Source organism: Candidatus Amarolinea aalborgensis, assembly GCF_900491745.1.
GTDB classification, from domain to species: Bacteria; Chloroflexota; Anaerolineae; order SSC4; family Amarolineaceae; genus Amarolinea; species Amarolinea aalborgensis.
Map to the genome: position 1 here is coordinate 1 of NZ_UETR01000013.1, position 56,555 is coordinate 56,555.

Below are 56,555 nucleotides of genomic sequence, written 5' to 3' on the forward strand. Positions count from 1 at the left end.
TTGCAGGTCAGGATGCGCGCATGGCGGATGCCCGTCAGCAGGTCGGCCCCGGACAGGCGAATGATCTGCTGGCTGGGATCATAAATGAAAGGGATGTTCAGTTCCGCCGCCTCTTGGGCGTACTTGGTCATGGCCGTTGGGTCGTTAGGCGAAATGATGACCAGGTCAACGTCGGCCCGCGGCAGCGCGTGCAGAGAAAGCTCCGCCGCCCGCGCCATGGCGCCCGTGTAGAACGAGGCAATCTGATTCTGCTGCAGATCGGTGTTGACGAAAAAGGAGGCGGTGTAGTCCTGCGGATAGATGGCGATGCCCGTGGTGTCAATGCCCTGGGCTTCGAGCCAGCGCTGATAATCGCCAAAATCCTGGCCTGCGGTGCAGAACAAGTAGGGGTGTGCGCCCAAAAGGCGCAGACTGTAGGCAATGTTGGCGGCACAGCCGCCGCGTTGACGGCGCATCGAGTCCACCAGGAAGCTGACGCTCAACGTATGCAATTGCTCGGGCAGGATATGATCGGTAAAACGCCCGGGGAAAGACATGATGTAGTCATAAGCGAGGGATCCGGTAACAACGACAGCCATGAGCCTTCTCATTCCTCCTACGTGTCGCCGGCCTTGCGCTGGCCCAGCCGGATACGGGCTTCCGCGGCCTGTTTGGCCTGGCGCAGGCTGTTGAGATAAGGCGGATAACAAATGCCCTCTTCGGTGACAATGCCGGTGAGGTAGCGATGGGGAGTCACATCGAACGCGATGTTCAGGACATGGACGTTGGCTGGGGCCACGGCCACACCGCCGATGTGCGTGATCTCATCCGCGTCGCGCTCTTCGATAGGAATATGGTCGCCAGAGGGCAGGTTGAGATCAATCGTCGAGGTGGGAACCACGGAGTAACAGGGAATGCCGTTCTCTTTGGCAAGCACCGCCAGCTTGTAGCTGCCGATTTTGTTTGCCACATCGCCGTTGGCCGCCACCCGATCAGCCCCAAAAAGAACCACGTCCACTTTGCCGGTGCGCATCAAGTGCCCGGCCGCATTGTCGGCAATCAAGGTCATGGGGATGCCGTCTTGCATCAGCTCCCAGGCCGTGAGGCGCGCACCCTGCAGGCGCGGCCGCGTCTCATCTACCCAGACGTGCACCTTCTTGCCCTGTTCCACGGCGGCGCGTACGACGCCGAGTGCGGTGCCGAAGTCCACCGCGGCCAGAGAACCGGTGTTGCAGTGGTGCAGAATGTTGGCGCCGTCCGGGATCACCGCCGCGCCGAATGCGCCCATGCGGCGGTTGATCTCAACATCCTCGTTCGCCAGGCGCTCAGCCTCGGCCAGCAGCGCGCTGCGGATGTCATCGGTGTTGGGTAGAACCAGGTGGTAGGCCAGCTCAAGCAGGCGTTGGGTGGCCCAACTGAGGTTGACGGCCGTGGGACGAGCGGCATCGAGCACAGACTTGGCGGCTTCCAGGTCAATCAGTAGACTGTCGCGTGTCAGCGCAGGGCTTTGAAACGCAGCCAGCGCCATGCCATACGCGCCGGCCGCGCCGATCGCCGGCGCGCCGCGGATGGTCATGTTGCGAATCGTCTCTGCCACGGCTCGATAATCGTCGAATTCGGGCAGCTCCAGGCGCTGCGGCAGCAGGCGCTGGTCAATCATCTGAACGGTGCGGTTTTTGCTATTCCACCAAATCGTGCGCATGACTACTCCGGTCGCTCATCTGACCCTGGGCCGGTGTGGCGGGGCCAAATAAAAAGCGCCCCTGGCAACGGCCAGCAGGCGCAAAAAGATGCGAGAGCCAACTCTCATCTTTCAGGCGAGCGTAGCCTACACTCCCTGCCGGAATTGGCACCAGCGATAATCACAGGTTGCCGGAGGTTCAACGGGCCGGTCCCTTCCCTCCTCTGGATGAGTTTCCAGTTCTGAATTGTTCTTAGCCGGGCGATAGTATCACAGGGCGTCGCTTTTGTCAAACACTTAGCCAGCAAACTGGGCCAGCGCGCGGCGCAGCCGTTCTTCGACGCCGCTGATGTCGCGCGGAATGGCCTGCACGGCGCGCTGTGCTTCGACAATGCTGTAACCCAGCGCGGTCAACGCATCAATTACTTCAGCATCGGCGGCGGTCAGGGCCAGCATTTCATCGGTTGCGGCCACCACACCGATGCGATCCTTGAGCGTCACCACGATCTTCTCGGCGGTTTTCTTGCCCACGCCCGGCACCCGCGCCAGGATGCCAGGCTGCTCTTGGCTGATCGCCAGCCGGATCGCATCAGGCGCCATGGCCGACAGAAGCGTCAACGCGCCTTTTGGCCCAATGCCAGGCACGGTGAGCAGCAGGTTGAACAAGTCATGCGCCTCTTCCGTCGTGAAGCCAAACAGGCTCAGATTGTCTTCACGCACTTGCAGGTGCGTGTGCAAGGTAATCTCGTCAACCGTGCGCGTGCTCATCAGGACATCAGCGGGTACAAACACTCGATATCCAACCCCGCCGACGTCCACGATGATGGAGTCTTTGCTACGCGCGATGACCTGTCCATGCAAACGAGCAATCATCTCTTGGCCTCTTGTCTCTGCTGATTCTTCTGTCGCGCGTGATCCTGGCGGCCCTCATTGGCGCCGCCAGCAAACGCCTGTCAGCCTGGATCAGGCTGCTCGTTGAACTTGTAACCGGCTCCCCGCACCGTCAAAATATGCGTGGGCTTGGACGGATTCACTTCGATCTTCTCACGCAAGCGCCGAATTCCCACTTCCACCAGGTTCGTACCACCCGCCACGTCGTAACCCCACACATCGCGGAACAACTGCTCCTTCGAAGTTGGCTGCCCGGCGCGCGTGATCAGATAGGCCAGCAATTGATATTCGATGGGGGTCAGGTGAACGATGGCGTCCTCGACCGTGACCTGGCGCAGTCGTGTGTCCAGTGTCACGCGACCGATTTGCATGATTTGGACAGGCGGTGTTTGTTCTGTCCATTCGACCCGGCGCAAAACAGCCTGGATGCGCGCGTCCACCTCCTTGAAAGCAAATGGCTTGGTGATATAATCGTCCGCGCCTAACTCAAAACCATGTACAATATCGTCAACGCTGCCCAACGCGGTCAAGATGATAATGGGAGTGTCGGAACGTTTGCGAATCTCCTCGCACATGCGAAAGCCGTCCATGCGCGGCATCATCACATCCAGGATAACCATATCCACCGGGGTTCTTTCGAAGATTTGTAAGGCGTCTACGCCGTCGGCCGCGGTGAACACGGTATGGCCATGGGCCTCCAGGGAAAGTCGAATCAGGTTTCGCAGAGGCGCTTCATCTTCGGCCAACAGAATGCGGCAATGGCGTACAATGTCTGATGCGGCTTTCGTTGCCATTCAACTCTCCTTCTGGCTGGTTCTAGCCACGTTTGAGCAACTGGTTGAAGCGCGCCGAATGATGATGACACACAGCAATCGCAATGGCATCGGCCGCATCGTCTGGTCGCGGTATTTGGTCTAGGTTCAACAGCATACGCACCATTTGCTGCACCTGCGACTTGTCAGCTCGTCCGTAGCCCACCGTGGCCTGCTTCACGGCCTGCGGCTTGTACTCAAATACGGGCATAGCGGCCTCGGCGGCGGCAAGTAAGGCCACACCACGCGCCTGGCCCACGGCAATCGCGGTGGTGACGTTGCGACTGAAGAAAAGCTCTTCAACGGCCATTGCTTCCGGATGGAACTGCGCAATGATGCTAGATAGTTGACGAAAAATCGAGAGCAGACGTTGCGGCATCGGTTGATCAGGCGTCGTTGTGATGGCGCCATACGCCACCAATTCAAGCACATCATCAGGGTTATCCACCAAACCGTAGCCCATGATGGCGGTGCCGGGATCAATTCCGAGGATTAACATGTCACGACCGTGTTATCTGGATGCTCTGTCATCCCGTGGGTCGCCGCGCCGCAGTGACAGCGTCCGTCACGCCAGCGAGGTGACCCACGCAAGAAGCTAAACCGCGTTTTCCATCGCTGCCAGCGCCTCGTCGGTCACTTCCAGGTTGGAGTAGACTTTGGTCACGTCGTCCAATTCTTCCAGGTTCTCCATGAGGTGCATGACTTGCACTGCCTCGACCGGTTCAATGGCAATGGTGGTCTTAGGCACCATGATGAGTTCGGATTCTGTGATGTGCAGTTTCTGCCGAGTCAACGCTTCGCGCACAATCTGCAGATCGCCTGGATTGGTGTAGATTTCTGCTTCGCCGTCTGCAAACTGGATATCGTCGGCGCCGGCTTCGAGGGCGATTTCAAAGAGCTTGTCTTCGCTCTGACCTTGCGTTTCGATGATGATGTGACCACGGGCCTCGAACTGCCAGGCCACAGAACCCGCTTCACCGAGGTTGCCGTTGGCGCGTGTGAACAGGCGCCGGATGTCGCCGATCGTGCGATTGCGGTTATCGGTGACGATCTGCATCAACACGGCGATGCCATGCGGACCATACCCCTCGTACAGAAGCTCCTCCAGCAAGGTGTCCTTGTCAGTGCCTGCCCCGCGTTTGATCGCCCGTTCGATGTTGTCGCGCGGCATGGCGTTGGCCTTGGCTTTGTCTACGGCCAGGCGCAATTTGAAATTGTATTCGGGATCCCCGCCCTCGCGTGCGGCAATGGTGATTTGACGGGCCAGTTTCGTGAACAAAGCGCCGCGCTTTGCGTCGGTTGCGCCTTTTTTGCGCTTGATCGTTGCCCATTTACTGTGACCAGACATAAAAACACTCCTCTGTGTTTCCAGGCCAATTCAACGAGAAGGGTCGCGCCAATTGACCATGATTAGACTAAGATATTATAGCACAGAATTGACGAACTTCGGATTTCCCGCCTGAGAGCCGTCATAGGGTGGGAGTACACGCAGCCTCGTCAGTGATCAGTCCCTCACGTGTTTCACCGCGCCTGACTCTGCGAGCTGCGCCCGGCCGCGCACATGCGCTTCCACCGCGCGGATGAAACCGAGGAAGAGCGGCCGCGGCGCAGTAGGCCTTGACTTGAACTCAGGGTGAAATTGGCTGCCCAACATCCAGGGATGATCTCGCAGCTCCGCGATTTCCACCAGGCGGCCGTCTGGCGACAAGCCGCTGAAGACCAGCCCGGCCTTTTCCAGGATAGCCCGGTAGGCATTGTTGAATTCAAAGCGATGCCGATGGCGCTCCATCACGGTATTGACCTGATAGGCCGCGGCTGCGCGCGTGCCCGCCACCAGGTTGCAGGGATAAATGCCCAGGCGCATGGTGCCGCCCAGCTCTTCCACGGCGCGCTGGTCTGGCATCAAGTCAATGACCGGGACGCGCGTGGTGGGATCGAATTCCACGCTGTTCGGTTCATCGCTGTCGAAGACATGGCGCGCAAATTCGATGCACAACACCTGCATGCCCAGGCACAGGCCCAGGTAGGGCACTTTCTGTTGACGTGCAAAGCGCGCCGCCACGATCTTGCCTTCGATGCCGCGATAGCCAAAGCCGCCCGGCACCACAATGCCGTCCACCGTCTCCAGGAGGTGGGCGCTGCGCCCCTTTTCCAGATCCTCCGAACTGATCCAGGTGATCTCCACGCCGTAGCCGAGCGCCCATGCCGCATGTAGCAGCGCCTCGCGCACGCTCATGTAGGCATCTTCCAACTCGACATACTTGCCGACGACGCCGATCTTGAGCATCGGTTTGTCCTCACGCGCACGCGCCACCAACGCGCGCCATTCTGCCAGGTGGTCGCCATGCTCGGCCGCGGTCGCCACAGCCTGGGAATAACCAAGCCGGCTGAGGACATAATGCGCCAGCCGAGACTGCTCCAATTCCAGGGGCACGGCGTAAACGGTGTCAGCCGTCACCAACGGCACCACCGCTTCAACATCCACATCGCAAAAGAGGGCAATTTTCTCGCGCAGGCTGTCTTCCACGGGATGATCGGAGCGACAGACAATGACATCGGGTTGGATGCCGATGCTGCGCAGTTCGCGCACACTGTGCTGCGTCGGCTTGGTCTTCAGTTCGCCCGAAGCAGCCACATAAGGCATCCAGGTGACATGCAGATACAGCGTTTTGTCGCGCCCCACATCTTTGCGCATCTGGCGGATGGCTTCCAGGAACGGCAGCCCTTCAATATCGCCCACGGTGCCGCCCACTTCAACAATCACAACCTGCGCCTCGCTCGCTTTGGCCACCGCGGCAATGCGGCGCTTGATCTCGTTCGTCACGTGCGGAATCACCTGAATGGTGCCGCCGAGGTAATCGCCCCGCCGCTCGCGTCCGATGACTTCTGCATAAATCTGGCCCGAGGTTACATTGCTGGCGCGGCTCAAATTCTCATCAATGAAGCGTTCATAATGGCCCAGGTCCAGGTCGGTCTCGGCGCCGTCTTCGGTGACAAAAACCTCGCCATGTTGATAGGGCGACATGGTGCCCGGATCCACGTTCAGGTAGGGATCCAGTTTTTGGATTGAAACCGTCACCCCGCGACTCTTCAGCAGCCGTCCCAGCGCGGCCGCGGTGACGCCTTTGCCCAACGAGCTGACAACGCCGCCGGTCACAAAGATGTAGTTGGTCATGCAGGCTCTTCTCCTCTTCGATTCAGCCAGGGTCAGCGTGACGCTGGCCGTTACTGCGATTGCCGTACCTATGCAAACGAAAGAGACACGGGGACTATTCCCCGTGTCTCTTGGCGACGTTGAAAAAATGGGTCGCGGCACCAACCCGCGTCCGTGGCCGCGCCCCCATCGTTTTGCGATGATTTGTTGTACTGAAACCGTTTTGTCGCCTGGTCATGGCGCTCAGTATAGCGCATAACCGTGAGATTTCCAAAGTCCACGCGGATTCAACAGCAGTTCCAGTTTGGACAAATTCGCTGCGTTCTTTGTGATCTCTGTGGTAAAAAAACCGGCCTACCTTGGGAACTGCGGGCAGGCGATCCAGGATTTGGCGCGTTCAGCAATCTCGGTTAGGATAAGCCATTGGTTGTAAGCGGCAACCCACCACGGCGCCAAAAACCTGGAAACGAGCTTTTATGCCTTTTACCTGCGTGGCTCTCGATCTTGAGACGACTGGTCTTGACGCGGAACGCGATGCGATCATTGAGATTGGCTGCGTGAAACTGCAAGATGGTCGCATCAGCGACGAATGGTCAACCCTTGTCAACCCTGGGCGTCCCCTTCCCCTGGGCATCATACAGTTGACGGGTCTCACCGATGCTGATCTGACTTCCGCGCCGCCCCTGGCGTTGGTTGGTCCGGCCCTCCTGCGCTTCGTTGGCAATCTCCCCATTGTCGGCCACAACATCGGCTTCGACCTGGGCTTCCTGGCGCAGTTCGACTTGTTTCGCGCCAACCTGGCCATTGACACCTTTGATCTGGCGACGGTGCTGCTCCCGCGCCAGGATCGCTACAACCTGGCCTCGCTCGCGGCTCGCTTCAACATCACCCTGACCGAAGCCCATCGCGCCCTGGATGACGCCCGCGCCAGCCTGCAGCTCTTTCTCGCGTTGGTTGAGTACGGCAGCCGCCTGCCTGCGCCGCTGCTGAACGAAATGAGCCGCCTGGCGAGCCGCAGCGCCTGGGCGCTGCGGCCCATTTTCCACGAAATGGCTTCCCAGGCCGCGGTCGCGCCGCGGGCCGCGTCGTCCCAGGTGGCGCCGGGCCGGCTGCGTTGGACGGATGCCAGCGGCGATGCACCGCTGCACCCACGTCGCGTGCCCGCAGCGTTGAATATCGAGGCGCTGGCGGCGATGTTGGCGCCCAACGGCCAGCTGGCCTCTGCCTTCGCCGGCTATGAACACCGCCCCCAACAGGTGGACATGCTGCGGGGCGTGGCCCGCGCGTTCAATGAGGCGCACCATCTTTTGGTAGAGGCTGGCACCGGCACCGGCAAGTCTCTGGCCTACCTGCTGCCTGCGGCGCACTACGCAGTGCAGAACGACGCCCGCGTGGTTGTTTCTACGAACACGATCAACCTGCAGGATCAATTGGTGAGCAAGGATATCCCTGCCTTGCAGCCGCTGCTGCCGGCGCCGGCGCGCGTGGCCTTGCTCAAAGGACGCACCAATTACCTCTGCCCGCGGCGCTTCAACTATCTGCGCAGTCGCGGGGAGCTGAGCGAAGATGAAATCCACCTGCTGGTCAAACTGCTCGTCTGGCTGCAGTACACGCAGACGGGTGATCGTGACGAAGTGATGTTTACCAGCCCCGGAGACCAGGCCGCCTGGTCGCGCGTCTGCGCCGAACGTGATTCATGCAGCGCGGCTCAATGTCAGGCGCTGCCTGGCGGCCCCTGCTTCTTCCAGCAGGCGCGCAACCAGGCCGAAAGCGCGCATCTGATCGTGGTCAACCATGCGCTGCTCCTGGCCGACATGGCGGTCGAAAATCGCCTGCTGCCTGCTTATTCCCACCTGATCATAGACGAGGCGCACCACCTTGAGGCTGCCATCACCCAGCAGATGGGTTTCCAGGTGACAGCCGTGTCGTTTCTCACCCTGTTGAATGAACTGTATCCGGCCGGCGGCGGACGTGGGGGCGGTTTGCTCATCGCTGTGCGCGACCAGGTCAGTGGCGTAGCCTTCGGCAATCTCAGCCAGCTGTGGCTGTGGCTGCAGCGCGGCCAGGAGGCAGTCGCCATCTGCCGTCAACGCCTGCCCGATTTCCTACGCACACTGCTGGCTTTTGTGGCGGAACAGTCGCAGGGTAACACCGCCTACGACCAGCGCGTTCGCTTGACTTCGAGCGCCCGCGCGCAACCGCTGTGGGATCGCGTCGAGATTCAATGGGATGACCTGGCGCTCCCCTGGCGCCAACTGCGCGAGCAGATCGAACATCTACGACAGGCGCTGGTCATCCTGGCGCAAGAAAGCCCGGCCGACTTCGACACGCTGGCGGCTGAACTTACCAGCGCCGCCCATCATCTGCGCGAGATAGACGAACAGGTCTCCGCGTTGATTGCACAGCCAGATCAAAATGGCATCTACTGGTTGGAACTGGCCGCCGAAAGCGAGCGCGCCGATGCAGATCCGCTTTTTCGCCTCTCCTTACGCGCGGCGCCGCTGCAGGTGGGCGGGCTGGTCGAGCAGTACTTGTTGCGCGACAAGGCATCGGTCATCATGACCTCAGCCACGCTGCGCACGGCCGGTTCCTTTGACTACCTGGTGGAACGCCTGCACGCCTGGGATGTGCACACCCTGGCTGTCGGCTCACCGTTCGACTACCAGGCGTCCACCCTTCTCTGTCTCCCCACCGACATCCCCGATCCCAATGCGCCTGGCTACCAGGCCGCCGTCGAGCGGGCGATTGTCGAGATTGGCCGCGCCACCAAAGGGCGTATGCTCGTGTTGTTCACCGCCTATAGCCAGCTCAAGCGCACGCGTGATGCCGTAGCGCCTCTGCTGGCGTTGAGCGACATCGTGGTGTTCGAACAGGGCGGCGGTACGTCACGGCGGCAGTTGATGGAGAATTTCAAAAACACCGAACGCGCCGTGCTTCTGGGCACGCGCAGCTTCTGGGAGGGCGTGGACATCATGGGGGAAGCCTTGAGCTGCCTGGTCATCACGCGCTTGCCATTTGCCGTTCCCAACGATCCCATCTTCGCCGCGCGCAGCGAGGCCATCGAAGAGCCGTTTCTCAACTACGCGGTGCCCGATGCTATTCTGCGCTTCAGCCAGGGCTTTGGTCGCCTGATCCGCAGCCAAAGCGACCGCGGCGTTTGCGTCATTCTCGATCGCCGCGTGTTGAGCAAGCAGTATGGGCAGCAGTTTCTCGAATCCCTGCCCACCTGCACCGTAGCCAAAGGCCCCCTTTCGATCCTGCCAGAACAGGCGGCGCGCTGGTTGGAGCCGCCGGCGGGCCGCTCTGCGCGCTGACCAGACGTCTCGCCGGCCCGCATTCGCAGCGCACCCGCAAGTCATTTGGCAAGCGTGCTGACCTTTGGTATAATCGGTTTGTCCGTTGAGACGTTTATCCGCCGCACGATGCCTGGCCTGATCAGGGTCTGCCGGTGTGTGCGGATCAACAGCAGGCCGATGCCATCCTAGCTCAATCGGCAGAGCAAGCGCTTCGTAAGCGCTAGGTTGTCGGTTCGATTCCGACGGATGGCTCTCGAAACGGAGCAGGGTCCACACGGCCCTGCTCTTTTTTGTGCGCAGTTCTGAGTTTGAGGATTTTCTGCATGTCATTTGATCGCAAAATCGCATCGGGCATTTTTTGGGTGTTCATCTCGACGATGGCCTCCCGCGTCCTTTCTTTTTTGTCCAAAATCATCCTGCTCAAGCTGCTCATCCCGGCGGACTTCGGCATTGCCCAGACCGCGTTCCTGGCCCTGGAATCGCTGCAGCTCCTGCGCGAGTTTGGCTTCAGCTCCGCGCTGATCTACCGCAAGCAGGACATTGCCGAAGCCTCTGACGTCACGTTCTGGATCACCAACCTGACCTCGGTCATCTACGCGGCCATTGCCTACTTCGGCGCGCCCTTCATCGCCGTCTTCTTCAAAGACCCGCGCATCACGCCGGTGGTGCAGGTGCTGGCATTTACGTTGCTCATTCGTTCTCCCGGCACCGTCCATTTTGTGCTTCTGGCCAAAGAGCTTGATTTCAAGCGCAAAGTCATACCCGATGTCATTCCTACCGTGGGTTACGGCGCGCTGGCGATTATTCTGGGCGCGCTGGGCTACGGCGTATGGGCGTTGGTGTGGGGCAAAATCCTGGAAGCAGTCTTGGGCGTCATCCTGGTCTGGCTGGTCGTACCCTATCGCCCGGCGTTTCGCTTCAACACGCGCATTGCCCGCGAGATGTTCAACTACGGCATGCACCTGGTGGTCAGCCAGATTCTCATCTTTGCCATTACCAACGTGGATGATGCCTTTGTCGGCCGCGTGGCCGGCATGGCCGCGCTCGGCGTCTACGGCACCGCCTATCTGCTCTCGAACCTCCCCGCCACCCAGATCACCGCGCTGGTCAACCAGGTCATGTTCCCGGCCTTCGCGCGCATGCAGGACGATTTGCCCTACTTCCGGTTGACCTTTTTCCGCACCGTGCGCTACGTTTCGCTGCTGTCGGTGCCGGTCGCGATCTTGACCATGTTCTTTGCCGCGGATTTCATTCATGTGCTTGACCCGGTCAAGTGGGGCGATGCCGTGCTCCCAATCCAGCTGCTGGCGGTCTACGGCCTCTGCCGCTCGGTGGCCGCCAACATGGGCAATGTCTTCAAGGGGGGCGGCAAGCCGCAGTGGCTGACCTACATCGCCATCTGGCGCCTGGCGACCATGCTTATTTTCCTTTACCCCGCAGTTTACTATGGGGGCGCGGTCGGGGTCAGCGCGTTGTCGGCCATCGTGGCCGTGGTAGATTGGTTCATCTCAGCCTGGCTGTGCAACAAGGTGATTGGCGCCTCCCTGCGTATGTATGGCCGCTTGCTGCTGCCCATGCTGGCTTTTGCCATCGTCAGCGCGGCTGTCGCGTTTGGCCTGCGCACGCTCATCTTCGGCGAAGCGACGATCATTTCGCTGCTTTTCAGCGGCGCCGTCGGGGTAGGTCTCTACGCCGGTTTGATCCTGGCGACTGATGCCGAATTACGCGCCCTGTTGCAGCAGGGAATCGCAGAAGCCCTGGGCCTGTGGAGACGTTGGCGCACCGCATGAACGACCGCATCCTTCTCGTGTCGAATGTCCAACTCAACCCCTACGTACGGCTGTTGGCGGATGGTCTGCAAGCTGCGGGGGCCAGCGTGCGCCTGGTCAGCGGCCTTTCCCTGCCCAGCCTGCTGGTCAATCGTCGGCGCGGGCTGGATGTCATTCACCTGCACTGGCTCGAACTGCTATACGCATCGCCTCGCCCCATCGTCAGCGCCTGGCGCCTGGGCATGATCCTGCTGACCCTGGCCGCGGCCCGGGTGTGGGGAATCAAGGTAGTTTACACCGTCCACAACCTGGCGCAGCACGAGCGCCGTACCCCGCGGCTCAACGACTGGGGCAACCGCGCGCTGTTTCGCCTGGCCACTGCGCTGCACGTCCACGATGCCGTCACTGCGCGCGCTTTGGCCCCCTGGGCGTCCAAAGTCTACATCGTTCCGCATGGCACCTACATCGGCGCTTACCCTAACACCACCGATCGCGCCGCCGCGCGCGCCCGGCTGGGGCTGAGCGACGCGGGCGTGGTCTACCTCTTTCTCGGCGGCGTGCGGCCCTACAAAGGGCTGGAACTGCTGCTGGATGCCTTCCGCACAGTGGACGATCCGCAGGCGCGCTTGCTCGTGGCCGGCCATGCCCATCGCCCGGACTACGCCGCCGCCATCGCAGCCCTGGCTGACCGCGACGTACGCGTGCGCTTGCTCTTGCGTCACGCGCCAGATGACGAGCTGCAGTTCTTTTTCCAGGCCAGCGATGCCTGTCTGCTCCCCTACCGGGCCGTGACGACGTCCGGCGCGGCCTTGCTGGCCCTTTCCTTCGGCTGCCCTATCGTGGCGCCGCGCCTGGGGCCTTTTCCCGAACTGGCTGCGGACGGGCGTGGCCTCCTCTTCGAGCCGGACAGCGTAGACGACCTGGCGCGGGCCTTGCGCGTGGTGTGTCAGGTGAACCACGCGGCCGCGCAGGCTGCCTGCCTGGCCTATGCGCAGACGCTGGCCTGGCCCACCCTGGCGCAGGCGCACCTGGCCGCCTACCAGGCGCGGCGGTGAGGGAACCGATGCTCAGCGGTCAAACCTTTGTTTGTTTCGCGCCGGAACGCTGGAGTGGGCTGTGGCGCAACCGCCACCAGCTGTTAACGCGCTTTGCGCGCCACAACCAGGTGCTGTGGGTGGAGCCGCGGCCCTATCTCAGCGACGCCGTGCACGCCCTGCGGACGCGGCGCCTGGGGGAACACACCCTGGCCTGGCCGCAGCCCCAGCACATCCAGGATGGCCTCTTTGTCTACCGCGATCCCCTGTGGCTGCCGTTGAGCGGACGCACGCCGCTGCGCCAACTCACCGCCTGGGGGCGGACGCGCACCCTGCGGGCGGCCGTGCGCCGCCTGGGCGGCGACCAGCCTCCCATCCTGTGGCTGTTTCGGCCTGACCAGGGCGACGTGATCGGCCAATGCGGCGAGCAGATGCTGATCTATCACGCGGTGGATGAATACGCCGCGTACGAGCTGGAATACCAGGCCGATCAGGCCGCCAACCGGCCAGGCCGCGTGCGGGCGCTGGAGCAGGCCATCCTGCGCCGTGCAGACCTGGCGCTGGTCACGTCCGAGCCGCTGCTGGCAAGCAAGCGGGCGTTGCAGCCGAACACGCACCTGGTGCCCAACGGTGTGGATTTTGCCGCCTTTGCCGCGGCGTTGGCGCAGCCGCAGGAACCAGCCGCGCTCGCCAGCGTGCCGCATCCGCGCCTGGGCTTCGTCGGCGCGATCAACGAGAAGGTGGATCTGCGCCTGCTCAGCGCGCTGGCGGCCGCGAACCGCGCCTGGCAGATCGTGCTCGTCGGCCCGGTCACGCTGCGTTACAACCTGGATGACCTGGCCGCCCTGCGCAGCCAGCCCAACGTGCATTTCATCGGCGCGCTGCCGGTGACCCAGGTGCCGCACGCCATCGCCGCGTGTGACCTGTGTCTCATGCCGTACAAGATCAACGCCTGGACGCACCACATCAGCCCCCTGAAGCTGTACGAATACCTGGCTGTTGGCCGGCCCATCGTCAGCGCCGCCATCCCCGCGGTGACAGAGAGCCGCGAATTAGCGCCGCTGGTCAGCGTGGCGCATGATGCGGCCGAGATGAGCGCCTTCATTCGGTTGGCGCTGAGCCGCGGCGACGATCAGGCTGCCGTCGCGGCCCGGCGTGCGTTTGCCGCGCAGCAGACCTGGGACGCGCGCGTCGAGCGTATTGCCGAACTAATCGGCGACATGCTGCGGGCCAAGAAGGGATCAAGATAACATGCTCACCTGGCAAGAACAGCACGACATTGAGCAGACCGTCTATCCGGCGTACACCGAGCGCGCCTACGGCGAAATGCGCCAGCGGCTGGCCGCGGCCTTGACCCCGGGCGCGGCCGTGCTCGACGCCGGCAGCGGGCCGGGCACCTGGCTTTTGCGCCGGCACCTGGCTGACATTGAGGTGACCGGCCTCGACCTCTTTCGCCCCGATCCGCTGCCCGCAGGCCAGTACGCCATCGGCTCTCTGGACGCCATTCCCTACGCCGCGGCGCATTTCGACGTTGTCCTTTGCTACGACGTGGTGGAGCACCTGGCGCGGCCGGCGCGCACGTTTGCCGAATTCTGGCGCGTGCTCAAGCCCGGCGGCCTGTGCGTGGTCAAAACGCCTAATCTCTTCGGCCCTTCCACCCTGGCTGCGGCCGTTCTGCCGCATGCCGCCCATGTCGCCGTGCATCGCGGCCTGGGCACGCGTGCAGGCAGCGTCTTTCCCACCCTGTTCCGCTGCAACACGCGCGCACAGCTAGGCGCCGCGTTCGCCGCCAGCGGATTCGAGACCGAGGCGCTCTACACCGTGGATGAGACGGCCGGCTATTTTGCCTTTGTGCCCTGGAGTTACGCGTTGGCTCTACGCTACAGTCGTTTGCTGGCGCGCCCGGCCCTGGCCGCGCTGCGCAGCGGCCTCATCGGATTTTTCCGCAAACCGCCTTTGGCGCCCGCGGCCAACCGTGGTACAATGCCCAAACCCTGACGTGAGGGGAGAGGATCCCCGGAGGAAGTATGGATATCCATTTTGGAACCGATGGCTGGCGCGCCGTCATCAGCGACACCTTTACCTTTGCCAACGTGCGCCTGGTGGCGCAGGCGATGGCTGATGTCGTCCGCCAACAGTATCCCGATGTCGCCCCGCTGCGCATGGTGGTCGGTTTTGACACCCGTTTCTTGTCCGATCGGTATGCACGCGAGGTGGCCTGCGTCCTGGCCGCCAACGGCATCCAGGTTGACCTGGCCCGCGCGGACACGCCCACGCCGGTGATTTCACATGCCATCGTCCTGCACCAGGCGCAGGGCGGCGTCATGATTACGGCCAGTCACAATCCGCCCCGCTACAACGGCATCAAGTTCAAGGCCGCGTATGGCGGCTCCGCCTCCCCGGCGGACTGCAAACTGGTGGAAGCGCGCCTGCAGCAGAATGAGCAGGAAGGCCGCCAGCCGTTGATCCTGGATTTCGATGACGCGCAGGCCCAGGGCTTGATCCAGCGCTTCGACCCACGGCCCGCGTATCGCGATCACCTGGCGACGCTGGTGGATTTCGAGACGATTCGCCGCGGCAAGCTGCGTGTGGTGGTGGATGCCATGTACGGCGCCGGCCGCGCCTACCTGGCTGAATTCTTGCGCGATGCCGGCGCGGAGGTCGTGGAGCTGCGCGGCGAAATGAACCCCGGCTTCAATGGCATTCATCCTGAGCCGATCGAGCGTTACCTGCAGCCGCTGGCCGACGCGCTGCGCAGCGGCGACTGGCGCCTAGGCCTCGCGACCGATGGCGACGCCGATCGCATCGGCGCCATGGCGCCCGACGGCCGTTTCATTGATCCGCACGTCATCATGTCGCTCAGTCTGCGCTACCTGCTGCAGCAGCGCCAGCAGCGCGGCATGGTCGTCAAGACGGTGTCAACGACCCAGATGCTGAACCGGCTGGCGGCCAGCTATGGCCTGGAAATTCGGGAGACGCCGGTTGGCTTCAATCACATCAGCGACTTGATGATGAACCACGATGTGCTCATCGGCGGCGAGGAGTCTGGCGGCATCAGCATCAAGGGGCACATTCCTGAAGGCGATGGCGTGTTGATGGGCATGCTGCTGGCCGAAATGGTGGCCGCGCATGGCAGCGACTTTCAGGCCCTGCTGGCCGATCTGGTGCGTGAAGTCGGCGCGTTCTACTACGCGCGCAATGACTTTCAGTTGAGGGCCGTCAACGGCCGTCCGCCGTACACCAAGAGCGAGCTAGTGCAGCGGTTGACCCAATCTCCGCCTACGACCTTGGCCGGGATGGTGGTATCCCAGGTCTTGACCAACGACGGCGTCAAATACATGCTGCAGGATGACAGTTGGCTGCTCATTCGCCCGTCCGGCACCGAGCCGGTGCTGCGCATGTACGCCGAGGCGCACAGCGCAACGATGGTGGAATCGCTGCTGCGCGCCGGGGAGACCCTCGTCCCACCGCCAGGAGAACGGAACGGCAGTCACTGAGTGCGCTGGATCCCAGGCGAACCATCCTGAACAGCAAAGGCCGTGTCTGAATGACACGGCCTTTGCTGTTCAGGCATCTCTGCTGGCCTCTTGACGCAGGCGCGCCATGAGCCGTTCACGAAATCCACGCGGGGGCGGGGTGGCATAGCCGGTTGACAGGGCGTGGCGCGTCCAGGCCAGGCTGGACCGGCAGCGCAGACAGGCCGTCAGGTGGTCATGGATGAGCTTAAGCTCCTCGCGCGTGGCCAGGTTGTCAAGGAAGGTCGCGTACAGAGATTCCAGTTGCTCGCAGGTCACCAGCAGCCTCTTTTGGTCTTTTCATTTCTCACAGTGTCAGTCGAACGATGGGGCGCCTCATCTGTCTGTGGATGTAGACGACGAAATGGTAGGATTGTCACAAAAGGTGTTCTAATCATCCACAACGTAGGTTGCTGCACCGATTCTCGGGTTGAACTTGACGCAGTATCACGATATGGTACCATATAGTCGTGAAGCACAAGCATCAAAAGACACTGGAACTGATATTTGCCCGACCAACGAGCGGTAATATCAACTGGGCGGATATCGAAGCTCTGTTTGCCGAGCTTGGCGCGGACATCAGCGAGCGCGAGGGTTCGCGTGTAGGTGTCCGTTTGTTTGGAGAAAGACGAGTTTTTCACCGGCCGCATCCTTCTCCCAATACTGATAAAGGGGCGATTGCAAGCATTCGGAAATGGTTGAAAGAAAACGGAGTCGAACCATGATGAATATAGTAGAAATCAATGGTTACCGGGCCGTTGTTCAATATGACCCAGATATTGATATGTTTCGCGGCGAATTCATTGGTCTTAATGGCGGGGCTGATTTTTACGCCAAAGACATTGATGGTCTACGTAAAGAAGGCGAAATCTCGCTAAAAGTATTCCTTGAGATGTGTCAGGAGGACGGCGTTGAGCCACGGAAAGCGTATTCCGGCAAATTCAACCTTCGTGTTTCACCCACATTGCATGCAGAGATTACGGCGAGAGCGTTGGCAGAAGGCAAAAGCCTCAATCAATGGGTGGCGGATGTATTGGATGAATCGTTGCATGTTCATTGACCAATAGTCCGATCTCATAACTATGTTCTCGAATGTTCTCGATGAAATCCCAATTCCATTGCTTAATCTCCCCGGGCATCGCGGCTCATCGAGCCGGCGCCCTGCCGTGCGCGTAACTTGAGCAGCAGCACCGTGCCGAGGATCAACGTTTCGACGGTGGAGGTCAGGGCAAAGGCGAGCGGGATGATCTGCACACCCACGTGTGCGACGAAGAGGCCCAGGATGACGCCGCGTCCGAGCAGCTGCAGGGTGTTGGTGGTGAGCGAGGTGCGCGTGTCGCGCAGGGCGATGAGGCCGCGCGTGATAACCTCGGTGGCGACGTAGGACGGCAGGGCAATGGCATAGATCACCAACACGCTGTAGGTGACATCGCCGGCCGCGGCCGTGAACTCCCCGCGCTCGAAGAGGAGGCGAATCACAAGGCGTCCCAGCCAGATCAGGAGCAGGAGCGCGGGCAGCGCCAGGGCGACGGCCGCGCCCAGGGAGCGCAGCAACGTGGCGCGCATCTCACGCCAGGCTGCGGCTTCGGCATGAGCCGCCAGGCGCGGGAAGGCTGCCTGTCCTACCGCCTGCCCTAGCAGCGCGATCGGCAGACCGACCAACAGCCAGGCGTTATAGATCGCGGCCAGCGCCGCGGCATTGGCCGCCTGCGTCGCAAACGCGGTGTCCAGGATGAAGCCGGCGTAGTTGACACTGACCGACAGGCCGTTGGGAATCAACAGGCGCGCCAGCTCGCGCAGGCGCGCATCAGCGAAATTCCACGTCGGGCGCAGGCTGGCGGCGGACCCGCGCAAGCCAGGCCACAGAATGATCGTCTGCAGCACCGCGCCCGCGACGACGCCCATGGTCGGCCCCAAAATACCAAGCCCCGGCACGAAGCGCGCGGCGAGGATGCCAACGATCAGGGTGACGTTGTGGCTGACGACCGACAGCGCGGTTAGCAGGAACTGATTGCGGCTGTTGAGCACCGCCGTGGCGACGGCGCTTAGCGTCAGGATGACCGGCTGCAGGAGCATGATGCGCGTCAGGCTGATGGCGAGGCGGCTCGTTTCAGCATCGAAGCCGGGCGCCAGCACGCTGCGCACAAACGCCGGGGCAAAAATCTCGCCGGCCAGGACGATAAGCGCAAAAAAGGACATCAGCGCGGTCAACACCAGGTTGATGAAACGGCCGCCAGATGCAGGACCGTCCTCGCGCACCGTGTTGAGCAGCACCGGAATCATGGCGCTGGAGAGCGCGCCGCCGGCAATCAGGCTGAACAGGGTGTCGGGCAGGCGGAAGGCTGCGTAATAGGCGTTGGCCTCCAGGCTGACGCCAAATTGCGCGTTGAACATCACCTGCCGGATGGCGCCGAGCATGGCCGAGAAGAAGAAAGAAGCCATGAGGATGAAGCTGGCTTCGGCAATGGAAAACTCGCGTGTCAGCAGCCCCCGCAGTTGCAGCCGCGGCAAACGCGGCAGCACCACCTGCCCACGCGGGGCTGCAGCTGGCGCAGTGCGCAATGGCTCCAGCACGTCGGACGCCATCACGGTCCCCATCCAGGCGCTTTCCGCCAGCGCGGCCGGGCCGCCGAGCATCAGTTGCGTCTCTTGACGACGGCCGCGCGGCAACGCGGCAGCAGAAGCGGTCATGCGGTTACCTCCTCAACGTAGATCACATCCTTACGTGCCTCCATGATCGCACGGATAGTTGTTCACTCGCCAGTCCAAATGTTGCTCAGTTGACGCTGCATTTCGGGTGCATTTCAAGTTGCGGGCGTAGCCCCGGAGGGGCTTGCACCTCGTAGCCGGATGGCCTTTGGCCTCCGGCGGGGTTGGTGGCCGCATGGCCGGCGCGCAACCAACCCCGCCCGACCGTGAACGGATCGGGCTACGAGGTGGAAGGCCCTATCGGGCCTGACAGCCCGGGAGGGGCTTGCATCTCATAGCCGGCGCATTTCAGTTTCACAGCGTAGCCCATGAAGGTTGGGCTTGGCACTGGTTGCAGCGATTTCAATCGCCCGACCCACCCCCAGTTTGAAATGCACCCTGCATTTCATGCCCGTTCGCCAATGCTGGCCGCTGTGCTATACTGTGCGCTGACGGAAAATGCGCCGCACGAGTTCGGCGCTGCAGGATAGGACGATGACGATGAGCGGAGAACGTGAGACGCAGTTAGTGCTGGCAGCCGATGCGGGTGATCTGACCCACCGCGTGGCGCGGCCGGCCGGGCCTGGCCCTCATCCCACGGCGCTGATGCTGCACGGCCGCAGCGGTGATGAAAATGTGATGTGGGTCTTTGCCCGCGCGCTGCCCGCGGACTGGCTGATCGTCGCGCCGCGCGCCATCCAGCCGGACCCGGCCGGGGGCTTTGCCTGGCACCCGCGCAAGCCGGATGAGTGGCCGCCGCTGTCGTTCTTTAGCGAGGCGGCCAGCGCCATCGTGCGTTTTGTCCACACCTTGCCAGGGCGTTACGGGGCCGATGTCACGCGTCTATTTGTGATGGGATTCAGCCAGGGGGCCGCGGCGGCGTTTGCCGTGGCTCTGCGTCACCCGGGCCTGGTGCACGGCATCGCCGCGCTCGTGGGATTCATGCCGGGCGGCGTGGCGGATGAGCTGTCCGCGCCGTTGGCCGGTCTGCCGGTGTTCATGGCGGTTGGGCGCCGCGATCCGCTCATTCCGTTGACCCAGGCGCACGCGTGCGCGGCCATCCTGCGCACGCTGGGCGCGGAATTGGCCTACCATGAGTATGACAGCGGCCACAAGCTGGACGCGCGTGGCATGCGCGATTTGCAGGCTTGGTGGCGCGATCGCGCCGGTTCGTAGCAGACGCAACCGGGCCGGCTGTTCACCGTCCTGGAGCCAGCCCGGCTGCGTCTGTGTGTTGACTTACGCGGCCGGCGAGAAGACCTGCCGATCCAGCAGTGCGGGCTGACATTCCAGCTGCGGCTGCTGTGCATAGGCCTGTCCGCTAACCCCGATGCGCTGCGCCAGTTCGCGGTAAGTGAGACGACCTCCGGTTGCCTGGATGGCCTCGGCCAGGCACCAGGTGAATGCGCCGTGATAGTCGTTGGCAATGTAGGCATCGGCCGAAGTCTGGTCATCGCGACAGGCCGCCACGAGCACGTTGTTCTCCGCGGTCTTGACTACCTGGAAGCGATTGGTGCGCGGGCGGAACAGGTTCCTCAGGTTTGCAAGAAACTTGATTGCAGCTGTCACTACGTCCGGCGGAGCAAGATAGCGCGATATCGGCAGCCTGGTCGTGTCGGCGTCCGCGGGGGGTACAGGGCGGTTGCCCGTGCCCGAATGGCAGCAGTCCATCATGACGGTCAGGCTGACGCCAGGCCCAATGCGATCGAAGGCCGCCTTGAGGTCATCGTCGCGCAAGGGGTTGTTCCAGTCGTGGTCGTAGGGGATGATGATTTCATCCGCGCCGTCCAATTCGTCATTGCCATTGTCGGCCACCTGGCTGCCGTGGCCGGAATAGTGGAAGATCAGGACATCGCCCGCCTGGCTGCCCGTAGTCAACCAATCCAGTCCTGCTTGGATGCCAGCCTTGGTGGCCTGGCTGTTGACCAACAGCTTGATGGCGTCGTCGCTGAATCCATAGTACGTTTTGAGCAAGCCCTTGACCTGCTCGACATCGTTGACACAGCCGCGCAGGCTGTTCTTGCCGTCGCTGTATTCGTTCAACCCGATCAGCAATGCTTTCTTAGTCATCGTGAGTTTCTCCTGCGAAAAGATCACAGCACGTTAGGTGGGAATCGTTCGGAGACTTCGGCGTTTGCGTAAGCGAATCGCCCGCGTGATTATAGCCAATCAGGTTGCGTAAGTCAACCGATTTTGTGGTTTCACAGCAATTTCAAATTCGAGCGATTTTGCTACCACATGGAACGCAAAGAGGACAAAGACCCCGCCAATCCGCGGATCTTCAGCCGTTTCTTTGTGTTCTATGCGTTCCTTGTGGTCAGGTACGTGCCGAGTTTGAGATTGCCTGTGGTTTCAGCCGCAACGCCGGCCCAGGCGGTTTTTGGATTTGCCGGGTCTGGCCTATAATCGGTCGTCAATGCAATCACCATTCCTCATAGGAGGCCCATCATGCATTCACTCAACGGCAAAACCGTTCTCATTACCGGCGCCAGCAGCGGCATCGGCGCGGCGTGCGCGCACGCCTTCGCCAGCCTTGATGCGCGCCTGCTGCTGGCCGCGCGGCGCCTCGAGCGCCTGGAAAAGCTGGCCGCTGAGCTCTACGCCCAGCACGGCGTCGAAGTGCGCACGCTGCTACTGGATGTGCGTGACCAGCCGGCCGTCGAGGCCGCCATCAACAGCCTGCCCGCGGCCTGGGCCGCGATCGACATTTTGGTCAATAACGCGGGGCTGAGCCGTGGGCTGGACAAGCTGCACGAAGGCAAGCTGGCCGATTGGGAAGAGATGATTGACACCAATGTCAAAGGCTTGCTTTACGTCAGCCGGGCCGTGATTCCGGGCATGGTCGCGCGCCGCCGTGGGCACGTCATCAACATCGGTTCCATCGCCGGGCACCAGGTCTATCCGAGCGGGAATGTCTACAGCGCGACCAAACACGCGGTCGCGGCGCTGACGCAGGGCATGCGCATGGACCTGCTCGGCACGGATGTGCGCGTGAGCACGGTGGACCCCGGTATGGTGGAAACCGAGTTCAGCCAGGTGCGCTTCCACGGCGACGAGGTCCGTGCGGCCAAAGTTTACCAGGGGCTGACGCCCTTGACCCCCGACGACGTCGCGGACGCCGTCGTCTACTGCGCCACACGGCCCGCGCACGTCAACATCAACGAGATCATCATCATGCCCACAGCGCAGGCTACCGCGACGATGGCGGTGCGCGTACCGTGATAATTGGGTTTGCGAGCCGGCGGCTGCTGCGCGCGCAAATTTCGCAAACGACCGTTACGTCGAACTGCGCGCAACCGATGTCTGCGTCTTGCGATTAGCTGAAATTCAGTTTCAAGCGAGCCTGCAACCGGGCGTTCAAGGTATTGACGAAGGCTTGTTTCTCCGGCAACCCTGGATTATGGCGCATGGCGTAGAACAATTCGTCCACTGTGGTCGAGACAAAACGAGTTGGTTTTAATGCCAAGCGCCCACTCTCAGGGACCAGATCATACAGCGCAAAACGTGAGGCGTGATCGGGCACATAGCCGTCGGGCCGTAAGCCGTAGCGGTGCACCAAGTTGGTGTAAATATATTCCTGGATGACCCAATAACAGGTGACCTTCCAGGCTTCGTACACAATGCCTTTGTTCAATAGTTGAGTCACGGCACGTTTGATCGTATCGTACGTGTTCATTCCAAAGGCGTATGTTCGCCGGGCGATGTCTTGCCCTGCCATGAAATCGCGAAGTGCTTGTACAATGGCGCCGGTGCTCGTCGTCGAGTCTGTCTGAAACTCAACGAGCACAAAATCATCTACTTCAGCTTTCATTGGCTTGTGTCGAACGAGCACATAGTCAATCGTGCCGACATTCGGCAACTCTACCTCGGCGAACAAGATTACGTTGTTGAGATCTCCAAAGTAATGACGCGCAATGTCCTCGATGACCCGCGGTATTCCACCCAGTGTGCCACCTTCTTCAAACCGGCGTGGACAGGTCGTCCGCACACTGTCGCGATGCTGCACCGAGCACACCCCAAATGGGTAATCCAAGAGACGACTTGTCTTATTGCAGGCACGATCTACAAATGGACACCAGAAACGCTGCCGGCATTGTTGCGCATCGCTTGATGTGTTGTCAATCGGATACCCAAATATCTCCGCTGGACGGTTGTTACTTGGCATTTACTTCCTCTTAGGAATAAGCTGTCTCCACGTCGCTCGTATTTGTTCGGGCGGCCAGTCCTGTTCCAACAGCCAACCCATGGAGGCACTGCAGCCGCGGCAGAACGTTTCGCTGTCTTGGCTGTCTATCTGAGTCAGAGGCGGCCAGCGTGCTGGTGCGTGATCTGCGCGCAGCGCAAACATCAGCACGGTGTCGTGCTTGAGCGCGTTGAGATTGGCAATGTGCGCGGAAATTGGGTTTTCAGAAAAGACCACGTGCGCGTTGACCAATCTGAATCCGGCCTGGCGCAGGGCCAGCGTCAACTCAGCCCACGCGTTAGGATCCCAGTGGTGGAAGGTGAAAACCAGGCGGCCGGCGTCTGGTTTGAGCGTACGGGCGCACTCGCGTAAGATGCCGCCCAGGATCGCCATAAAACTGGTGTCCCCGTTGGCGGCTGTTGACGCCACCGCGCTATGGGCCAGATCATAGCTCCAATTGGCTTCGGTTGGCAGCAGGCGCGCCAGCCAGACACGAAAGAACGTCGCCAGGTCGCTGTACTGGACGCTGTCGTAGTAGGGCGGATCGGTGACAACCAGGTCTACCGCATGATCCCCTACCGGCAGACGGCGTGAGTCGCCGTGGATCAGCCAAAATGACTGTTCGCGGTTCTGCAGCGATGCCTCATCGGCCACTTCGATGCCGCCGTCCACTTCACCCGCAATTTTGACCTGCTGCCATTGGCCGTCCGCGCCCAGTTTGCGTTCAACAGGCGCCAGCGCCCATTGACGCCCCCGTTCGACGCGGTCACGGAAGAGCGCTTGCAGATTACCCGATGATCGCCGCCTGTTGACGGGATTGTTTTCGGCCACTGTGTACTGAAACACGTACGCGTGCAGACCAAAGACATGGCGAATCGCGCCCGGCCGGTTCTTGAACCAACCTTTGTAACCGCACAGCATCGCGTTGAACTCGAGCGACGTCGAGACCAACAAGGCCAAATTGAGTTTGACGGCGCCTCGATAACCCTGCAGTAGTCGAATGGCATGATTCAGGTAAAGCAACTGGCGCGATGAGAAGAGGTCGAGGTAGGAATGAACCTGGCGTGTCAGCAGGTCGCCAGATTTTGGACCGGCAATGATGTCGAAATCACACAGCGGGCTAAAATCGAGTTGGCTGCGCAGCCTATCGGCCGCTTGCAGCCGGGTTAGATCGCTTCCCGCTGGCGACCGGAAGAACAGCCCGTGCTGGGCGCATTGGCCCGCGATGGCGATAGGCGCGTAACGTGCATAGAACGGCAAATCGAACCGTTCGGCGTATTTTTGACCGCACACCACACAGTCCGTGTCGGCTTTGGTGATGAGGCGCCGCGAACTGACCACGCCGGCTGGCGGCGGCTGAGCAGCATCGCCAATGGCCCATGTCTCCGGCCAGATGCGAATGACACGCCCGGCCTCATGGCGCAGGTCGAATTGGTCAACCTGGACCGCGTCGCCGCACGCGCACCGTTTGCGCAGGCCGTACAGGGTAAACTGGGAATCTACGGTCTGTGCGCACTGCGGACATTCGGTCTGAAAATATGAACCGATCAGCCGGTAAAGGTCATTGTGGAAGTCGTCGAAGGCCGTGCGCAGCTCGTGGAGCGGCGCCTGGGTCAATGAGGCGCGCGCCTGGACGATGGGAATCGGATCCACATCCGCGCCAATCACGCTGGCGCCGAGGCGCAGCGCCTCATGCAGCGTCGTGCCTCCGCCCATCATGGGGTCGAGCACGATCTTGCCCGCCAGCCCACCAGGCGCATAATAGTCACGGCGCTGGGGATCGCTAACGAACTGCTTGAGGATCGTGCGAAAGGTAGAGCCGCAACGCCGCGCCCACCATTTGTGCAGATAGGTGTTGGGGCGAAACAGATGCTTATTGAACGCCTCGGCCTCCGCCAGCGCGTTGGCGAACGCCTCAGGAAAGGACGCCTCCAACACACGATCGTGGTCGGCTGGCTGGATCAGCTCATCGAAGGTCAGTTGGCGAACGAATGGCGTGGTCATGATGGCAGGGATTGTAGCACAGGACCGAGGCAAGCGACGAAATCGGAGGGAGCGGGGGCGCCAGGCCAATTGAAAGAGCAGAGGGGGCATGATATAATACCAGCACGTTCCAAAGTTGGGTTGACCCTGCGAGGTGTGAAGGAATACATGCCAGTCATTGTTCCCGTGTCAGTTCCCGATCTGGATGACGTGAGGGCGCTGGCTGCGCGTCTTCATCACATTGGCAAATCGTATCAGGATCGCGTGTGGGGTTGGGAAATCACGTATGAGCCGGAATTAGATGAACCGAATGCCGAAGTTGAGGTTCCTGATGGCAAAGGCGGATTCGTCACGCAAGTCATGCCTTTGTGGACACCAGCGAGTTTCACGATTGGCGAGAGCGGCGTCTGGTTCTTTTCGTTGCTTTGGGAAAACGGCTCTGACGAAGCACCCGTAGAGTTTCTTGACGACCGTAATATCCTGGAAAGTGCGTGAAGCGATGGACTGTCGTGTGGGTTGCGGGGCCTGCTGTATCGCCCTTTCGATTTCATCCCCCATTCCGGGAATGCCGGAAGGCAAGCCGGCTGGCGTGCGCTGCGTACAGTTGACGGCCGATAACCGCTGCCAACTGTTTGGCCTGCCCACGCGGCCGCTGGTGTGTAACCGCTTGCGGCCTATGCCGGAGATGTGCCATGAGACGGCTGACGAGGCCTTGGCCTGGCTGACCTGGTTGGAACAGGAAACCGCGCCCACGGGCGCGGCGATCCGCCTGCTGCTCGACGATAGTCCGGCCTGAGGTTGACCGTTTGCGACGCCGCAAACATATCCCAGGACCTCTAACACTCCCCTAACACCGCGCTAGCGTAAATCTAACACAAGACGGCTAGAATAGGGCACGTAGTCTGAACATGCTCTCAGACAGCGTGCCCTTTTTGTTATGCGAGCACAGAAACCAGCCGCAGATCAAGGCTGGCTGATGAATTGACATAGACGTGGTATTCATGGAGGTAAGCGATGGGAAAGATAGTAGGCATTGACCTGGGAACGACGAATTCTTGTATTGCCGTGGTAGAAGGCGGTGATGTGACCGTGATCCCGAACGCCGAGGGCGGCCGCACGACGCCGTCAGTCGTAGCGTTCACCAAGACCGGCGAGCGCTTGGTGGGGCAGACGGCGAAACGCCAGGCGGTGGTAAATCCAGAGAACACCGTTTTTTCGATCAAGCGCTTTATGGGGCGCCGCGTCGCGGAGACGCAGACCGAGCAGAAGATGGTGCCTTACCCTGTCGTGGCCGGCCCGGCCGGCGAAGCGCAGGTGCGCCTGCCGATCAACGGCAAGACGCATACGCCGCAGGAAATCTCGGCCATGATCCTGCAGAAGCTAAAGACCGACGCCGAGGCCTACCTGGGCGAGCCGGTCACCGACGCGGTGATTACCGTGCCGGCCTATTTCAACGATGCGCAGCGCCAGGCCACCAAGGACGCGGGCAAGATCGCCGGCCTGAATGTGCAGCGCATTATCAATGAGCCGACGGCCGCGGCGCTGGCTTACGGCCTGGACAAGAAGACCAATGAGACGATCCTGGTTTTTGACCTGGGTGGCGGCACCTTCGACGTTTCGGTGCTGGAAGTGGGCGACGGCTTGATCGAGGTCAAGTCCACGAACGGGGACACCCACCTGGGCGGCGACGACTGGGATCAGCGCATCATCAACTATGTGGCCGATGAATTCCGCAAGGAGAACGGCATTGATTTGCGCCAGGATCGCCAGGCGTTACAGCGCCTCAAGGAAGCCAGTGAGAAGGCCAAGATCGAGTTGTCCAGCGTGATGGAGACAGAGATCAATCTGCCGTTCATTACCGCGGACGCCGCCGGGCCAAAGCATCTGCAGGTGCGCTTGACGCGCGCGCGCTTCGAGCAGTTGACGGCCGACCTGGCGGAGCGCTGCGTGGGGCCGTTCCAGCAGGCGCTGAAGGACGCGCGCTTGCAGGCGCAGGATTTGAACGAAGTGGTGCTCGTCGGCGGCGCCACCCGCATGCCGATGATCCAGGAATTGGTGCGCAAGCTGGCCGGCGGCAAGGAACCGCACAAGGGCGTCAACCCGGACGAGGTCGTTGCCATCGGCGCGGCGTTGCAGGGCGGCGTGCTCGGCGGCGACGTCAAGGATGTGCTGCTGCTGGACGTGACGCCGCTGAGCCTGGGCGTGGAAACGCTGGGCGGCGTGATGACCTCTGTCATCGAACGTAATACGACGATTCCAGTCAAGAAGAGCCAGGTCTTCAGCACGGCTGAGGATGGACAGACGGCCGTAACGATTCATGTGCTGCAGGGCGAGCGCCCCTTGGCCGGCGACAATGTCAGCCTGGGGATGTTCAACCTGGAAGGATTGCCGCCCGCGCCGCGTGGGCTGCCGCAGGTGGAGGTGACGTTCGACATTGATGCGAACGGCATCCTGCACGTGGCCGCCAAGGATAAGGCCACGGGCCGCGAGCAGTCCATTCGCATCACGGCGTCTACGAACCTGAAGAAGGACGATGTAGAGCGCATGGTGCGTGAGGCGGAGCGCAATGCGGCCACCGACAAGCGGCGTAAGGAACTGGTTGAGGCGCGCAACAACGCGGATGCCCTGATCTACACGGTGGAGAAGGCGCTGCGCGACCTGGGCGACAAGGTGCCAGGCCAAGATCGGCGGCGCATCGAAGAGCAGGTGACGGCGCTGCGCAAACTGAAGGATGGCGAGGACACAGCCGCCATTCGCCAGGCCAGCGAACAGCTGCAGCAGGCCAGTTACGCGTTGTCACAGCAAGTGGCTAGCCAGACGCCTGGCGGCCCAACGAACGGCTATGGCCCTAACGGCGCCGGCGGCGCCAACGGCCATGCGCCGGGACGCCAACCCTCGGATGAGGACGTGGTCGAAGGCGAGTTTCGGCCGGTCTAACCTGAGATCGGCTTCCGAAGTCTCACGGCTTCGGAAGCCTGCTTATCTGAAGCCCGCAGACTTCCGAAGCCACGCAGACTTCGGAAGTCTGCTTATTTAGCTACGTTGCCTACAGATAAGAAACGAATCATCTGCTAGTCTTATCCGTATAGTTGTTGCATGTGTGGTATAATGCAGGCAATTGTTGCCCGTTGTGTCCCGTGACGCAGCGGTTTCAAAGGAGTCTGACGATGTGGTTTTGGAATCCACTCTATTTTCTGTTTACACTACCCGCGCTGATCCTGGGCCTCATCGCGCAGGCCATGGTGAAAAGCGCGTTTAACAAATACTCGCAAGTGCGCACGCTGCGCGGTCTGACCGGTGCGCAAGCAGCCGCCAGCATCTTGCGCACCTTTGGCCTTTTCGACGTAACCGTGGAAGAGACGCAGGGGATGCTCTCCGATCACTATGACCCGCGCAGCCGTACACTGCGCCTGTCGCCGGACGTCTACCGTAACAGCTCGATTGCGGCCGTCGGTGTGGCTGCCCATGAAAGCGGCCATGCCCTGCAGCATGCCAAAGGCTACTGGCCGCTGCAAATCCGTACGCAGATGGTGCCAACGGTGCAGCTCGGCTCCTGGCTCGGCCCGATTATCTTCATGGTCGGCTTCTTTCTCGGCGGTCGCGTCGAAGGGTCGCTTGGCTACTACGTGGCCGTCGCCGGCCTCATCTTGTTTGCTGTGGTGGCCCTCTTCGCGGTGGTCACGCTGCCGGTTGAATTGGATGCCAGCCGGCGAGCCAAGCAGATCCTGGTGACTGAAAACATTCTCGATCGCAGTGAAATGGACGGCGTCAACCGCATGTTGAACGCAGCCGCGCTTACGTATGTGGCGGCCGCTGTGCAAGCAATTTTGACCCTCCTCTACTACGCCTTTATCTTGTTTGGCAACCGCCGGCGCAACTGATGATGAATCGCCGTTTTGCCGGACGCGCGTGATCGAGTCACAGATTCTGCCTCACACCAGACGCAGAATCTGTGCTTTCATTAAGAAGAGGTATTGCCATGTCGAATTCTAGACGTAATCTTGTTGTCGCTATCATTGTGTTGGCCGGTGCATTGCTCTTGCTTTGTATCTGTGCTGTCGGCGCCTGGTTTGCTCTGAGTCCCAATCTTGACAGGACAAACCTGCTGCAAGGCTTACAGCCAACCGTGGCCGTGACTCGCCAAGCCCCCCGTGTTGCCACGGCAACCCCGGCGCGCGCCGAACCGCGCGCCACAGCCACGCCGGCCAATGCGCCATCTGCGCCAGCCACCCCAGCCACTCCACCCACAGCGCCCGTCCTGCCCACGGCTGTGCAAGCGCCCGCCGGCTCGGACATTGAAACCGCGCTGCTGACCAACCTGTACGAGCGGGTCAACCCCTCGGTGGTCAACATCACGATTCTGGGTCGGGCTGGCGACCAGGTTGTGCCGGGTATGCCCATCCCCACCCCAGTGAATCCTGATGAACTGGTGCCGACCAGCCAGGGCTCTGGCTTCGTCTGGGATGCGGAAGGCCACATCGTCACCAATGCGCACGTGGTTGAAGGCGAGGCCGGGGTGCGCATCACCTTCTCAGATGGCACGTCCGCGACGGCCGAGGTGATCGGCACCGATCCAGATTCGGATTTGGCGGTCGTGAAGGTGGATCCCGCTACGGCGGCCCTGGTGCCGGTAGCTCGCGGCAGCATGGACACGGTGAAGGTAGGGCAGCGTGTGGCTGCGATTGGCAATCCGTTTGGCTACAATGGCACGCTGACGGTGGGCGTGGTCAGCGCCATTGGCCGCTCCATCTCATCACTGACGCAGTTCAACATTCCCAGCGTCATCCAGACCGACGCGCCGATCAACCCTGGCAACTCCGGCGGGCCTTTGCTCAACATGGATGGCGCCGTGATCGGCGTCAATGCCCAGATCGAAACCTCAGGCGGCGTGCGCGCCAACTCGGGCGTCGGTTTCTCGATCCCCATTAGCATCGTCGCGCGCGTGGTGCCGGCGCTGATCAACGAAGGCGTCTATCGCCACGCCTATCTTGGCATCAGCGGCAGCACGTTCAGCCCCTTCTGCGCAGATGTGCTGGGCATTGATCCCGCGGTGCGCGGCGCGTATGTCAATGAAGTCGCAAACGGCGGGCCGAGCGACAAGGCTGGCATTCGCGGCGGTTCTCGCGCCGTCAACAAACTGACCTGCCCAGAGATGGCCGGCGGTGATCTCATTACCGCCATCAATGACCAGCCGGTTACGCGCTTCGACGACCTGTTGGTTTACCTGGAGAATAACACCAGCCCCGGCGACAAGATCACACTGACGGTGCTGCGTGATGGCAAGGAACAGCAGATTACCGTTGAGCTTGGCCGTCGGCCGCAACGCAGCCAGTAACCAGGTTTTCGCACAAGACCAGACTTCCGAAGTCTTGAGGACTTCGGAAGTCTGATCACTTCGGAAGTCTCCTCGTCCTGGGGCCACAGCATGATTGACCAGATCGCTCAGCGTTTGCAGGATTGGGTCGCACAGGCCCTACCGGAGACGACAGTCACCATCGAGCCGCCGAGACCTTCTCCCGGCGGCCAGGGTGTCAGCCTCTACCTTTTCGAGTTGGTGGACGATCCACCCCTGCGCGGCGGCCAACGCGCACCGCTGCAGGCGGCCGCGCGTTTCCTGGTGACAACGTGGGCTGCCACGACCGCAGACGCTTTGCGTCTCCTGGGCGACTTGTTGTTTGCCGCGATGGAGAAAACGGAGTTTCAGGTTGAGTTGACGCCGCTGCCAGCGGCAACCTGGGCCACGTTTGGCCTTCCGCCCCAACCTTCATTTGTGCTGCGCGTTCCCCTGCAATGGTCACGCCCCCAACCCCCCGTCAAGCGAGTTCGCCATCCGCTCACGGTGCAGCCGGCGCCGTTTGCCAGCCTGCGCGGTCGGGTAGTAGGCCCAGACGATATTCCCCTGTCCGACGCCGTCGTGATGATCGAGGGATTGGATGCCGTCGTGCGCACCGACCCGGGCGGGAATTTCTATCTGGGCGCGCTGCCAGCCAGCGCGGCCAGCCAGCGCCTGCGGGTGCGCGCCAAAGGCCAAGAGCTGATTGTTGACCTACGACTCCCCATGACCGACGAACAACCGCTGCTGATCCGTTTTGCGTCTTTTGACTGAAAGGAGAAGTCCGCATGCCAAACTATCTGGCGCCTGATATTTATGTCGAGGAGGTCGCCGGCGGCGCCAGGCCCATCGAGGCTGTCGGCGCCAGTACGGCGGGATTCGTAGGTGTGGCGCCCAACGCCGCCGCCCATCTCAATGAGGCCGTCGCCATCAATAACTGGATGCAGTTCGTCAAGGAGTACGTGGCTGACGGCAGCGCCAGCACCCATCTGTCGAACGCCGTCTACGGCTTCTTCCAGAACGGCGGTGGACGCTGCTATGTCGTCAACGTTGGCGAAGGCAAGCCCATCAGCGGCGGTGGAAAGCAGCGCACAGGGCTAGACGTGCTCGAGCAGGTGGATGAAGTGGCTATCGTGGCTGCGCCCGGTTTTTCCGATGCTGCATCCTATGATGCACTCCTGGAACACTGCGAACGGCTCGAAGATCGCGTCGCAATCCTCGACGCGCCGGCCCAAGTCACTGACATTGACAGCCTGACGAAAGTGGCGACATCTCCCGCCGGCGGCGGCGCCAGCGCGGCGGCCGGACTGCGCGCTCGACAGTCAGAGAACGGCTACGGCGCGTATTATTTCCCCTGGCTGATCGTGCGCGATCCCCTGGCGCCTGGCGCCCTGGTCAACGCGCCGCCGTCAGGACACATGGCGGGCATCTGGGCGCGCACCGACGCCGCGCGCGGCGTGCACAAGGCGCCGGCCAATGCGGCTGTGCGCGGCGCGCTCAACCTGACCTATCATGTTTCCCGGGCCGAGCAAGCAGTCCTCAATCCGGCCGGGGTCAACTGTATTCGCTTTTTTGGCAGCGAAGGGATCCTGGTGTGGGGCGCACGCACCCTGGCCGCGTCTGGCAGCGAGTGGCGCTACCTGAACGTGCGTCGCTTGTTCAACGTGATCAAGGAATCCATCGCACTCAACACGCGCTGGATCGTCTTCGAGCCGAACGACTATACCCTTTGGAAGTCCATCCGCCGCGATATCCGCGCCTTTCTGACGGTTCTCTGGCGCGACGGCGCGCTGATGGGGCGCACTCCCGATGAAGCCTTCTTCGTGAAGTGCGATGAGGAAACGAATACGCCCGACGTCGTAGATGCCGGGCGCGTCGTGACCCTTATCGGCGTCGCGCCGGTGAAACCGGCCGAGTTCATCGTCTTCCGCCTGAGCCAATATGCCAGCGGCAGCGAAACCCAGGTGCAGGGAGGTTGATCCATGGCCAACCAGGTTGATCCATTTCGCAGCTATAATTTCAAGCTCGACATCGCTGGCGTCACCGAAGCGCATTTCACGGAATGCAGCGGCCTGGGCGTCAAAGTGACGCCCATCACGTACCGCGAGGCTGGCAATAACCAGGTGGTGCGCCACATTCCGGGCCCGGTTGACTACGCGGCCGTCACGCTGCGCTATGGCCTCACCTCGTCTCGTGATTTGTGGGACTGGCTGCAGGCAGCCGCGCAGGGCCGCGTCGAGCGCAAGAACGTCTCACTTCTAATGCTCGACAGTCAAGGCGCGACCGAAGTGATGCGCTGGAACTTGATTGACGCCTGGCCTTCAGAGTGGCAAGGCGCCGTCCTGAATGCGCTTTCACGCGAGATCGCCATCGAGTCGTTGACGCTGGTTTATGACACGCTGGAACGCGCCTAGCCACTCATGAGTACGATCGGGCAGTCGCTACGTCTTTCCCTGGCGCGTACCCTACGCCGAACAGCTTCGCTCCTTGATCGGTTGGCGCTGAGCCTGCAATCGCCGGCCGCGCCTATCAGCGCCGCAGATGCTGACACAACGCCAGCAGAAGGCCCGCCCGCGCATTGGCTCCAGCACGCCCGACGCCCTCCGCCAGCCCACTGGCTGGCTCACATTCGCCGCCAGGCGCCGCATCTTTTGGCCGGAGCTGGGTTGGATGACGAGGCCTGGCTCACCCAGGCTGCGCCATCCACGCTGAAACCCCTCTCACCCGCCGCCTCTGTCACACCAGAAGAGTCTGCGTCCGCTGCGCCGGTCCAGGCGCAGCCAGCGTCGGCTGAACCTGTCGCCGCCGTGCAGCCGCGGCCCGTTTCAGCGTCCGCGCCCACGACAGCCGCGGCTCAGCCAACGCCGCGCCTGCGTCCAACCCGCGCATTGTCCACGCATCCGTTGCGCTTGCGCCCTGTGGAAACAGCAGCTTCGGCCCCGCGCCTCGGCCTGGCGGAGAATGCCCTGCCTGCGCCCACCGCGCCCACGCTCGCTGTTTCCGCCCCGGCGGCGTCCATGCGGCCAGCCGCACAGCCGCGGCCGGATAGGCCCGCGCCTCCGTTGCCCTCCCATCCGTTGCCCACGCGGCCTGTGAGACCTGTGGCGAGTGCGGCGCCTGCGCCCACCTTGTCCGCTTTTGCGCCTGACGACGCGCCTTCCACCGCACCCCGCGCCGTCGCAGCGTCTGCATCCCGGCCGCCGCACGAGGCGCTGTCCCGTGTGCACTCCAACCGCCTGCCGTTCTCCTCCCTGGAACAGCCAACCACGTCGCAGCCGACGACGCCGCCGACGCCCGCGGCCCCGCCGCCGCCTGCTGCCTCGCCCAAGCCCGCGCTGCCTGCCGCGGCCGCGCAAAGCCCAACTCCTGCGGCGCCGCCACTCCGGCCCAGGCCGCAGCCCACAGCGCCGCCATCCAAGCCGCACCGTCCAGCGCCGATCACGGCCGATCCGTGGCCCCAGCTGCCGCCAGCCGCCGATCCTACGTCGTCGTCCAGCACCGGCGCGTCGCCGTCCACGCCGGCATGGCCCACGCTTCCCCCATGGCCCGAAGCGGCAGAACTGGAAACAGCGCCGAATCTGCGGGCCTGGCAGCGCCGCCAGCGCCTGCAGCGCGAGCAGCGAGGTCTTCTGTGGAACGAGTAGCCTTCTTGGTTGAAGAAACCAACGAGCGCCTGCGCTGCCTGCTCAATCCGGAGACGCTGGTGCTGCGCCGCACCGCGGGCGTGCGCCCGCGCCAGTCCACCTCCGGACAGGTCACTGGCCTTGGCCTGGCAGACGATCCCTTACTCTATACCGGCGGCGGCCGCACCGAGCTGGACCTCGATTTGCTCTTCGATGTGACGCTGCCCGGATCGTCTGTGACCAGCGAAGATGTGCGCGACCTGACCGCGCCGCTCTGGCGGTTGGCCGAAAACAGCCAGGCCACAGCCGGCGCCAGCCGCCCGCCGCTGGTGCGCTTGATCTGGGGCAAGTCGTGGAATATCCCCGGCATTGTCGTGGCCGTCGCCGAGCGCCTGGAGCACTTCACCGCGGCGGGCGTGCCGCGGCGTTCCTGGCTGCGCCTGCGCCTCCTACGCGTGGAAGCGCCGACTGTCCCCGCGGCCACGGCCGCACCCCCAACCAATTGGGGTTTACAGGCGGCCAACGCGACGTTTGCGACCCCGAGCGCGGTACGCGTTCACGAGCGGCTCGGCGGCAGCGACCGGAGCAATAATACCACGGTCGAGATTTCGTTGGCCGCGTCGCTGGTCACGGCCGGCGACATCATCGGCGCGGCGCTCCTGGAGACGCCCGCGGTCGCCTTGCTGCTGGCAGCCGGCCGCCGCATCGTGGATGAAGCCGCCGGCGCGATCGGCAAGGTGGCTGACTGGATCACGAGCGCAGGGGATTCGCCGGCGCTGGCTGCTATCCGCGCTGGCTTGAGTACAATGGGGAGCGCCGCGCAGCGCGTGCTAACGGTAGTCTCCAGCCGAGTTTCCGAGCTGCAAAAACGGGTGGTCGCCGAGATCGGCGCGGCCGCAGCCCGCATCGCGGCAACGGCGCGCGCGCTCAGCATACGTCTGGCCGCGCTGACTGCGCCGGCGCGGGAGGCCATCGGCGCCGCGCTGGAGGCGGCGCTGGCGAACATCCGACCCCTGGCCCGCGCCCTGCCGCAAGCCGCCGCGGTGATTGCCGCGGCCGTGCGCGCACGGGCGGCGCGCCTGCTCGCGGCCGCCCTGCCGGTGCTGGAAGCCGGGCGGGACGCGGCCGGCCGCGCGCTGCAGCGCGCAGGATCGTTCCTGTCTGAGGCCGCAGGTCGCGCCGGCGACGCGATTCGCACGGCGATGGAGACCATCGGTCAGGCCATCCAGGGGTTGCGACAGTCCGGCAGCACGTCGGTTTTGCCCAGGGTGCAGGCGGCCCTGGCGCAGGTGGCCGGCGCGGTGACTGCGCTATGGGCTGACGGATCGAGTCGCGCCCGCCGCGCCGCGCGCGCAGTCGAGAAGACCGTGGTCGCCATGACCAACGGCCTGAAAAACATGCTCGAAGCGGGGGAGGCTGTCGCCCTGGTGGCTGGGGAAGCCCTGCGCCAGCCTATCACTTCGTCGGCAACCGCGCTGGACGCGGCCGTCGCGGGCTGGACGGCTGGCAATGCTTCGGACGCAGGATCGGCGGCGGACGCAGGCCAAGACCTGGTTGCGGCCGTGGAGGCGCTGCAGCCTGCACCAGATGATCGCACATCTCAGTCGCTCCTGGCGCCGGCCGCGCAGATTGCCGCCGCGTTGGAGCAAATGCCCCACGCGCCCCCGGCCCAAGTCGCCGGCCAGATCAAGCCCGCGCTGGCAGCGTTGCAGGATGCGCTCGACCACCTTAACGCGACTGAAGATCAGGCCGCACAGGCCCTGCTCAGCGCGGCGCTGGCCGCGGCGCCAGGATCAGCCGCGACCGTAGAAACGCCTGGCGTTGCCGCGCCCGATGAGCCGCCTGGGCTGTTACCGCAGCCGGCGGCGGCCACGCGTGCGATTGATTTCGGCGAGCGCCTGGATCAGCTCAGCCATCGTTACCTGGGGGATGCCGCTTTTTGGCGCGCACTGGCCGAATTCAATGGGATCGCTGACCCGCTGCACTTGGGTGAAGGCTTGACGCTGCGCATCCCATCGAGCGCGCGCGGAGGGGCCCGTTGAACAGCGTAGCGACGCTTCCTCGCCTCCATATTACTGCGGACGGGTCGGCGCTGACTGCGGCTGCCTATCGTGGACTCAGCGACGTGCGAGTGCAGCAGCGCTTGTCGCTGCCAACCCTCTGCGAGCTGGTTTTTGCCGACCCCGTCGAATTTCTGGATCTCGCGGCGCGGCTGACGCCCGGCGTTCGGCTCTTGGTTGAAGCTGACGACCAGGCGGTTCCCCTATTTGTCGGCGAGGTCACGGCCGTAGAATGGGTCTATGGCCCTGCCGGGCAGCGTGAACTGCGCGTGCGCGGCTATGATTTGCTGCACCGGCTGCGTAAGCGCCAGCCAGTCAGGACGCACGTCAGCGTCACCCTCGCCGAGCTGGCCGCCGACATGGCGACGGATATCGGCCTGACCGTAGATGCGGCTGACCCAGGGCCGCTGTGGCCGCGACTGCTTCAGCATCGGCACTCTGATCTGCACTTGCTGGCGGATCTGGCTGCACGCGCCGGGCTTTACCTCACCCTACGCGAAAATGTGCTGCACCTGCTGACGCTGGCCGGCATCGGCGATCCACTGCCGCTGACGCTGGGCGAGTCACTGCTGGAAGCGCGCATAGATGTCAGCAGCGAGCCGGCCACGCGCAGCGTCGCCGTGCAGAGCTGGAACCCGCGGGAGGCTGTCGCGCATGCGGGGCGCGCGAAGACCCCGGCCATTGGACGGACGCCGGATGCGTTCACGGCGCCAGATCGGGTTGGCGGCAGCGGCCAACGGGTGCTGGCTGGTCAGGCCCTACAGGATGATCGTCACGCCGAAGCGCTGGCTCAGGCCGAGCTAGATCGGTACGCGGCGTATGAAATGACCCTCTGGGGCGTGGCGGCCGGCGATGCGCAGCTGCGACCGGGCGCACGCGTGGTCATTGATGGCATCGCTGGCGCCCCGGCGGGACCTTACGTCCTGACAGAGGTGACGCACACCATCAACACAGCGCACGGCTTTGTGTCCGAACTGTCCACCGCACCGCCGCCGCCGCCCACCGACCTGGCGGCGCCGGCCGCCGCGGTGCTTGGCATCGTCACGCAGGTGAACGATCCGCTGGCCCAGGGTCGCGTTCGCGCCAGTCTGCCCGCGTACGGAGCCATGGAAACGGAATGGATGCAGGTGCTCAGCCTGGGCGCGGGGCGCAGCAAAGGTTTGATGATTTTGCCTGACGTGGGCGATCGTGTCCTGGTGCTGCTGCCAAGCGGCGACCCCGGCGACGGCGTCATCCTGGGCGGACTGTACGGCCCGGAGGCGATGCCGGACAGCGGCGTAGAAGGCGGCGCCACGCAGCGCCACACCTGGTTGACGGCCGGCGGTCACCGGATACGCCTGGACGATGCCGGTCAGACCATTCGCGTGGAGGACAGCCGCGGCAGCTACGTGGAACTGTCTCCCCAAAAAGTGCTCGTCCACGCGACCACGCGCCTGGAGTTGGAAGCGCCTGGCCAGGCCGTGGTGATTCGCGGGGCCACGATTGATTTCGAACGCGCGTAACAATACGCGTGGCATAGGAGCGAGTTACGCTCATGAAGGTTCTGACCGAGGACGCCCTGCTGGTATGCCGTCATGAACTAGGCACGGTTGCCATCGAAGCAACGCAAACCCTGGTGACGATTGCCGGTCGCCGCGTGCTGGTCGAGACCAATCCGGAGGACCGGCCCATTCGGCTGTGCCCCAATATCGGCGTTGCGATCAAACCTTGCACGCGCACCCTCAAGGTGAAGACAGGTTATTCGGATTTTGTGCGCATCGAGGGCCGCCGGCTCTGCCTGGACACGGTGACTGGCCTCACCGACGGAACACCGCCAGGGGTTGTAGATTATCTGGTGCGCAAACCTGGCCAGGATTTGGTTGAGGAGGCGGCATGACTACCGACCGCGAACGTGGCTGGTTGTTTCTGCACCCCGATTATGACGCCGCGCCGGAATTTGCCGGGCTGCGCCTCTCTGCGCGCGGAGGCATCGCCCTGGTCGAGGGGGCGGCCGCCGTGCGTCAGGCCATCCTGCTGCTGCTGTCAACCATGCCCGGCGAGCGGGTGATGCGGCCAGATTACGGTTGCGAACTGCACCGACTTCTGTTCGCAACCAACGATGACACCACGGCCGGCCTGGCGATCTTCTACGTCCGTCGCGCGCTAGAGCGCTGGGAGCCGCGCGTCGACATTGTGCGGTTGGACGCCAACCGCCAGGCTGAGCGTCCGGAGCTGCTGGACATTGTTCTGGAATACCGGCTGCGCGCAACGCGGCAGACCGACCGGCTGGCTTTTACCGTCAACCTGGAAGCTGAGGAGGTGTGATGCCACTGCCTGCACCCAACCTGGATGACCGCACGTTTGGGCAGTTGATGGAGGAGGCTCGCCTCCAGATTCAACGCAGCAGCCCCGCGTGGACCGACCTATCGCCTGGGGATCCTGGCATCGTCCTGCTCGAGCTGTTCGCGTTTTTGACCGAGACCATGCTTTATCGGCTGAATCGCCTGCCGGATAAAGCCTATGTAGAATTCCTCAATCTATTGGGTGTGCGTCTCTATCCGCCGGCGGCGGCCAGCGTCACGCTGCGCTTCAGTCGGCGCGGCGACAATGAGAGTGCGCTGGATATTCCGCGCAGCGCACGCGTGACCACGAATCGGACTGACGCCGCTGGGGAAGCGCCGGTGTTCACCACCGCGCATTCGGTTACGTTGGCGCCAGGCGAGAGCAGCGTCGACGCGCCAGCTTACCAGTGCGACCTGGTGGAAGGTGAGCTGGCTGGGGTTGGTACGGGATTGCCAGGGCTCGTCGTCACCGCGCGGCGTCCTCCGATCGTGGCGCCGACAGGGGATGACCTGGACCTGGTCGTCGGCGTGGAAACGGCGCGTGAGGAACTTGAAGAACGCGCGCCCGCGGTGCAATATGGCGACAAAGCCTATCGCGTGTGGCGCAGCGTGGACAGCTTCACCAACCTGGGCAGCGATCGTTACGCATACCGGGTTGACCGGCTCAGCGGGCAAATCCTCTTTGCGCCTGCAGCCCGCATCGCGCTGCCTGGCGGCGGCCTGGCAGACACACCGGCCGCCTTGGCTGAGATTCCGCCGGCCGGTCGCGAGATTCGCCTGTGGTATCGCCGCGGCGGGGGGGCCGGCGGTAACGTCGCCGCGGGAACCCTGACCGTGCTCAAAGACACGCTGCCGGGGATCGAAGTGACGAACCCGGAACCGGCCACGGGCGGCCAGGCCGCAGAAACGCTGGAGAACGCGCTGGTGCGCGGTCCGCTTGAACTGCACTCCCTGGAACGCGCGATTACGGCCCGTGATTTTGAAAATGTCGCGCTGTACAGCTCGCGCGCCGTCGCACGCGCGCGCGCCGTGACACGCGCCGACTTGTGGATGCACGCACGTCCCGGCACCGTTGAAGTCCTGTTGGTGCCTTTCTTGCCCGAAACTCAGCGCGTGGCCGGCCAGGTGACAGCCGCGGCGCTGCTGGCGCAGCAAACCGAAGCGGTGCGCACGCAAATCGAGCGCGACTTGAACAGCCGCCGACCTTTGGGAACGGCCTGTGTTGTCACCTGGACGCGCTATAAGCCGGTGAGCGTGGCAGCCCGCATCGTCGTGCGCCGCCAGGAAGATCGCGCGCGTGTCAAACAGCGTGTGTTGGAACGCCTGCATGGCACGATCAACCCGCTGCCGACGGAGTACAGCCCTGGCGGCTGGCGCTTTGGGCAGGCGCTGCGCGTCTCGCACGTCTACGATGTCGCCTTGGCCGAACCGGGGGTGCTCTGGGTTGACCGGGTGCAGCTTCGGGTAGATGATGTGCCGCAAAAAAACGCGACCGCCGTGACCGCGGATTATTTCCAAGCGGGCGCCTGGTACGCCGCGGGCGGGCCTGCCCTCTACCGTTCGCTCAACCAGGGCGATGGTTGGGAGCCGGTGGCCCATTTCGAGGGAGAGCGGCTGCAAGTCATCCGCGCGCATCCTGAGCGGGCCGGCGTGCTGGCGGCCATTACCACTGCGGCGGCTGGCCGCGCCACCATCTATTTCTCGGCGGACTGCGGCGAGTCTTGGGAGCCGTCGCCAACCAACACCGCGTTCGAAATCAACGACGCCGCCTGGACGTTGCGCGACGGGACGCCCGTCCTTCTGTTGGCCACCGATGTGGGGCTGTACGAACTGCCTTATCAGCCCGGCGCCAGTCCGGTGCAGGTCTTGGTGGATCCGCAGACCCAAAACCTCGGTTTTTATGCGGTGGTTGCCTCGCGCGATGTGCGCGGCCAGGTGTCTGTGGCGGTTGCCGCGCAAGGCACGCGTGGTGTTTTTCTCTCTAGCAGCGCTGGGCAGCGCAACACCTTTCGTTTGATTGGCCTGCGGGGAGAGGATATTCGAGTATTGACCGTGCAGTACGATGGCCCGCGCGCCTTCCTGTGGGCCGGCGCGGCCGCGGCTGGTCCCGACGATCCAGGAAAAGGGTGTTTTCGCTGGGAACTGCTTGGCGCGCAGGATCCGCCGGACGGCTGGCGGCCGCTCAGCGCCGGCTGGAGCGGCGGCAGCTGTCGCGCCCTGACTTTTCTGGGCGCCCGCGCCTTGGCCGCCTCGTTTCGCAGCGGCGTCCTGCGCTTGAACACGGGCGATCGTGACCCGCGCTGGGAGACGCCGGACGTGCGCTGTGGGCTGCCGCTGCGCGACCCGGGCCGCTTCTCTCCCGTGGACGCGGTGGCGGCAGGCGCCAACGCCGCGTGGGCAATGGCGGGCGCCAGCGATGGACTATTCCGCAGCGCGGACGGCGGCCTGACGTATGAACGCGCGGCGCAGACCGAATTTGCCGACCAAGATCGGGTGACACTGCCGCCGACCTGGCTTTTCTGTTCAGGCGAGCATCAGATTGAGGTGGTGAGCGAAGATGAAGCGGAACGAGCTTGAAGGTCTGCTGCCTGACACCTTCAGGCGCACGGCCCGGCCCGGCAGCGTGTTGGCTGCGCTCTTGGACGTCATGGAAGCGCAGCACGCGCCGTCTGAAGAGGCGCTGGCGAGCCTGGACAGCTTCTTCGATCCCTACCGCGCGCCAGACGATTTTGTGCCGTACCTGGCGCAGTGGGTTGATCTGCTGCGTTTCGTGGACGAGGCGCCGGGCGGAGCAGACGCGGACCTGCGCACGTTTGCCGGCGGCATGGGACGCCTGCGTGAGCTGATCGCGGCCGCGGCCTACCTTTCACGCTGGCGCGGCACCAGCCACGGGCTGGTTCTCTTCCTGGAGACGGCTACCGGCGCGACCGGCTTTGGCATCGAGGAGGATGTGCCTGGCAGCGACGGTCGCCCGCAGCCCTTTCATGTGCGCGTCGTCGCGCCGGCGGCCGCGCAAGCCCAGGAGATGTTGATTCGACAGATCGTTCAAATGGAAAAACCCGCGTACGTCACCTTCGAGCTGGTTTTTCGCGCCCAGTAGCACGAAAGGATCCTATGCCAAGCCCATTTTCCATCACCGCGGCCACGAACAGCGTCCGCCTGGATGACCGGCGTCAGGGCGCCGCGACCTTCACCGTCTTCAACGCCAGCGGCCGTGCGTTGCAGGGCCGGATTCAGATTGCGCCGCTGGGTCAGGCTGCTGCATCCTGGTTCCAAGCCGACGGCGCCCCCAATCGCGCCTTTGCGATTGGCGGCACAGAGCAGATTGTGGTCTCGGTGGCGGTCCCAGCCGCGGCGCCGCCCGGTTCCTACTCCTTCCGGCTGGATATGGTGGGCGTGGATAACCCAGACGAAGATTACACGGCCGGCCCGGTGGTGACGTTCGAGGCGGTTGCCGCGGCGCCGAAAAAACCGTTTCCCTGGTGGATTGCAGCCGTGGCCGCGGTCGTTGTTATCGCGGCGCTGGCGTTCATCCTCACCCGTCCGCGTGCTGTGGCCGTGCCCGCGTTGCGCGGCCAAAACGTGGGTGACGCACGCGCGGCGCTCAACGCCGCCGGCCTGAAGTTGGGAGACATCAGCGAGGGCGCCAGCGACGGCCTCGCCGCGGGGCTGGTCGTCGCTTCGACGCCCGCGGCGGGCGCGCCCGTCGCACGCGGCGCGACCGTGGCGTTGGTGGTGGCGGCCCAACCGACGCCAACCGCGACGCCGCTGCCCCAGCCAACGCCCTTTGGCGGCGGCGCCGGGCGCATCGCGTTTGTCAGCAATCGGGACGGCAACCTCGAAATCTACATCATGAACGCTGATGGCTCCGGGGAGACGAACCTGACGCGCAATCCCGACCCGGACTTTGCGCCGAGTTGGTCGCCGGACGGCGCGCAGTTGGCCTTCGTCTCGGTTCCGTCAGGCGGACAGGATGCCCGCCTGGTTGTGGCGCAGGCAGATGGCTCGAACCCGCGGCTTGTCAGCGGCAGCCTGGGGTACAACCTGGCTTTCCTGACCGGCGCCGGCGCAACGATCACCACGCCGCCCAGCAACTTCCCGCGGCCGGCCTGGTCGCCTGACGGCAAGCAGCTCGTCTTTGTCGCAACGAACGGCCAGCTGGCAACCGCGCGCGCGGACGGGTCGGGCGCGACGATGCTTGCCGCGGCCGGCGGATCGCCGCCGAGCGTGATCTATTCCTACCCGACGTGGTCGCCCGACGGCCGGCGGATCGCCTTTGCCCAGCTCGACACCGCGAGCGGGCGGCAAGATTTGGTCGTGATCAACGCGGATGGCAGCGGCCTGCAGCCGTTGGTGGTCAACGGAGCCTACAACCGCGATCCAGTGTGGTCGCCCGATGGCAAGCGCATTGCCTTCGCCTCCAACGTGGATGCCAGCTATAGTGAAATTTACGTGATCAATGCGGACGGCTCGAACCAGCAGCGGCTGACCACCAACAGCAGCGACGACACGCAGCCGACGTGGTCGCCGGACGGCGCGTTCCTGGCCTACGTGTCCTCCCAAAACGCCAGCGCGGATCTCAGCGTCATGGCTGCAGACGGCTCCGGCCAGATCATTTTGACAGAAAACGCGGCCGAGGATATTGATCCGGCCTGGTCGCCCGACGGGACGCGCCTGGCGTACGCGGCGAACCGTAACGCAAACCCATACCAGGTGTATACCATGCGCCGGGATGGTGGGGAGAAACGACTATTGACCGAAAGCGTCGCGGGTGACAGCGCCATGCCGGCCTGGCAGCCCTAAGGAGGAAATCGTATGTCCAGTCCCTTTGCAGTCACAGCGGCCACCAACAGCGTCCTGTTGGATGGCAACCGAAAAGGTGAGACGGCGTTCACCGTGTCAAACGCCAGCGGCAGGGCTTTGCGTGGGCGGGCCATCATCGTACCGGTGGCGCCGGCGCAGATGGGCTGGTTCACCGTGGTGGGCCAGGTCGAACGCGCCTTTGCCATTGCCGGCGTCGAGCAGTATGCGGTGCAGGTCGCGGCGCCGGCCGCGGTCGCGCCGGGGAGCTATGCTTTCCATCTTGACATGGTGGGCGAAGTGCCGGACGAGGAGTATACCACGGGGCCAACCGTCACCTTCACGGTGATCGCGCCGCCGCCGCCCAAGAAGTTCCCCTGGTGGATCGCGGCGGTGATCGCGGCCGTGGTAATCGTTGCGATCGTTGGTTTCGTGATGGCGCGCAGTAACCAGGCCAATCAGGCCGCCAGCGCCACCGCGACTGTGGCCGCGTCCATGACGCGCACGGCGATGGAGGCCACGGCCACTGCGCAAGCGCAGGCCACGGCCGTGGCGCAGGCGCAGGCCGCCGCGGCCCAGGCGACGGCTAACGCGCAGGCGACAGCCAGCGCGCAAGCGACCGCGACCGCGGTGGTGCAGGCGACCGAGACGGCCGTCGCCAATGCGATGGGTAAATACGTGGGCGTGTGGGATGCGCAGGAATCGGACGCAGTTTATCTGACGAAGCTCCAGATCACCCGCGAGGGGGCTAATCTCAAGCTGAGCACCACGGGGAAGGCCTTCGTTGTCTCGAACAACGGCGCCATGGCCAGTCAGCCCTGCGCCGCGGTTCCAGGAGGATCTGAATGTACGTGGGGCGCAGGCACGGTGGCCTACCAGGGCGACCCGGTCGTCTTCGAATTCGAAACCCAGCCCGGCCTGAAGCACCGCGTCACGCTGTCGGTGACGCCTGACGGCGCCACACTGACGGCCTTGTACCAGACGTTCTTGAACAACGCGTTGAAGGGCACCCTGACGACCGCCTTCAAGCGTCATCGCGGCCGGTTCGATCCTATCCTGGTCAATCCGATCCTGCTAGACCCCAGCCGGATTCAGCCGCGCGTCTTTTTTACCCCGGCGCCATGATCCGATCACGCGCTGAATGGGGGGACAGAATCTGTGAATCCAAAAGTGGTGATCGTTCTGCTCGTGCTCGTGGTAGTGCTGTTTGCCCTGGCCGTGGGGGTTGGAGCGACGCGGCCCGCTGAAGCAGTCGGCGGCGGGCCAGACTGGCTGCAGAGTCTGGGCGCGCGCTTGGGCGCGCGCCAGGCGCTGCGCGACGAGGACATCAGCGGCGCGATTGGCGCGTGCCCTGAGCGCCTGCACGCGTCGTTTGTGCTGCCCGCTGGGCTGTCGTGTACCTGGTTCTTCAAGGACTCGTCTGCGCCCGTGCGCACGTTGTCATTGGAATTGGCCGCTGGCGACGCGCGCGCGGTGTTCGATCCCTATGGCGAAGGGGAAATGACGCTCAAGCAGGACCTGGCTGGCGACCGGCGCACGCTGCGTGTGCCAGTGACCAAAGCCGGGGGACAGTTGGGGCTTGTCTGTTTGGCGGGCAGCTGCCAGTTTGTGGTGAAGTAGACCGGGCAAGGCCGGTTGGTGGGCTACGCGCGATCGACGCGCAGCGCGCGGATCACGGCGATCAGTGAACCGATCAACATGGTAATGGCCCAGATCAGGGCCAGAATGCCAACAATGATCGCCGCAAGGGCGTCGGTGATGCTGACCAGGATGATGGGCACGAGGGCGTGCAGAAAACCAACGATGAGCGACGCGAGCAGGGAGGTGAGGATGAGCAGCACCAGTCCTCTGTTCTGCAGAAACCGCTGCTGCGCAAGGAGCAGGCAGACCACCGCGCCCATCTTCAGGGCCAACGCCAGCCCAAGAACCGCGTTGGCGCCGGGCCGATTGAAGAATCCATACACCGCCAGGTAAGCCAGGGTGCCAAAAGGCGTTGCCAGGAACAAGGCCACCATCAGCAGCAGCAGGGCCAGGGCCGCGAAGATGGCTGCAATCGTGAGGATTAGTACGATGATGGACACAATCAGGGTGGCGAGGCCTTGGATACGGGCATGCACCCGCTGTGAGACCAGCAGGCTGATCCCCATGAGTCCCACCGTAAATACCAAGAGACCATCAACGAATCCAAGATAGCGAATGCCCAGCCCTGGCGGCTTGGGCCGGGAGAGAATGTCCTGAATTTCGCTGGGATCGAGCTGCTGGAAGGCCTCGCGCAGGTCTTTGTCGCCTGCGACCAGAGAGGCCAGCGATGCGGCACTGCCGACCGGCGCGCGCAAGAGTTCAACGCCGCCTACTTCGAGCAGCAGCGCCAGCGCGAAGACGACCAGGGCGGCGACGAAAAAGGGTTTGCGCAGGGTGTCCATACGACCTCCTTGCGAGATTCATGCGGTGATCGAGATTGCTCTGCCTGGCGGCCGCTGAGACCGCAGTCTGCCAGCGGCGGCGGCCACCTTCAGCTGACTGCGGCGACCGACTGCGCTGGCGTCGGGGCGGCTTCGCCTGCTGAACGCAGCCAGCCTATGATCTCGCTGCGCGGCACGCTGACTTGCTGACTGCCGGTCAAATCGCGCACGGTGATGCTGCCCGCGGCCAGTTCATCGTCGCCCAGGATCAACGCGAAACGGGCCTGCGCGCGATCCGCCTGTTTCAACTGGGCTTTGAGGCTGTCGCGATAGGGCAGCAGCGCGCCGATGCCGGCCTGGCGCAGCATCTGCAACAGACGAATGGCTTCCAATTTCGCGGCCGCGCCCCGGTAGGCCAACATGACTAACGGCGCGGGAAGAGCCGGTACGCTCACGCCTTGGGCTTTCATCGCCAGGATGATGCGCTCGATGCCGGAGCCAAAGCCGACGCCTGGCACAGCCGGGCCGCCCAGTTCCTCGATCAACCCATCGTAACGACCGCCGCCGCAAACAGCCGCCTGCGCGCCAATGCCTTGCGCCCAGACCTCGAACACCGTTTTGACATAGTAATCCAGGCCGCGCACCAAGCGCGGATTGATGGAATACGGCCGCCCCAACAGATCAAGATACTGGCGCAAGGCAGCAAAGTGATCGCGGCAGCTGGCGCACAGATAATCATGAATGACCGGCGCCCGTGCCAGCCGCAGTTCCATGTCTGGGTCTTTGGAATCGAGCAGGCGCAGCGGATTGCGCGCCAGGCGTATACGATCCGTTTCGCCTAATTCCGCCGCCATTGGGGTGAAGTAGTCGCGCAGCGCTTGCACGAAGTTGGGCCGGCAGATGCGACAGCCGGTGCTGTTGATCATGAAAGAAAGGCCTTGGAAGCCCAGGGCATCGTACAAATCCCAGGCGATGCTCATCACCTCCACGTCAATGGCCGGATCTTCCTCGCCCAGCGCTTCGACGTTGAACTGGTGGTGGATGCGATAGCGTCCGGCCTGCGGCTTCTCCTGACGAAAGATAGGACCGACCGCGTAGAGACGCAGCGGCGCGGGCTGTGTGTGCATCCCATGTTCAACGTAGGCGCGCATGATGCCCGCGGTAAACTCCGGGCGCAAGGTCAGCTCCTCGCCGCCTTTGTCTTGAAATGAATACATCTCTTTTTGTACCAGTAGGTCCGAGCCTTCACCCACACCTCGCGTGAAAAGCGCCGTGGATTCAAAGATCGGAACATCAATCGGTGCAAAGCCGTAAAGCGCGGTGATGCGCTGAATGTTTTGTTCAAGGCAGCGCCAGAAGGGCCATTCTTCAGGCAAAATATCCTTGGTGCCAGTAGGCGCCGTGTAGGGCATGGAGATCCTCGCAAGGGTCAGATTGAACACGCAACGGACTTTATTCTACCATTCTGATGCGGGGATGTCTAACTGTCGCTTGACGCGGCAGGAACCTCGAGAACCCGCGGGATTGATTGACGCCCATTTGAATCAGCCTTATAATGTACGTCAATGAGACCTTCACGACACGAACCTTTGGAGAATTCTATGTCACCGCAAAGATCGCGACCGCCAGGGCGGCGGAGCACGGAGAGGGGGAAGGGCATGGCAAACGGACTTAATTTGCTCGTCGCTGGCATTGTTGGATTCATTGTGGGCCTGGGGCTAGAATGGCTGCTGGAGATTTGGTATTTCCGGCGCTGGCGCCAGACGGTGCGTGATGAACGGATAGAGGAGCTGCAGACGGCCGTGAGGGCCAAGGAAAGCCGTATCAGTGACTTGGATGGCCGTTTGGAACGCGCACAGGTGCGCATGAACGCGCTCCAAGGCGAAGTGGCTCAGCGCACCCAGGAAGTAGAACGAATGCAGGCCGAGCGTTTGGCGCGGCTGGCGGCCGTCGTCCACGATGCGGAGGCGCCGGAGGCGGTTGAACTCGAAACGCCCCCCGCGCAGGAGCCAACGCCCGAGATGCTCGCCCGTGAACCGCCAGCCTTCGACGCGCCGACGCCTGACCTCCCGGCCATCGAGTTGGGCGCGGTCGAACTGCCGACGTTGGAAGCGCCTGCGGTCGAATTGCCTGCCATCGAGTTGGGCGCGGTCGAACTGCCGACGCTGGAAACGCCCGCGGTCGAAGCGCCTGCGGTTGAGATGGGCGCAGTCGAACTGCCGACGCTGGAAGCGCCTGCGGTCGAAATGCCTGCGGTTGAACTGGGCGCGGTCGAACTGCCGACGCTGGAAGCGCCAACGGTCGAATTGCCTGCCGTTGAGATGGGCGCGGTCGAACTGCCTACGCTGAAAGCGCCTGCGGTCGAAATGCCAACCATCGAAGCGCATGCGGTCGAACTGCCTGCCGTTGACCTGGGCGCGGTCGAACTGCCGACGTTGGAAGCGCCTGCGGTCGAATTGCCTGCGGTTGAACTGGGCGCGGTCGAACTGCCGACGCTGGAAGCGCCAACGGTCGAATTGCCTGCCGTTGAGATGGGCGCGGTCGAACTGCCGACGTTGGAAGCGCCAACGGTCGAATTGCCTGCGGTTGAGCTGGGCGCGGTTGGCCTGCCGACGCTGGAAGCGCCTGCGATCGAACTGCCGGCCATCGAGTTGGGCGCGGTTGGCCTACCGACGTTGGAAGCGCCGACGGTCGAAATGCCTACGCTGGAAGAGCCTGCGATCGAACTGCCGACCATCGAAGCGCCTGCGGTCAAATTGCCTGCCGTTGAGCTGGGGGCGGTCGAAATGCCGACGCTGGAAACGCCCGCGGTCGAACTGCCGACCATCGAAGCGTCCGCGGTCGAACTGCCTACGCTGGAAACGCCCGCGGTCGAACTGCCGACGCTGGAAGCGCCAACGGTCGAATTGCCTGCCGTTGAGATGGGCGCGGTCGGCCTGCCGACGCTGGAAGCGTCAACGGTCGAAATGCCTGCGGTTGAGCTGGGCGCGGTCGAAATGCCGACCATCGAAGCGCCAACGGTCGAACTGCCTGCGGTTGAGCCGCGCGCGGTCGAGCTGCCTGCCATCGAGTTGGGCGGAGTTGAAATGCCTGCGGTTGAGCTGGGCGCGGTTGGCCTGCCGACGCTGGAAGCGCCAACGGTCGAACTGCCTGCCGTTGACCTGGACGCGGTCGAGCTGCCTGCCATCGAGTTGGGCGGAGTTGAAATGCCTGCGGTTGAGCTGGGCGCGGTCGAACTGCCGACGCTGGAAGCGCCAACGGTCGAACTGCCTGCCGTTGAACTGGGCGCGGTCGAACTGTCTGCCATCGAGTTGGGCGGAGTTGAAATGCCGACGTTGCAAGCGCCAGCGGTCGAAGCGCTTGCGGTTGAGTTTGGGGCCGTTGAGCTGCCGACGCTGCAAGCGCCCGCGGTTGAATTACCCGCAATCGAGTTGGGCGGAGTTGAAATGCCTGCGGTTGAGCTGGGCGCGGTTGGCCTGCCGACGCTGGAAGCGCCTGCGATCGAAATGCCTGCGGTTGAGCTGAGCGCGTTTGGCCTGCCGACGCTGAAAGCGCCTGCGGTCGAAATGCCTGCGGTTGAGTTTGGGGCCGTTGAGCTGCCGACGCTGGAAGCGCCAACGGTCGAACTGCCTGCAATCGAGTTGGGCGCGGTCGAACTGCCGACGTTGGAAGCGCCAACGGTCGAATTGCCTGCCGTTGAACTGGGCGCGGTCGAACTGTCTGCCATCGAGTTGGGCGCGGTCGAACTGCCGACGCTGGAAGCGCCGACGGTCGAGTTACCTAGGGTTGAACTGGGCGCGGTTGAACTGCCGACGCTGGAAGCTCCCGTGGTCGAATTGCCTGCGATTGACCTCGGCGCGGTGAAGATAGCGGGGCGAGGGCTGCCAGGAGCCACAACCGGGAATGATCCCTTGATCGAGATTGATGGCATCGGCCCTGCCTACGACCAGCGCCTGCGCGCCGCGGGCGTGACCACCTTTGCCGGCCTGGCCGCCATGACCGTGGACGAGCTGGCCGCCATCATCCAAGCGCCCGCCTGGCGTAAGACGGACTATGCAGATTGGATCGCGCAGGCGCGGGCTGCCGCAGAACACGGGGTGGAAGCGCTGGCGCAGCAGCCAGCCATGCGATCATTGCAGCCCGATAACCTGACGCTGCTGGCGGAGGTGGGCGAGAAGACCGCTGATGCGCTGCGCGCAGCCGGCTTCTACAGCTTTGCCAGCCTGGCGGCAGCCTCGCCCCAGGAACTGGCCGCGATTGTCGAAAGCGCCGGGTTGCCCGGCGGCGATTATGCGGCCTGGATTCAAGAGGCCGCCGAACGCACGACAGGCAGCGGTCGCCGTCGCAGCGTCAAACCGCTGTAGTCCTCCGGGGAGGGTAGCTCATGCAACCTCAACGCCCACCATTTTGGGAATGGCCGCTGGATCGCCTCAATGTGCTGCTCATCACAGGCGCTCTGCTGACGCTTTTGTTGTTGAGCGTGGTCAATTATGTCATTCAGCGCCGCGCGGCTGGCTTCGCCCTGGCAACACCAGCACCTGAGGTGGTGAACACCGTTTCTCCGGCCGCACAGACTGCGCAGCCCCAGACAACGGCGGAAGTTCCTGCGCTGCTCGCGCCCGCTGCGCCGGCTGAGACGACGCCGCTGAGCATTGTCAAACCACGCCATGGGTCGCAAATGGCAGCGCCCCTGGCTCGCATCGAAGGGACCGCGCCGCCGGGCGCCCTCGTGGTGGTTTTTGATAACAATCGCCGGCTGGGAGACATCGTGGCGGACGCGCAGGGTAAGTGGACGCTTGATCTGCGCGCGCCGCTGACCGAAGGCGACCATCTGCTGCGCGTTCAGGCGACAGATGCCCAACGCCAGCCCCTGGGACGCTCAGCGCCCGCCCTGGTCACGATCCTGGCGCCGCAGCCGCCCACGATTATGGCGCCCATGGCTGGCGCGCGGCTGACCGCGGGCGCAGCCCTGACGATCAGCGGGTCAGCCATGCCCGACAGCTCGATTCGGGTCTTGGTGGATCAACAGGTGGTTGGTGAAACATCCTCGAATGGCAGAGGAACGTGGCAGCTTGCCTTGCCCAAGCCGCTCAGCCGCGGTCAACACCGCTTGCGGGCGGACCTGATCAGCCCCAATGGCAACCTCTTGATCAGCAGCGCGGAGGTGAGCGTCACGGTCTCTCCGTAGACGTCGCGTACTCCCTTTGGGCTAAAGCGCCAGGACGCCAAACACTGTGGCTTCCTGGCGCTTTTTTGAACTTCGTCGAGCGTGCGAATGAAGGTGGATTTGCCAGACCCTGATGGGCCAAAGCGGGGTCGCTTGCAAACCGCCGCGCACGTTTTCGGCCAGGTAGGCCGCGCTGAAAATGGTCACGCCGGCCATGGCTTGAGTCACCAGCTCAATCGTCACCCCTTCGGGCAAGAAGGGCGGCAGCATCAGACGCCCCCGAGATGACTCGCATCAGGTGCGGATCGCGGACAGACTGACACGAAATGTCTTGGAAGGAATCTGCGGCGCGTCTACAATTTTGGCGGCCAAGGGCTGCGGCGAGTAAATGGCGCACAACGTGTTGGAAACATGATACAGATGAGCGCGTTTGTCCGGCGGGCAGCCGTCGAGGATGCCGGCCAAAATATGCCACTGGATGGAGTATCGCGTATGGCCGTAATCGTGCCAGACGATCATGGAATCTGGGCCGCGCAGCATTTGAAACGCATTCTGAGTATCAATGCGCACACTGTCATGGGTGTGATCGCCGTCCACGAAGATCAGGTCGAATTTCTCGGACAGGGTGGAGTAGTCGAAGGTGCGCGAATCATGGCCAATGTGGGTGATGTTGGCATATTTCTTCGAGTAGAAGCCGTGCGCAGCAATCAACTCCTGGTTGTAGCCGCTTTGGCGCATTTCGTCTGGCGACAGGCTGATGGAGACGCATGCGGCCGCCAGCGGCGCCACGTTGGCAACGCTTTCGCCGCGCCAGGTGCCAATTTCCAGGTAACGACATTGGGGAAAGCGCCGCGCCAGCGCCCTGAGTAGGGCCAAGTCGGTCACCAGCGAGGTGCCCTCCAGGAAGCTGACCGGCTCCACCGTCTCGTCGAAGCCCGGCAGCAGATCGAGCAGATCTACCGTGGGCAGGCCATCGTTCAGCCCGTAATGTTGATTGACGTAGGCGCGTTCCTCGGCGCGGTAGTCAATCAGGTTGCCCAGGCGCCGTGGGTCACGCGCGAGGAGCTTGAGCACTTTCCACAGGGTTTTCAACTGGGCCGTGCGCGAAACCGGTTGGGTAACGGTGAGCGCGTTTTGCATGAGATCACCTCAAATTTCGAGCTGCAGATGGAGAAGCTGCCGTCAGGAAGCGTCGGCATCGAATTTGTAGCCGAGGCCGCGCACGGTGAGCAGATAGGTGGGATTGTTCGGGTCGGTTTCTAGTTTGTTGCGCAGACGACGCATGTAGACCGCAATCTGGTTGGCATAACCATCGTAGCCGTAGCCCCAGACGTTGTCGAGCACCTGATCGTGGCTCAGGATGCGGCCGGCGTTGCGCACCAGGTAGTGCAGAAGGCGGAACTCAATAGGAGTCAACTCGGCGACCTTGCCGCTGGGCATGAACACCTTGTTGCCCACGGGGTCGAGTCGGAAATTGCCCACCGTCAAGAAACCGGCATCGCTGTCGCTGAAGCCGAAAGCCTCCGCCCGGCGCAGCACCGCGCGCACGCGCGCCAGCAGCTCCGTCGGATCAAACGGCTTCGAGAGGTAGTCGTCAGCGCCGACATCAAGCCCAACGACGCGGTCGGCGGTTTCGCCCTTAGCTGACAGGATCAGAATGGGCACCTGCATCGTCCGCCGAATCCGCCGACAGACTTCAAGCCCATCCATGTGCGGCATCATGACATCCAGAATGACCAGGTCCGGCGCTTCGCGTTCGACGATGTCCAGGGCATCGGCCCCATTCGACGCGGTGAGCACGGTGTAGCCTTCTTCGCGCAGCAAGAATGAAATCATCTTGACGCTGGGCGGATCATCGTCAACCACCAGAATGCGCATGGAATCCTCCGGGCATGAGACTATCGGATCACGATCCGCGGAGCATTATAGCCGAGAATCACGGTTCCATCAAGCAGGACAGAGCAGCAGCCCGGCGGAGGCAGACGCAGGCCTTCACGCGCGGAACACCCAAACCACAGCCATGATCAGGATACCCCAGGCAATGGCGTCGGCCAACGGCACTGCGGTTTTTCTTGATTTCACGTCAGCCTCGAGCTTGTGTTTTTGCAGGGCCGCAATCACCTGCCGATCGGCCCACAAGCGAAGCTGCTGGCGAGCGAGTTGAATGAGCAACAGAGCGACGACAATGGTCAAAATCGAGGTCGCTGACATACGACTACCTCCTGTGAATCCACGGTAACCGGCCAGGCGCATCATGCGTTACAAGAAAAAGATACGTTGAGCGCCGGTTTTTTAGTGTAAACAAGACACTAACGTGAATGAGAGAAAAAACCAGCATCGCTGGTCAAACTTTGTGTCTTTATGACACTAATTATAATGCAAGCGTAGGAATCTGTCAAACCGACGGCGGCACGATCAGGATTCCTATGTGGATGGAGTGAAGGCGGCGGGCGTCAGGGGAAACGGCGGCGCGCTTGTTCCATCTCGATCGCTTGCGCGCTGAAGCGGAATAGGCGCGCGGGGCGTCCTGGGCCTTCGCTCGTGTCGCCGGTTTCTTCCAGCACCTCAGCCGCCAGAATCTTGCGACGAAAGTTGCGCTTGTCCAACGCTTCGCCCAGGATGATTTCGTAGGCTGCCTGCAGTTCACTGAGGGTAAAGGCTTTGGGCAGCAGCATGAAGCCCAAAGCCGTATATTCCAGTTTCCAGCGTAAACGGCGCAGGGCATACTCGAGGATCTTGGCGTGATCGAAAGCGAGCTGTGGCAGGTTGTAGATAGACCACCAATTGGCGTCGGCGGCATCGCCGCTGTTGCGCAGCGGGCTGTGCGCAGCCTGTTCTGCGCTCAGGAGAGCGAAATAGGCTACGGTGATGACGCGGGTGCGCGGATCACGTGCGGGATCGCCGAAAGTGTACAGCTGCTCCAGGTACACATCGTGGACATTGGTCTCTTCGGCCAACTCGCGCAAAGCGGCCTCTTCCAGCGGTTCGTCGAAGCCAACGAACCCGCCAGGAATCGCCCAATGACCCTCGAACGGCCAGTTTTTGCGTTTGATGAGGAGCACTTTGAGGTCGTTATCAACAAATCGAAATAGAATGACATCTATCGTCACAGAAACCTGGCGGTATTGGCGGACGTCATACGGCTCCGCGGGAGCACCCGGCATGGTTATAGTTGCGTCTTGGCTCATGGATTACTCGTGCATCAATTCGTTCAGGCTTTGAGATTAAATCATGTCAAGTTGGATAGACTATTTGCGTTTGCGCCCCATGAGGCGCGTTGCCGACTCGGCGTTTGTCGGTTATAATCTGGCACACATCATCAGCAGGCTCAGTCAGGGAGTTGCCATGCTCTTTTCGCGTCAAGAGATGATTCGCCGTGTGCGTGTACTGCAGTCGGCTAAACTGATCTTCAATCTACTCATTGCCGTTCTGCTGCTCTGGCAGCAGTGGGGATGGCTGCTCATCCTTATCCTGGCCGCAGACGCCGCGTTCCTCTGGTTGTATTATCCGCGTCTCAGCCAACGGCAGCCGGCCGCTGCCGTTCTGATCACTCTGGCTTTGACAGCCCTGGTCGTCTTGGCCGCCGCCTACGAACGCCCGGTCTTTGCCCCCGTCCTCCTGGCGTTTTTTCTGCCCCTGCCAGTGGTGGCTGCGGTAGCGCTTGGTTCAGGGGTGGGAGTGCTGGGGGCTGCCAGTTTGGCGACGCTTGGCGCCCTGTCCACGGCGCTCTTGGCTTGGCGTCTGGCGCCAGAAGGCGTCGTCGTCCTGTTGCCCTGGGTCGCGCTGACCGTTGGCGCCATCTGGCTGCAGGCGCTGGCCCTGCGCCAGTTCGTGCAAGAAGAACGACGGCAGCGCACGCCGCTGGATGTGGCGGCTGCCATCGCGAATGGCTTGACGGTGGTGACAGTCAACGATGGTATTTTTGATGCATCCGTTGATTCCTTAACTGGTTTGCTGCGGCGTCAGGCCGATAACACCAGCGCGCGCTGGTTGGTCCTCGACCTGGCGACTTCGACGCCTGTCACCGGGGCTGAAATCGAGCGACTCACGCAGGCCGCGCGCAGCGTAGCCAACTGCAAGGTGGTGCTGGCGCGGGTGCCGGCTGAGGCCACGCTGCAGCCAGGCGGGCCGCCAGCGCTCCTCAAACGGTTGGACCATTACGCCACCGTGGCGCAGGCCGTGGAAGTCGGTTTGCGCCACCTGGGCTGGGTGCATCCGGCCACCACGCCGGAAGCCCGCGAAGCCCGCCAACCGATTCGCATCCCGACCTCCGTTGTCACCGAAGACTGGTGGGACGCGAGTTAGTGCAAAGCACAAATTACGATTTTAGCAGCAGGTTGTCTATCTCCTCATCGGTGACGCGGCGCGCAGCCTGAACCGCGGCCCGCTTGGCCTTTAGGTGCGACAGGGTGCGCAGGCCGTCTAGTTGACCGCGCAAGCGCGCCCGCGCGGCTTCGCCGCCGCGCAGGCCAGCCCAGGCCGCCTCACGGGCCACCTTGAGCTGCGCGGCCACCATGCGCGGCCAGTAGCGGCGGAGGAGCGCGCCGGGCATGTTCTTGTAGAGAACCCAAAGGGTGTTGCGTCCGGTGTAGTAACTGGCAAGGGCGCCGCCGCCCGTGGCGCTCAGGTGATGGTAGACGCGCGCGCGGGGGGCAAAACGGGCCGTCCAGCCGGCCATCTGCGCCCGCCAGGCCAGGTCAACATCCTCCAGGTACATGAACAGGTCTTCGTCGAAGCCGCCCACCTCTTCCCACATCGCGCGACGATAAGCAACGGCGCCGCCGCAGCCGCCAAACACCATCGTCTGCTGATCATACTGTCCTCGATCTTCTTCCCAGACCCCGCGGTTGCGCGGGATGCCATCCGCGCCCATCTGGTCGCCGGTGTTGTGCAGCACGGTGCGCCGATCGAAAAGCAGCATCTTGCTCGCTGCGCTGCCGACCTCAGGATGAGCGAAGGGTAAGATCAACTCCGCCAGCCACGGGCGTTCGACCTCGGTGTCATTGTTGAGCATGACCAGAATATCGCCCTGTGCGGCAGCCGCGCCTGCGTTACAAGCCGCCGCCAGCCCGCGGTTGCTTTCCATCGTGACCACGCGCACATCCGCCTGCTCGGCCTGCAAATAGGCCAGCGTGTCATCCGTGGAGGCGTCATCCACGACGATGATTTCATACCGCGTGTAGGTCTGCCGGTGCAGGGCGTCCAGGCAGGCCTGCAAAAAGCGCAGGCCATTGAACGTGGGGATGATGATCGAAGCCAGCGGAAAAGCCAGTACGTCGCTCATGATGTTTGGAAAAACGCAGCCAGCGCCTCTTGCCAGGGCCGCAGGGTGATGCCGAGCGCCGCGGCATTGGTGTTGGCCAGCAGGGCATGCAAGGGCGGCGTGCTGGATCGAACCCATTCCGTGTGCGCGATGGGCGTCACCGCGACATCCGGCCGGCCGGCCTGACGCAAAATCTCACGCGCAAACTCGTACCGCGAGCAGGAGCCGCCATTGACCAGGTGATAGATGCCGAAATGATTGGTTTCGATCAACTGCGCAATAGCCGCAGCCAGGTCAGGCGCGTAGGTCGGATTGCCGAACTCATCGCTCACCACGCGCAGCGCGCCATGCTTATCCGCGGCCTCGATGATTTTGCGCGGAAAATTGTTGTTCCCCGGCGCAAAGAGCCAGGCGATGCGCACAATATAGAAGCGCTGCAGAAGCGTCCTGACCGCCGCTTCGCCAGCCGCTTTAGAACGCGCATACACGCTGAGGGGATTGACGGCCTCCCATTCGTAGTACGCGGTATTGGTGCGGGTTCCGTCGAAGACTTCGTTCGTGCTGATGTAGAGCAGCGGCGCGCCGATACGTTGGCAGGCCAG

51 protein-coding genes, 1 tRNA gene, 1 pseudogene and 1 riboswitch (1 of these 54 running past the window's edge) are annotated in these 56,555 nt (G+C 62.9%); of the genes and pseudogenes, 32 read left to right on the top strand and 21 right to left on the bottom strand.

The window, feature by feature from the left end:
- From ACPQ6D_RS15660 to ACPQ6D_RS15690, 7 genes are all read right to left on the bottom strand, one after another.
- A partial coding sequence (locus ACPQ6D_RS15660; protein ID WP_423225282.1) for a PfkB family carbohydrate kinase occupies positions 1 to 578 on the bottom strand: 578 nt, incomplete at its 3' end.
- Between the two features lie 17 nt (positions 579 to 595).
- Positions 596 to 1,681: an S-methyl-5-thioribose-1-phosphate isomerase gene (gene mtnA, locus ACPQ6D_RS15665; RefSeq protein ID WP_423225283.1), complete on the bottom strand. Its 1,086-nt coding sequence runs from the start codon at positions 1,679 to 1,681 to the stop codon at positions 596 to 598.
- Between the two features lie 101 nt (positions 1,682 to 1,782).
- A riboswitch (SAM riboswitch) is annotated at positions 1,783 to 1,895 on the bottom strand.
- A gap of 62 nt (positions 1,896 to 1,957) precedes the next feature.
- A complete protein-coding gene (gene ruvA / locus ACPQ6D_RS15670; RefSeq protein WP_423225284.1) occupies positions 1,958 to 2,533 on the bottom strand; it encodes a Holliday junction branch migration protein RuvA in 576 nt (191 codons plus the stop codon).
- Positions 2,534 to 2,613: 80 nt separating this feature from the next.
- Complete coding sequence (locus ACPQ6D_RS15675; protein ID WP_423225285.1) at positions 2,614 to 3,345, bottom strand: response regulator; 732 nt, start codon at positions 3,343 to 3,345, stop codon at positions 2,614 to 2,616.
- 22 nt (positions 3,346 to 3,367) lie between these two features.
- Positions 3,368 to 3,862 carry a crossover junction endodeoxyribonuclease RuvC gene (gene ruvC, locus ACPQ6D_RS15680; protein ID WP_423225286.1) on the bottom strand — a complete coding sequence of 165 codons (495 nt, stop codon included), beginning with the start codon at positions 3,860 to 3,862 and terminating at the stop codon, positions 3,368 to 3,370.
- Between the two features lie 96 nt (positions 3,863 to 3,958).
- The gene (locus ACPQ6D_RS15685; RefSeq protein ID WP_423225287.1) at positions 3,959 to 4,711 is read right to left on the bottom strand and encodes a YebC/PmpR family DNA-binding transcriptional regulator; all 753 of its coding nucleotides are present in this window, start codon (positions 4,709 to 4,711) and stop codon (positions 3,959 to 3,961) included.
- A gap of 156 nt (positions 4,712 to 4,867) precedes the next feature.
- The gene (locus ACPQ6D_RS15690) at positions 4,868 to 6,538 is read right to left on the bottom strand and encodes a CTP synthase (protein ID WP_423225288.1); all 1,671 of its coding nucleotides are present in this window, start codon (positions 6,536 to 6,538) and stop codon (positions 4,868 to 4,870) included.
- A gap of 455 nt (positions 6,539 to 6,993) precedes the next feature.
- Here ACPQ6D_RS15690 and ACPQ6D_RS15695 point away from each other — a divergent pair, with 455 nt between their 5' ends.
- The 7 genes from ACPQ6D_RS15695 (at position 6,994) to ACPQ6D_RS15725 (ending at position 16,113) form a co-directional block, all read left to right on the top strand.
- Positions 6,994 to 9,831 carry a helicase C-terminal domain-containing protein gene (locus tag ACPQ6D_RS15695; protein WP_423225289.1) on the top strand — a complete coding sequence of 946 codons (2,838 nt, stop codon included), beginning with the start codon at positions 6,994 to 6,996 and terminating at the stop codon, positions 9,829 to 9,831.
- A gap of 161 nt (positions 9,832 to 9,992) precedes the next feature.
- A tRNA-Thr gene (locus ACPQ6D_RS15700) sits at positions 9,993 to 10,065 on the top strand.
- Between the two features lie 71 nt (positions 10,066 to 10,136).
- Complete coding sequence (locus ACPQ6D_RS15705; protein WP_423225290.1) at positions 10,137 to 11,603, top strand: lipopolysaccharide biosynthesis protein; 1,467 nt, start codon at positions 10,137 to 10,139, stop codon at positions 11,601 to 11,603.
- Positions 11,600 to 12,637, top strand: coding sequence for a glycosyltransferase (locus ACPQ6D_RS15710; protein ID WP_423225291.1), 1,038 nt, complete (start codon positions 11,600 to 11,602; stop codon positions 12,635 to 12,637). Before ACPQ6D_RS15705 ends, ACPQ6D_RS15710 begins: the two co-directional genes overlap by 4 nt.
- Positions 12,638 to 12,645: 8 nt before the next feature.
- Entirely contained in the window at positions 12,646 to 13,866 is a 1,221-nt protein-coding gene (locus ACPQ6D_RS15715; RefSeq protein ID WP_423225292.1) for a glycosyltransferase, read from the top strand.
- 1 nt (position 13,867) lies between these two features.
- Positions 13,868 to 14,614, top strand: a complete 747-nt coding sequence (locus tag ACPQ6D_RS15720; RefSeq protein ID WP_423225293.1) for a class I SAM-dependent methyltransferase — start codon at positions 13,868 to 13,870, stop codon at positions 14,612 to 14,614.
- Positions 14,615 to 14,643: 29 nt separating this feature from the next.
- The gene (locus ACPQ6D_RS15725; RefSeq protein ID WP_423225294.1) at positions 14,644 to 16,113 is read left to right on the top strand and encodes a phosphoglucomutase/phosphomannomutase family protein; all 1,470 of its coding nucleotides are present in this window, start codon (positions 14,644 to 14,646) and stop codon (positions 16,111 to 16,113) included.
- A 69-nt stretch (positions 16,114 to 16,182) separates the two neighbouring features.
- Here the strand turns inward: ACPQ6D_RS15725 and ACPQ6D_RS15730 are convergent, their stop codons facing one another.
- Positions 16,183 to 16,410, bottom strand: coding sequence for an anti-sigma factor family protein (locus ACPQ6D_RS15730; protein ID WP_423225295.1), 228 nt, complete (start codon positions 16,408 to 16,410; stop codon positions 16,183 to 16,185).
- Between the two features lie 191 nt (positions 16,411 to 16,601).
- Here ACPQ6D_RS15730 and ACPQ6D_RS15735 point away from each other — a divergent pair, with 191 nt between their 5' ends.
- The gene (locus tag ACPQ6D_RS15735; RefSeq protein ID WP_423225296.1) at positions 16,602 to 16,856 is read left to right on the top strand and encodes a type II toxin-antitoxin system HicA family toxin; all 255 of its coding nucleotides are present in this window, start codon (positions 16,602 to 16,604) and stop codon (positions 16,854 to 16,856) included.
- Positions 16,853 to 17,191 (top strand): type II toxin-antitoxin system HicB family antitoxin, encoded by a 339-nt coding sequence (locus ACPQ6D_RS15740; protein ID WP_423225297.1) that lies wholly within the window; start codon positions 16,853 to 16,855, stop codon positions 17,189 to 17,191. Before ACPQ6D_RS15735 ends, ACPQ6D_RS15740 begins: the two co-directional genes overlap by 4 nt.
- A 62-nt stretch (positions 17,192 to 17,253) precedes the next feature.
- Here the strand turns inward: ACPQ6D_RS15740 and murJ are convergent, their stop codons facing one another.
- Positions 17,254 to 18,822 (bottom strand): murein biosynthesis integral membrane protein MurJ, encoded by a 1,569-nt coding sequence (gene murJ / locus ACPQ6D_RS15745; protein WP_423225298.1) that lies wholly within the window; start codon positions 18,820 to 18,822, stop codon positions 17,254 to 17,256.
- Positions 18,823 to 19,320: 498 nt separating this feature from the next.
- Between murJ and ACPQ6D_RS15750 the strand changes: the two genes are divergently transcribed.
- Positions 19,321 to 19,995, top strand: a complete 675-nt coding sequence (locus ACPQ6D_RS15750) for an alpha/beta hydrolase (RefSeq protein ID WP_423225299.1) — start codon at positions 19,321 to 19,323, stop codon at positions 19,993 to 19,995.
- Positions 19,996 to 20,058: 63 nt separating this feature from the next.
- Here the strand turns inward: ACPQ6D_RS15750 and ACPQ6D_RS15755 are convergent, their stop codons facing one another.
- Entirely contained in the window at positions 20,059 to 20,889 is an 831-nt protein-coding gene (locus ACPQ6D_RS15755) for a caspase family protein (RefSeq protein WP_423225300.1), read from the bottom strand.
- Positions 20,890 to 21,267: 378 nt separating this feature from the next.
- Here ACPQ6D_RS15755 and ACPQ6D_RS15760 point away from each other — a divergent pair, with 378 nt between their 5' ends.
- Positions 21,268 to 22,041 carry an SDR family NAD(P)-dependent oxidoreductase gene (locus ACPQ6D_RS15760; protein WP_423225301.1) on the top strand — a complete coding sequence of 258 codons (774 nt, stop codon included), beginning with the start codon at positions 21,268 to 21,270 and terminating at the stop codon, positions 22,039 to 22,041.
- A 94-nt stretch (positions 22,042 to 22,135) separates the two neighbouring features.
- On the opposite strand, the gene ACPQ6D_RS15765 is transcribed toward ACPQ6D_RS15760, so the two are convergent.
- Entirely contained in the window at positions 22,136 to 22,984 is an 849-nt protein-coding gene (locus ACPQ6D_RS15765; protein WP_423225302.1) for a NotI family restriction endonuclease, read from the bottom strand.
- Positions 22,985 to 25,006: a hypothetical protein gene (locus ACPQ6D_RS15770; protein WP_423225303.1), complete on the bottom strand. Its 2,022-nt coding sequence runs from the start codon at positions 25,004 to 25,006 to the stop codon at positions 22,985 to 22,987.
- A gap of 147 nt (positions 25,007 to 25,153) precedes the next feature.
- Here ACPQ6D_RS15770 and ACPQ6D_RS15775 point away from each other — a divergent pair, with 147 nt between their 5' ends.
- The 18 genes from ACPQ6D_RS15775 (at position 25,154) to ACPQ6D_RS15860 (ending at position 44,741) form a co-directional block, all read left to right on the top strand.
- Positions 25,154 to 25,480, top strand: a complete 327-nt coding sequence (locus ACPQ6D_RS15775; RefSeq protein ID WP_423225304.1) for a hypothetical protein — start codon at positions 25,154 to 25,156, stop codon at positions 25,478 to 25,480.
- Positions 25,481 to 25,484: 4 nt separating this feature from the next.
- On the top strand, positions 25,485 to 25,781 hold the full coding sequence (locus tag ACPQ6D_RS15780; RefSeq protein ID WP_423225305.1) for a YkgJ family cysteine cluster protein: 297 nt from the start codon (positions 25,485 to 25,487) through the stop codon (positions 25,779 to 25,781).
- A 218-nt stretch (positions 25,782 to 25,999) separates the two neighbouring features.
- Entirely contained in the window at positions 26,000 to 27,922 is a 1,923-nt protein-coding gene (gene dnaK / locus ACPQ6D_RS15785) for a molecular chaperone DnaK (protein ID WP_423225306.1), read from the top strand.
- Between the two features lie 230 nt (positions 27,923 to 28,152).
- On the top strand, positions 28,153 to 28,866 hold the full coding sequence (locus ACPQ6D_RS15790) for a zinc metallopeptidase (protein ID WP_423225307.1): 714 nt from the start codon (positions 28,153 to 28,155) through the stop codon (positions 28,864 to 28,866).
- A 98-nt stretch (positions 28,867 to 28,964) separates the two neighbouring features.
- Entirely contained in the window at positions 28,965 to 30,320 is a 1,356-nt protein-coding gene (locus ACPQ6D_RS15795; protein WP_423225308.1) for a S1C family serine protease, read from the top strand.
- A gap of 90 nt (positions 30,321 to 30,410) precedes the next feature.
- A complete protein-coding gene (locus ACPQ6D_RS15800; protein WP_423225309.1) occupies positions 30,411 to 31,091 on the top strand; it encodes a carboxypeptidase-like regulatory domain-containing protein in 681 nt (226 codons plus the stop codon).
- A 14-nt stretch (positions 31,092 to 31,105) separates the two neighbouring features.
- Positions 31,106 to 32,296, top strand: a complete 1,191-nt coding sequence (locus ACPQ6D_RS15805; RefSeq protein WP_423225310.1) for a phage tail sheath family protein — start codon at positions 31,106 to 31,108, stop codon at positions 32,294 to 32,296.
- A 3-nt stretch (positions 32,297 to 32,299) separates the two neighbouring features.
- Positions 32,300 to 32,731, top strand: coding sequence for a phage tail protein (locus ACPQ6D_RS15810; RefSeq protein WP_423225311.1), 432 nt, complete (start codon positions 32,300 to 32,302; stop codon positions 32,729 to 32,731).
- A gap of 6 nt (positions 32,732 to 32,737) precedes the next feature.
- The gene (locus ACPQ6D_RS15815; protein WP_423225312.1) at positions 32,738 to 33,961 is read left to right on the top strand and encodes a hypothetical protein; all 1,224 of its coding nucleotides are present in this window, start codon (positions 32,738 to 32,740) and stop codon (positions 33,959 to 33,961) included.
- Positions 33,949 to 35,982 carry a CIS tube protein gene (locus ACPQ6D_RS15820; protein ID WP_423225313.1) on the top strand — a complete coding sequence of 678 codons (2,034 nt, stop codon included), beginning with the start codon at positions 33,949 to 33,951 and terminating at the stop codon, positions 35,980 to 35,982. Before ACPQ6D_RS15815 ends, ACPQ6D_RS15820 begins: the two co-directional genes overlap by 13 nt.
- Entirely contained in the window at positions 35,979 to 37,502 is a 1,524-nt protein-coding gene (locus ACPQ6D_RS15825; RefSeq protein WP_423225314.1) for a phage baseplate assembly protein V, read from the top strand. The genes ACPQ6D_RS15820 and ACPQ6D_RS15825 overlap by 4 nt, the downstream gene beginning before the upstream one ends.
- 32 nt (positions 37,503 to 37,534) lie before the next feature.
- Positions 37,535 to 37,876 (top strand): hypothetical protein, encoded by a 342-nt coding sequence (locus tag ACPQ6D_RS15830; protein WP_423225315.1) that lies wholly within the window; start codon positions 37,535 to 37,537, stop codon positions 37,874 to 37,876.
- On the top strand, positions 37,873 to 38,304 hold the full coding sequence (locus ACPQ6D_RS15835) for a GPW/gp25 family protein (protein WP_423225316.1): 432 nt from the start codon (positions 37,873 to 37,875) through the stop codon (positions 38,302 to 38,304). The genes ACPQ6D_RS15830 and ACPQ6D_RS15835 overlap by 4 nt, the downstream gene beginning before the upstream one ends.
- A complete protein-coding gene (locus tag ACPQ6D_RS15840; RefSeq protein WP_423225317.1) occupies positions 38,304 to 40,898 on the top strand; it encodes a baseplate J/gp47 family protein in 2,595 nt (864 codons plus the stop codon). Before ACPQ6D_RS15835 ends, ACPQ6D_RS15840 begins: the two co-directional genes overlap by 1 nt.
- Positions 40,879 to 41,421 (top strand): phage tail protein, encoded by a 543-nt coding sequence (locus ACPQ6D_RS15845; protein WP_423225318.1) that lies wholly within the window; start codon positions 40,879 to 40,881, stop codon positions 41,419 to 41,421. Before ACPQ6D_RS15840 ends, ACPQ6D_RS15845 begins: the two co-directional genes overlap by 20 nt.
- Positions 41,422 to 41,435: 14 nt before the next feature.
- A complete protein-coding gene (locus ACPQ6D_RS15850; RefSeq protein WP_423225319.1) occupies positions 41,436 to 43,124 on the top strand; it encodes a PASTA domain-containing protein in 1,689 nt (562 codons plus the stop codon).
- Positions 43,125 to 43,136: 12 nt separating this feature from the next.
- A complete protein-coding gene (locus ACPQ6D_RS15855; protein WP_423225320.1) occupies positions 43,137 to 44,246 on the top strand; it encodes a hypothetical protein in 1,110 nt (369 codons plus the stop codon).
- A gap of 33 nt (positions 44,247 to 44,279) precedes the next feature.
- A complete protein-coding gene (locus ACPQ6D_RS15860; protein WP_423225321.1) occupies positions 44,280 to 44,741 on the top strand; it encodes a hypothetical protein in 462 nt (153 codons plus the stop codon).
- A 23-nt stretch (positions 44,742 to 44,764) separates the two neighbouring features.
- Here ACPQ6D_RS15860 and ACPQ6D_RS15865 read toward each other — a convergent pair whose 3' ends face one another.
- Together ACPQ6D_RS15865 and hisS are read right to left on the bottom strand one after the other, a co-directional pair.
- On the bottom strand, positions 44,765 to 45,544 hold the full coding sequence (locus tag ACPQ6D_RS15865) for a hypothetical protein (RefSeq protein ID WP_423225322.1): 780 nt from the start codon (positions 45,542 to 45,544) through the stop codon (positions 44,765 to 44,767).
- Positions 45,545 to 45,633: 89 nt separating this feature from the next.
- Positions 45,634 to 46,935, bottom strand: a complete 1,302-nt coding sequence (gene hisS, locus ACPQ6D_RS15870; RefSeq protein WP_423225323.1) for a histidine--tRNA ligase — start codon at positions 46,933 to 46,935, stop codon at positions 45,634 to 45,636.
- A 246-nt stretch (positions 46,936 to 47,181) separates the two neighbouring features.
- Between hisS and ACPQ6D_RS15875 the strand changes: the two genes are divergently transcribed.
- Together ACPQ6D_RS15875 and ACPQ6D_RS15880 are read left to right on the top strand one after the other, a co-directional pair.
- Entirely contained in the window at positions 47,182 to 49,887 is a 2,706-nt protein-coding gene (locus tag ACPQ6D_RS15875; RefSeq protein ID WP_423225324.1) for a helix-hairpin-helix domain-containing protein, read from the top strand.
- Positions 49,888 to 49,907: 20 nt separating this feature from the next.
- Positions 49,908 to 50,711 carry an Ig-like domain-containing protein gene (locus ACPQ6D_RS15880; RefSeq protein WP_423225325.1) on the top strand — a complete coding sequence of 268 codons (804 nt, stop codon included), beginning with the start codon at positions 49,908 to 49,910 and terminating at the stop codon, positions 50,709 to 50,711.
- A gap of 123 nt (positions 50,712 to 50,834) precedes the next feature.
- Here ACPQ6D_RS15880 and ACPQ6D_RS15885 read toward each other — a convergent pair.
- The 5 genes and pseudogenes from ACPQ6D_RS15885 to ACPQ6D_RS15905 all read right to left on the bottom strand — a co-directional run.
- Positions 50,835 to 50,966 (bottom strand): annotated as a pseudogene (locus ACPQ6D_RS15885) (amino acid ABC transporter permease); the annotation flags it as partial.
- 18 nt (positions 50,967 to 50,984) lie between these two features.
- Entirely contained in the window at positions 50,985 to 51,830 is an 846-nt protein-coding gene (locus ACPQ6D_RS15890; protein ID WP_423225326.1) for a class I SAM-dependent methyltransferase, read from the bottom strand.
- A 42-nt stretch (positions 51,831 to 51,872) separates the two neighbouring features.
- Positions 51,873 to 52,568, bottom strand: coding sequence for a response regulator (locus tag ACPQ6D_RS15895; protein WP_423225327.1), 696 nt, complete (start codon positions 52,566 to 52,568; stop codon positions 51,873 to 51,875).
- Between the two features lie 114 nt (positions 52,569 to 52,682).
- Positions 52,683 to 52,901, bottom strand: coding sequence for a hypothetical protein (locus tag ACPQ6D_RS15900; RefSeq protein WP_423225328.1), 219 nt, complete (start codon positions 52,899 to 52,901; stop codon positions 52,683 to 52,685).
- A gap of 242 nt (positions 52,902 to 53,143) precedes the next feature.
- Positions 53,144 to 53,878 carry an NUDIX hydrolase gene (locus ACPQ6D_RS15905; RefSeq protein ID WP_423225329.1) on the bottom strand — a complete coding sequence of 245 codons (735 nt, stop codon included), beginning with the start codon at positions 53,876 to 53,878 and terminating at the stop codon, positions 53,144 to 53,146.
- A 157-nt stretch (positions 53,879 to 54,035) separates the two neighbouring features.
- Between ACPQ6D_RS15905 and ACPQ6D_RS15910 the strand changes: the two genes are divergently transcribed.
- The gene (locus tag ACPQ6D_RS15910) at positions 54,036 to 54,995 is read left to right on the top strand and encodes a DUF2339 domain-containing protein (protein ID WP_423225330.1); all 960 of its coding nucleotides are present in this window, start codon (positions 54,036 to 54,038) and stop codon (positions 54,993 to 54,995) included.
- Positions 54,996 to 55,008: 13 nt separating this feature from the next.
- Here the strand turns inward: ACPQ6D_RS15910 and ACPQ6D_RS15915 are convergent, their stop codons facing one another.
- Both ACPQ6D_RS15915 and rfbD read right to left on the bottom strand, forming a co-directional pair.
- Positions 55,009 to 55,974, bottom strand: coding sequence for a glycosyltransferase family 2 protein (locus ACPQ6D_RS15915; protein WP_423225331.1), 966 nt, complete (start codon positions 55,972 to 55,974; stop codon positions 55,009 to 55,011).
- A protein-coding gene (gene rfbD, locus ACPQ6D_RS15920) for a dTDP-4-dehydrorhamnose reductase (RefSeq protein WP_423225332.1) crosses the window boundary here: on the bottom strand, positions 55,971 to 56,555 show its 3' portion. It continues 297 nt past the right edge of the window; only the last 585 of its 882 coding nucleotides appear in the window; the start codon falls outside the window, past its right edge — the gene reads right to left on this strand; it ends in the stop codon at positions 55,971 to 55,973. The genes ACPQ6D_RS15915 and rfbD overlap by 4 nt, the downstream gene beginning before the upstream one ends.

Excerpts from the sequence above, each read along its gene's own strand:
- ACPQ6D_RS15900 (WP_423225328.1), bottom strand. The coding sequence starts at position 52,901 with ATGTCAGCGACCTCGATTTTGACCATTGTCGTCGCTCTGTTGCTCATT.
- hisS (WP_423225323.1), bottom strand. The coding sequence starts at position 46,935 with ATGCCCTACACGGCGCCTACTGGCACCAAGGATATTTTGCCTGAAGAA.
- ACPQ6D_RS15695 (WP_423225289.1), top strand. The coding sequence starts at position 6,994 with ATGCCTTTTACCTGCGTGGCTCTCGATCTTGAGACGACTGGTCTTGAC.
- ACPQ6D_RS15910 (WP_423225330.1), top strand. The coding sequence starts at position 54,036 with ATGCTCTTTTCGCGTCAAGAGATGATTCGCCGTGTGCGTGTACTGCAG.
- ACPQ6D_RS15905 (WP_423225329.1), bottom strand. The coding sequence starts at position 53,878 with ATGAGCCAAGACGCAACTATAACCATGCCGGGTGCTCCCGCGGAGCCG.
- ACPQ6D_RS15815 (WP_423225312.1), top strand. The coding sequence starts at position 32,738 with ATGAGTACGATCGGGCAGTCGCTACGTCTTTCCCTGGCGCGTACCCTA.
- ACPQ6D_RS15770 (WP_423225303.1), bottom strand. The coding sequence starts at position 25,006 with ATGACCACGCCATTCGTTCGCCAACTGACCTTCGATGAGCTGATCCAG.
- ACPQ6D_RS15765 (WP_423225302.1), bottom strand. The coding sequence starts at position 22,984 with ATGCCAAGTAACAACCGTCCAGCGGAGATATTTGGGTATCCGATTGAC.
- ACPQ6D_RS15850 (WP_423225319.1), top strand. The coding sequence starts at position 41,436 with ATGCCAAGCCCATTTTCCATCACCGCGGCCACGAACAGCGTCCGCCTG.
- ACPQ6D_RS15685 (WP_423225287.1), bottom strand. The coding sequence starts at position 4,711 with ATGTCTGGTCACAGTAAATGGGCAACGATCAAGCGCAAAAAAGGCGCA.
- ACPQ6D_RS15890 (WP_423225326.1), bottom strand. The coding sequence starts at position 51,830 with ATGCAAAACGCGCTCACCGTTACCCAACCGGTTTCGCGCACGGCCCAG.
- mtnA (WP_423225283.1), bottom strand. The coding sequence starts at position 1,681 with ATGCGCACGATTTGGTGGAATAGCAAAAACCGCACCGTTCAGATGATT.
- dnaK (WP_423225306.1), top strand. The coding sequence starts at position 26,000 with ATGGGAAAGATAGTAGGCATTGACCTGGGAACGACGAATTCTTGTATT.
- ACPQ6D_RS15895 (WP_423225327.1), bottom strand. The coding sequence starts at position 52,568 with ATGCGCATTCTGGTGGTTGACGATGATCCGCCCAGCGTCAAGATGATT.
- ACPQ6D_RS15760 (WP_423225301.1), top strand. The coding sequence starts at position 21,268 with ATGCATTCACTCAACGGCAAAACCGTTCTCATTACCGGCGCCAGCAGC.
- ACPQ6D_RS15675 (WP_423225285.1), bottom strand. The coding sequence starts at position 3,345 with ATGGCAACGAAAGCCGCATCAGACATTGTACGCCATTGCCGCATTCTG.
- ACPQ6D_RS15880 (WP_423225325.1), top strand. The coding sequence starts at position 49,908 with ATGCAACCTCAACGCCCACCATTTTGGGAATGGCCGCTGGATCGCCTC.
- ACPQ6D_RS15705 (WP_423225290.1), top strand. The coding sequence starts at position 10,137 with ATGTCATTTGATCGCAAAATCGCATCGGGCATTTTTTGGGTGTTCATC.
- ACPQ6D_RS15775 (WP_423225304.1), top strand. The coding sequence starts at position 25,154 with ATGCCAGTCATTGTTCCCGTGTCAGTTCCCGATCTGGATGACGTGAGG.
- ACPQ6D_RS15710 (WP_423225291.1), top strand. The coding sequence starts at position 11,600 with ATGAACGACCGCATCCTTCTCGTGTCGAATGTCCAACTCAACCCCTAC.
- murJ (WP_423225298.1), bottom strand. The coding sequence starts at position 18,822 with ATGACCGCTTCTGCTGCCGCGTTGCCGCGCGGCCGTCGTCAAGAGACG.
- ACPQ6D_RS15865 (WP_423225322.1), bottom strand. The coding sequence starts at position 45,544 with ATGGACACCCTGCGCAAACCCTTTTTCGTCGCCGCCCTGGTCGTCTTC.
- ACPQ6D_RS15690 (WP_423225288.1), bottom strand. The coding sequence starts at position 6,538 with ATGACCAACTACATCTTTGTGACCGGCGGCGTTGTCAGCTCGTTGGGC.
- ACPQ6D_RS15720 (WP_423225293.1), top strand. The coding sequence starts at position 13,868 with ATGCTCACCTGGCAAGAACAGCACGACATTGAGCAGACCGTCTATCCG.
- ACPQ6D_RS15845 (WP_423225318.1), top strand. The coding sequence starts at position 40,879 with ATGAAGCGGAACGAGCTTGAAGGTCTGCTGCCTGACACCTTCAGGCGC.
- ACPQ6D_RS15795 (WP_423225308.1), top strand. The coding sequence starts at position 28,965 with ATGTCGAATTCTAGACGTAATCTTGTTGTCGCTATCATTGTGTTGGCC.
- ACPQ6D_RS15800 (WP_423225309.1), top strand. The coding sequence starts at position 30,411 with ATGATTGACCAGATCGCTCAGCGTTTGCAGGATTGGGTCGCACAGGCC.
- ACPQ6D_RS15755 (WP_423225300.1), bottom strand. The coding sequence starts at position 20,889 with ATGACTAAGAAAGCATTGCTGATCGGGTTGAACGAATACAGCGACGGC.
- ACPQ6D_RS15805 (WP_423225310.1), top strand. The coding sequence starts at position 31,106 with ATGCCAAACTATCTGGCGCCTGATATTTATGTCGAGGAGGTCGCCGGC.
- ACPQ6D_RS15740 (WP_423225297.1), top strand. The coding sequence starts at position 16,853 with ATGATGAATATAGTAGAAATCAATGGTTACCGGGCCGTTGTTCAATAT.
- ACPQ6D_RS15725 (WP_423225294.1), top strand. The coding sequence starts at position 14,644 with ATGGATATCCATTTTGGAACCGATGGCTGGCGCGCCGTCATCAGCGAC.
- ruvA (WP_423225284.1), bottom strand. The coding sequence starts at position 2,533 with ATGATTGCTCGTTTGCATGGACAGGTCATCGCGCGTAGCAAAGACTCC.
- ACPQ6D_RS15780 (WP_423225305.1), top strand. The coding sequence starts at position 25,485 with ATGGACTGTCGTGTGGGTTGCGGGGCCTGCTGTATCGCCCTTTCGATT.
- ACPQ6D_RS15915 (WP_423225331.1), bottom strand. The coding sequence starts at position 55,974 with ATGAGCGACGTACTGGCTTTTCCGCTGGCTTCGATCATCATCCCCACG.
- ruvC (WP_423225286.1), bottom strand. The coding sequence starts at position 3,862 with ATGTTAATCCTCGGAATTGATCCCGGCACCGCCATCATGGGCTACGGT.
- ACPQ6D_RS15750 (WP_423225299.1), top strand. The coding sequence starts at position 19,321 with ATGAGCGGAGAACGTGAGACGCAGTTAGTGCTGGCAGCCGATGCGGGT.
- ACPQ6D_RS15875 (WP_423225324.1), top strand. The coding sequence starts at position 47,182 with ATGGCAAACGGACTTAATTTGCTCGTCGCTGGCATTGTTGGATTCATT.
- ACPQ6D_RS15855 (WP_423225320.1), top strand. The coding sequence starts at position 43,137 with ATGTCCAGTCCCTTTGCAGTCACAGCGGCCACCAACAGCGTCCTGTTG.
- ACPQ6D_RS15810 (WP_423225311.1), top strand. The coding sequence starts at position 32,300 with ATGGCCAACCAGGTTGATCCATTTCGCAGCTATAATTTCAAGCTCGAC.
- ACPQ6D_RS15835 (WP_423225316.1), top strand. The coding sequence starts at position 37,873 with ATGACTACCGACCGCGAACGTGGCTGGTTGTTTCTGCACCCCGATTAT.
- ACPQ6D_RS15715 (WP_423225292.1), top strand. The coding sequence starts at position 12,646 with ATGCTCAGCGGTCAAACCTTTGTTTGTTTCGCGCCGGAACGCTGGAGT.
- ACPQ6D_RS15830 (WP_423225315.1), top strand. The coding sequence starts at position 37,535 with ATGAAGGTTCTGACCGAGGACGCCCTGCTGGTATGCCGTCATGAACTA.
- ACPQ6D_RS15790 (WP_423225307.1), top strand. The coding sequence starts at position 28,153 with ATGTGGTTTTGGAATCCACTCTATTTTCTGTTTACACTACCCGCGCTG.
- ACPQ6D_RS15840 (WP_423225317.1), top strand. The coding sequence starts at position 38,304 with ATGCCACTGCCTGCACCCAACCTGGATGACCGCACGTTTGGGCAGTTG.